At 69.9% G+C, this 57671-nt stretch carries 54 protein-coding genes and 1 tRNA gene; 13 read left to right on the top strand and 42 right to left on the bottom strand.

The genetic code is table 11. The annotated features are described in order from the left end of the window. Positions 1–70: 70 nt before the first annotated feature. The 20 genes from ABH927_RS14705 to ABH927_RS14610 form a co-directional block, all read right to left on the bottom strand. Complete coding sequence (locus tag ABH927_RS14705; protein ID WP_370021774.1) at positions 71–379, bottom strand: hypothetical protein; 309 nt, start codon at positions 377–379, stop codon at positions 71–73. 4 nt (positions 380–383) lie between these two features. Next, entirely contained in the window at positions 384–866 is a 483-nt protein-coding gene (locus ABH927_RS14700) for a hypothetical protein (protein WP_370021773.1), read from the bottom strand. Positions 867–892: 26 nt separating this feature from the next. Further along, a complete protein-coding gene (locus ABH927_RS14695; RefSeq protein WP_370021772.1) occupies positions 893–1363 on the bottom strand; it encodes a hypothetical protein in 471 nt (156 codons plus the stop codon). After that, a complete protein-coding gene (locus tag ABH927_RS14690; protein WP_370021771.1) occupies positions 1360–1992 on the bottom strand; it encodes a hypothetical protein in 633 nt (210 codons plus the stop codon). Before ABH927_RS14690 ends, ABH927_RS14695 begins: the two co-directional genes overlap by 4 nt. After that, positions 1992–2681: a hypothetical protein gene (locus ABH927_RS14685; RefSeq protein WP_370021769.1), complete on the bottom strand. Its 690-nt coding sequence runs from the start codon at positions 2679–2681 to the stop codon at positions 1992–1994. The genes ABH927_RS14690 and ABH927_RS14685 overlap by 1 nt, the downstream gene beginning before the upstream one ends. 12 nt (positions 2682–2693) lie before the next feature. After that, complete coding sequence (locus ABH927_RS14680) at positions 2694–3338, bottom strand: hypothetical protein (protein WP_370021768.1); 645 nt, start codon at positions 3336–3338, stop codon at positions 2694–2696. A gap of 7 nt (positions 3339–3345) precedes the next feature. Further along, complete coding sequence (locus tag ABH927_RS14675) at positions 3346–3564, bottom strand: hypothetical protein (RefSeq protein ID WP_370021766.1); 219 nt, start codon at positions 3562–3564, stop codon at positions 3346–3348. Between the two features lie 9 nt (positions 3565–3573). Further along, complete coding sequence (locus ABH927_RS14670; RefSeq protein WP_370021764.1) at positions 3574–3699, bottom strand: hypothetical protein; 126 nt, start codon at positions 3697–3699, stop codon at positions 3574–3576. Between the two features lie 141 nt (positions 3700–3840). Then, positions 3841–8145: a hypothetical protein gene (locus ABH927_RS14665; RefSeq protein WP_370021763.1), complete on the bottom strand. Its 4305-nt coding sequence runs from the start codon at positions 8143–8145 to the stop codon at positions 3841–3843. Then, positions 8142–11258, bottom strand: a complete 3117-nt coding sequence (locus ABH927_RS14660) for a hypothetical protein (protein ID WP_370021761.1) — start codon at positions 11256–11258, stop codon at positions 8142–8144. Before ABH927_RS14660 ends, ABH927_RS14665 begins: the two co-directional genes overlap by 4 nt. Before the next feature lies 1 nt (position 11259). Then, positions 11260–11664 carry a hypothetical protein gene (locus ABH927_RS14655; RefSeq protein WP_370021759.1) on the bottom strand — a complete coding sequence of 135 codons (405 nt, stop codon included), beginning with the start codon at positions 11662–11664 and terminating at the stop codon, positions 11260–11262. Continuing rightward, on the bottom strand, positions 11661–12467 hold the full coding sequence (locus ABH927_RS14650; protein ID WP_370021757.1) for a hypothetical protein: 807 nt from the start codon (positions 12465–12467) through the stop codon (positions 11661–11663). The genes ABH927_RS14655 and ABH927_RS14650 overlap by 4 nt, the downstream gene beginning before the upstream one ends. 112 nt (positions 12468–12579) lie before the next feature. Then, complete coding sequence (locus ABH927_RS14645) at positions 12580–14211, bottom strand: major capsid protein (RefSeq protein ID WP_370021755.1); 1632 nt, start codon at positions 14209–14211, stop codon at positions 12580–12582. Between the two features lie 130 nt (positions 14212–14341). After that, a complete protein-coding gene (locus ABH927_RS14640; protein WP_370021753.1) occupies positions 14342–14530 on the bottom strand; it encodes a hypothetical protein in 189 nt (62 codons plus the stop codon). Beyond that, entirely contained in the window at positions 14520–18323 is a 3804-nt protein-coding gene (locus ABH927_RS14635; RefSeq protein ID WP_370021752.1) for a phage minor head protein, read from the bottom strand. Before ABH927_RS14635 ends, ABH927_RS14640 begins: the two co-directional genes overlap by 11 nt. Continuing rightward, positions 18320–18685 carry a hypothetical protein gene (locus tag ABH927_RS14630; protein WP_370021750.1) on the bottom strand — a complete coding sequence of 122 codons (366 nt, stop codon included), beginning with the start codon at positions 18683–18685 and terminating at the stop codon, positions 18320–18322. The genes ABH927_RS14635 and ABH927_RS14630 overlap by 4 nt, the downstream gene beginning before the upstream one ends. Continuing rightward, entirely contained in the window at positions 18682–20421 is a 1740-nt protein-coding gene (locus ABH927_RS14625; RefSeq protein ID WP_370021748.1) for a hypothetical protein, read from the bottom strand. The genes ABH927_RS14630 and ABH927_RS14625 overlap by 4 nt, the downstream gene beginning before the upstream one ends. A gap of 8 nt (positions 20422–20429) precedes the next feature. Continuing rightward, entirely contained in the window at positions 20430–20759 is a 330-nt protein-coding gene (locus tag ABH927_RS14620; protein WP_370021747.1) for a DUF1360 domain-containing protein, read from the bottom strand. Between the two features lie 267 nt (positions 20760–21026). Further along, positions 21027–21869 (bottom strand): DUF1932 domain-containing protein, encoded by an 843-nt coding sequence (locus ABH927_RS14615; RefSeq protein ID WP_370021745.1) that lies wholly within the window; start codon positions 21867–21869, stop codon positions 21027–21029. Further along, positions 21866–23104, bottom strand: coding sequence for an XRE family transcriptional regulator (locus ABH927_RS14610; protein ID WP_370021743.1), 1239 nt, complete (start codon positions 23102–23104; stop codon positions 21866–21868). Before ABH927_RS14610 ends, ABH927_RS14615 begins: the two co-directional genes overlap by 4 nt. Positions 23105–23631: 527 nt before the next feature. Here ABH927_RS14610 and ABH927_RS14605 point away from each other — a divergent pair. From ABH927_RS14605 to ABH927_RS14580, 6 genes are all read left to right on the top strand, one after another. Continuing rightward, complete coding sequence (locus tag ABH927_RS14605; RefSeq protein WP_370021741.1) at positions 23632–23859, top strand: DUF397 domain-containing protein; 228 nt, start codon at positions 23632–23634, stop codon at positions 23857–23859. Between the two features lie 55 nt (positions 23860–23914). Next, positions 23915–24421 (top strand): ATP-binding protein, encoded by a 507-nt coding sequence (locus tag ABH927_RS14600; protein WP_370021740.1) that lies wholly within the window; start codon positions 23915–23917, stop codon positions 24419–24421. A gap of 266 nt (positions 24422–24687) precedes the next feature. After that, entirely contained in the window at positions 24688–25065 is a 378-nt protein-coding gene (locus ABH927_RS14595) for a hypothetical protein (protein WP_370021738.1), read from the top strand. Then, complete coding sequence (locus ABH927_RS14590) at positions 25062–26468, top strand: cytochrome P450 (protein ID WP_370021737.1); 1407 nt, start codon at positions 25062–25064, stop codon at positions 26466–26468. Before ABH927_RS14595 ends, ABH927_RS14590 begins: the two co-directional genes overlap by 4 nt. Positions 26469–26521: 53 nt before the next feature. Continuing rightward, on the top strand, positions 26522–27565 hold the full coding sequence (locus ABH927_RS14585; RefSeq protein ID WP_370022116.1) for a cytochrome P450: 1044 nt from the start codon (positions 26522–26524) through the stop codon (positions 27563–27565). A 73-nt stretch (positions 27566–27638) separates the two neighbouring features. Further along, positions 27639–27872 (top strand): helix-turn-helix domain-containing protein, encoded by a 234-nt coding sequence (locus ABH927_RS14580; RefSeq protein WP_370021735.1) that lies wholly within the window; start codon positions 27639–27641, stop codon positions 27870–27872. Between the two features lie 90 nt (positions 27873–27962). On the opposite strand, the gene ABH927_RS14575 is transcribed toward ABH927_RS14580, so the two are convergent. Further along, positions 27963–28997, bottom strand: coding sequence for a hypothetical protein (locus ABH927_RS14575; RefSeq protein WP_370021733.1), 1035 nt, complete (start codon positions 28995–28997; stop codon positions 27963–27965). Between the two features lie 176 nt (positions 28998–29173). Between ABH927_RS14575 and ABH927_RS14570 the strand changes: the two genes are divergently transcribed. Continuing rightward, positions 29174–30202 (top strand): phosphotransferase, encoded by a 1029-nt coding sequence (locus tag ABH927_RS14570; protein ID WP_370021731.1) that lies wholly within the window; start codon positions 29174–29176, stop codon positions 30200–30202. On the opposite strand, the gene ABH927_RS14565 is transcribed toward ABH927_RS14570, so the two are convergent. From ABH927_RS14565 to ABH927_RS14535, 7 genes are read right to left on the bottom strand one after another with little or no spacing between them, the layout of a single operon-like run. After that, positions 30199–31245 (bottom strand): glycosyltransferase, encoded by a 1047-nt coding sequence (locus ABH927_RS14565; RefSeq protein ID WP_370021729.1) that lies wholly within the window; start codon positions 31243–31245, stop codon positions 30199–30201. The two genes, ABH927_RS14570 and ABH927_RS14565, sit on opposite strands and share 4 nt — an antisense overlap. Continuing rightward, a complete protein-coding gene (locus ABH927_RS14560; protein ID WP_370021727.1) occupies positions 31242–32117 on the bottom strand; it encodes a PIG-L deacetylase family protein in 876 nt (291 codons plus the stop codon). The genes ABH927_RS14565 and ABH927_RS14560 overlap by 4 nt, the downstream gene beginning before the upstream one ends. 11 nt (positions 32118–32128) lie before the next feature. Further along, positions 32129–32875, bottom strand: coding sequence for a glycosyltransferase (locus tag ABH927_RS14555; RefSeq protein ID WP_370021725.1), 747 nt, complete (start codon positions 32873–32875; stop codon positions 32129–32131). Positions 32876–32889: 14 nt separating this feature from the next. Next, complete coding sequence (locus ABH927_RS14550; RefSeq protein ID WP_370021723.1) at positions 32890–33756, bottom strand: phosphotransferase family protein; 867 nt, start codon at positions 33754–33756, stop codon at positions 32890–32892. Next, positions 33753–34652 (bottom strand): glycosyltransferase, encoded by a 900-nt coding sequence (locus tag ABH927_RS14545; protein ID WP_370021721.1) that lies wholly within the window; start codon positions 34650–34652, stop codon positions 33753–33755. Before ABH927_RS14545 ends, ABH927_RS14550 begins: the two co-directional genes overlap by 4 nt. Before the next feature lie 3 nt (positions 34653–34655). Continuing rightward, on the bottom strand, positions 34656–35246 hold the full coding sequence (locus tag ABH927_RS14540; RefSeq protein WP_370021719.1) for an AAA family ATPase: 591 nt from the start codon (positions 35244–35246) through the stop codon (positions 34656–34658). Continuing rightward, positions 35243–36508 carry an adenosylhomocysteinase gene (locus ABH927_RS14535; RefSeq protein ID WP_370021718.1) on the bottom strand — a complete coding sequence of 422 codons (1266 nt, stop codon included), beginning with the start codon at positions 36506–36508 and terminating at the stop codon, positions 35243–35245. The genes ABH927_RS14540 and ABH927_RS14535 overlap by 4 nt, the downstream gene beginning before the upstream one ends. A gap of 467 nt (positions 36509–36975) precedes the next feature. Here ABH927_RS14535 and ABH927_RS14530 point away from each other — a divergent pair, with 467 nt between their 5' ends. The 4 genes from ABH927_RS14530 (at position 36976) to ABH927_RS14515 (ending at position 39987) form a co-directional block, all read left to right on the top strand. Further along, entirely contained in the window at positions 36976–37980 is a 1005-nt protein-coding gene (locus ABH927_RS14530) for a hypothetical protein (RefSeq protein ID WP_370021716.1), read from the top strand. 267 nt (positions 37981–38247) lie between these two features. After that, positions 38248–38706: a Panacea domain-containing protein gene (locus ABH927_RS14525; RefSeq protein WP_370021715.1), complete on the top strand. Its 459-nt coding sequence runs from the start codon at positions 38248–38250 to the stop codon at positions 38704–38706. Beyond that, entirely contained in the window at positions 38693–39139 is a 447-nt protein-coding gene (locus tag ABH927_RS14520; RefSeq protein ID WP_370021714.1) for a hypothetical protein, read from the top strand. Before ABH927_RS14525 ends, ABH927_RS14520 begins: the two co-directional genes overlap by 14 nt. A 212-nt stretch (positions 39140–39351) precedes the next feature. Then, on the top strand, positions 39352–39987 hold the full coding sequence (locus ABH927_RS14515; RefSeq protein WP_370021712.1) for a hypothetical protein: 636 nt from the start codon (positions 39352–39354) through the stop codon (positions 39985–39987). Between the two features lie 61 nt (positions 39988–40048). Here the strand turns inward: ABH927_RS14515 and ABH927_RS14510 are convergent, their stop codons facing one another. The 3 genes from ABH927_RS14510 to ABH927_RS14500 form a co-directional block, all read right to left on the bottom strand. Further along, positions 40049–40654 carry a DUF4145 domain-containing protein gene (locus ABH927_RS14510; protein ID WP_370021710.1) on the bottom strand — a complete coding sequence of 202 codons (606 nt, stop codon included), beginning with the start codon at positions 40652–40654 and terminating at the stop codon, positions 40049–40051. Between the two features lie 106 nt (positions 40655–40760). Beyond that, on the bottom strand, positions 40761–41219 hold the full coding sequence (locus ABH927_RS14505; RefSeq protein WP_370021708.1) for a hypothetical protein: 459 nt from the start codon (positions 41217–41219) through the stop codon (positions 40761–40763). 38 nt (positions 41220–41257) lie between these two features. Next, positions 41258–42283 (bottom strand): tyrosine-type recombinase/integrase, encoded by a 1026-nt coding sequence (locus ABH927_RS14500; RefSeq protein ID WP_370021707.1) that lies wholly within the window; start codon positions 42281–42283, stop codon positions 41258–41260. 195 nt (positions 42284–42478) lie between these two features. On the opposite strand from ABH927_RS14500, the gene ABH927_RS14495 reads away from it, so the two are divergent. Next, positions 42479–42655 (top strand): transposase, encoded by a 177-nt coding sequence (locus ABH927_RS14495; protein ID WP_370021705.1) that lies wholly within the window; start codon positions 42479–42481, stop codon positions 42653–42655. Between the two features lie 27 nt (positions 42656–42682). On the opposite strand, the gene ABH927_RS14490 is transcribed toward ABH927_RS14495, so the two are convergent. From ABH927_RS14490 to ABH927_RS14475, 4 genes are all read right to left on the bottom strand, one after another. After that, the gene (locus ABH927_RS14490) at positions 42683–43258 is read right to left on the bottom strand and encodes a hypothetical protein (protein ID WP_370021704.1); all 576 of its coding nucleotides are present in this window, start codon (positions 43256–43258) and stop codon (positions 42683–42685) included. Positions 43259–43552: 294 nt separating this feature from the next. Beyond that, positions 43553–43921 carry a DUF4407 domain-containing protein gene (locus tag ABH927_RS14485; protein ID WP_370021702.1) on the bottom strand — a complete coding sequence of 123 codons (369 nt, stop codon included), beginning with the start codon at positions 43919–43921 and terminating at the stop codon, positions 43553–43555. 100 nt (positions 43922–44021) lie between these two features. Beyond that, positions 44022–44276, bottom strand: coding sequence for a hypothetical protein (locus ABH927_RS14480; protein WP_370021700.1), 255 nt, complete (start codon positions 44274–44276; stop codon positions 44022–44024). Between the two features lie 149 nt (positions 44277–44425). After that, positions 44426–45229, bottom strand: a complete 804-nt coding sequence (locus ABH927_RS14475) for a BTAD domain-containing putative transcriptional regulator (protein WP_370021699.1) — start codon at positions 45227–45229, stop codon at positions 44426–44428. 360 nt (positions 45230–45589) lie between these two features. Between ABH927_RS14475 and ABH927_RS14470 the strand changes: the two genes are divergently transcribed. Beyond that, positions 45590–51583 (top strand): DNRLRE domain-containing protein, encoded by a 5994-nt coding sequence (locus ABH927_RS14470; protein WP_370021698.1) that lies wholly within the window; start codon positions 45590–45592, stop codon positions 51581–51583. Positions 51584–52173: 590 nt separating this feature from the next. Here the strand turns inward: ABH927_RS14470 and ABH927_RS14465 are convergent. From ABH927_RS14465 to ABH927_RS14435, 7 genes are all read right to left on the bottom strand, one after another. Then, on the bottom strand, positions 52174–52401 hold the full coding sequence (locus ABH927_RS14465) for a hypothetical protein (RefSeq protein WP_370021696.1): 228 nt from the start codon (positions 52399–52401) through the stop codon (positions 52174–52176). Positions 52402–52404: 3 nt separating this feature from the next. Then, positions 52405–54006, bottom strand: coding sequence for a hypothetical protein (locus tag ABH927_RS14460; RefSeq protein ID WP_370021695.1), 1602 nt, complete (start codon positions 54004–54006; stop codon positions 52405–52407). 6 nt (positions 54007–54012) lie between these two features. Next, entirely contained in the window at positions 54013–54633 is a 621-nt protein-coding gene (locus tag ABH927_RS14455; RefSeq protein WP_370021694.1) for a hypothetical protein, read from the bottom strand. A 29-nt stretch (positions 54634–54662) separates the two neighbouring features. Beyond that, on the bottom strand, positions 54663–55493 hold the full coding sequence (locus tag ABH927_RS14450) for a ParB N-terminal domain-containing protein (protein WP_370021692.1): 831 nt from the start codon (positions 55491–55493) through the stop codon (positions 54663–54665). Next, positions 55457–56914 carry a hypothetical protein gene (locus ABH927_RS14445; RefSeq protein WP_370021690.1) on the bottom strand — a complete coding sequence of 486 codons (1458 nt, stop codon included), beginning with the start codon at positions 56912–56914 and terminating at the stop codon, positions 55457–55459. Before ABH927_RS14445 ends, ABH927_RS14450 begins: the two co-directional genes overlap by 37 nt. Before the next feature lie 23 nt (positions 56915–56937). Beyond that, positions 56938–57013, bottom strand: a tRNA-OTHER gene (locus tag ABH927_RS14440). A 13-nt stretch (positions 57014–57026) separates the two neighbouring features. Then, on the bottom strand, positions 57027–57452 hold the full coding sequence (locus tag ABH927_RS14435; RefSeq protein WP_370021688.1) for a hypothetical protein: 426 nt from the start codon (positions 57450–57452) through the stop codon (positions 57027–57029). Positions 57453–57671: the final 219 nt, after the last annotated feature.

Here is a 57671-nt window from a genome sequence, read left to right as displayed (position 1 = left end):
GTCGGGGGCGACGGCGGGTTGCAGGCCGGGCACCAGGGCACCGCACGCCAACCGCGGCGCGCACACTGAGTCAGGGGGCGACGGCCACCGCGTGCACGGTGACCCCGGTCGCGGGCACGCCCGGCCCCAGCACGCTGATGCCGAGCACCGTCACCCCCGTAGTGACCAGAACCTGGAACGTCGTGGACGCCGCGGAGTTTGCCGTGATCCGTGCCGTTCGCACGCCGACTGTGCCCGCCTCGATCGCGTGCGTGACGACCGGCGGCGCGGAGAACGCCCCCGCCGGCCAGGTGAACGTCACCAGCCCGTTGTTGTCGGTCACGCCGCGCGCCCGCTCCACACGCGGGGCGGGCGGCGCGTAAGACCCGCGGGTGCTCACCCGCTCAGACCTCGCGGGTCGTCAGGACCACGAAGTCGCTGCCCGCCACGCCGGTGAAGGCGAACGCGTCGGCCAGGCCCTCGCCGGCGTCGCCGCCCCGATCCACCGACCACGTCGCCGTAGACCCGGCCGGGAACGGCACCGCCGCCCCGCCCGCGATCGACACCGTCGGCGCGCCCGTGAACACTATGAACGTCACGCTGCGCGCCCCGGCGGGGATGGTGACCGTCCCGGCGCCAGTCTGCCGCTGCGCCGTGCTGTGAATCTGCGGATTGGGGTTGGTGCCGCACCGTACGACGGTGCCGGTCGGCGCGTACGGCGTGGTGCCGTCCAGCGCGGTGTTCGACACGGACGGGGCGCCGGTGCCGCTGGTGGTGTAGTGCCGCAGGAACGGCGTGCTCGTGCCGTCGGCCTGGACGTCGCACAGGATCTCGTACTCGGCATCGGCTGCCGCTGCCGCCGAAACGCTACCGCTGGTACCGGACATGAGAGACCTCCGAGAGGGGTGTGGGGTTACGCGACGCGCGCGTATCGCAGGGTGGTTTGCTGAATCCCGCCGGAACCGATACCGGCCACTTCCGTGGTGCCGGCGATGTCGACCCGGGAGGCTTGAAGGCGGACCGTCCTCGGTGAAGTGACCGCGTACTCCACGCTGATCGCAGCGGAGTCGTTCCACTGCAACGCCGTCGCGGCACCCCCGGCGAACTCCGCGATCTGTACGACGATGGCCTCGGTGAAGGGCACGACGGCGCCCGCGGTGACGTCCCACAGCCGGGCGGCGACGTACGCGTTCTCCCCCGTGGACATTCGGCCGATGTTGCCCCGGACAACCGCGTCCAGGTGGTAGGTGCCGGCCGTGGGCAGCGCGAGGGAGAGCCCGAGGTCGATCCAGGCCCCGGAGGCGGCCGGCATGAGGTCAACGCCTGCCGGTAGTACGGCGAAGCCGCTGCCACCAATGTGAATGCTGGACGCCGTTCCAGTCATGCCGGGGTGTCTCCTTCCGGGGCGACCCAGTGGGCCGAGATGTACGTACGGCCGTCGCCGTTGCTGACCACCGAGGCGCTGCCGGACGTCCCGAGGCGGAACGCGCCGAGGCCCACCGTGTCCCCGGCGGCGAAGGGGTGCATGAACTGCCGCGAGCCCGTCGCCTGGATCTGCTTGCCCTGGTCGCCCGCGAGTTCGCTGTGGTAGATCACCATGGCTTCCGTACCGGGGACGACAGCCCCGTTCTTGTACATGCCGGCGACGACGCCCGTGTCGGTGTTCGCTGCGCCCGGTGCTGGGAGCAGCGCGACGCCGCGGACCTGGTAGTTGACCTCCCACAGGCCGGCGCGCGGGATGGTCAGCAGCGGCAGCTCGGGCACGGTCTCCCACGCCCGGACTGCCCCGGTGATCGTGTGCAGGAAGTTGAGCGCAGGCGTCTGCACCCATGCCGCGTCCACGCCGATCCGCCACACCTGCGGGCAGTCGCCTGCGGCTGGGGGCGTGACCGTCAGGCCCCGGTCCACCTCGATCAGTACCTCGGGCACAAGGAGGCCGGCTGCCGTCTCGGTCAGCGCGTTGCACGGGGCCGGATCAGGCAGGAGGCCGATACTGGCTGCCGTTCCGGTCATCAGTCGCTCACCTTCTGCCACATGATCCCCTGCTGGGGGATGCCGCCGGTCAGGTAGTGCTGGAGGTTGGCGTTGGCCAGCGCCGACCCGTCGCCAGTGCCCCGCAGTCCCCGGATCTCGAACGTCGTCGGAGCCGTGATCGTGACGAACCCCTCGCACACCGCGTTCCCGCCGATGCTCTTGAGGCCGGTTGCCGGGTTTACCGTGCCGGGCTCGTCGTGGAGGAGCACCCACCGCGGGCTGCCGGGTACGAACGCATTCGTCACCGTGTTGAACCACAGAGCCGAGATGGAGGCGATGTGCCTGCCGTTGAAGTTCCAGGTGGCGAGGCCGAACACGTGGGCGGTGAGCCGATAGACGCCCGGCTCGGGCAGCAGAACCTGACTGAACGGCAACACCACCTGCTGACCCTGAGCTGACGTGCGCAGGTCCGCCTGGCCGGCGTTACGAAACCCGAACACTGGCGTGAGCCGCGCCCCGACCGTCCAGTTCTCCGGGCACGCCCCGGCGGCCGGGGGCGTCACGTCCACGTCGACGGACCGCTCGGTGCCGACCGCCGTTCCAGGGGCAATGCCCGTGACCTCGGTTCGCGGCGCGAGGAGGCCGCTCGCGGTCTGCGACAGGCTGTTGCACGCCGCCGGGTCAATCTTCGGGTCGATGCGGTACGTACGGCCGCAACTGCCTGCCATGGTCTGATCCCCTCAGTCCGAGATCTTTTTGAACCGGAAATTCGTGGCCCAGACGACCTTCTGTGTGGTGGTTCCGGAGTCGGTGCGCCAGGACCCATCAACACGGATCGTGGTCGGGCCGGCTACCTGGTACAGCGCCCCCGCCGAGGCGTTGGCCTGGATGCCGTTCGTGCTCTGGGCGGCCTGATCGGTGAACAGGATGATGCGCCGCGCACTCAGCAGGACCTCGACGCTGGCGGTGACGTCGAAGATTCGGGCGTCGATGATCGCGTTGGTGACGCCGACTCCCCACGCGGTGGACCCCTGCACGTCGGCAATCACCTCATAGACCCCGGCCTCTGGCAGCACCAGCTGCGCCCCGGTGACGGGAACCCATGTGTTGGCGGGAGAGCCGTCAAGGCTCACAGCTCCCGAGGTCTGCCCGGAGACGGGTGTGAGCCTGGCGCCGACCGTCCACGTCTCCGGGCAGGAACCCGCCGCAGGGGCGGTCACGTCGACGTCGACCGACCGCTGAGTGCTGACCGCACCTCCCGGGGCGATGCCCGTGAGTACCGTGCGCGGCACGAGGAGCCCGCTCGCGCCCCTGGTGAGCGCGTTGCACGCGGACGGGTCGGTGCGCAGCGCCGTCCCGGAACCGCACCCGCACTTGCCTGCCATCGCCTCCTCAGTCCGTGCCGGCCGGCGCCTGAAGCGCGGCGACGTGGTCGGTGAGGTCGGACAGGCTCTCCCGGTAGGCGCCCTCGTCCACCTCCGTGTAGCCGAGCTCCAGGTACGGGGTGTCGTCACGCAGGTTGTAGACGACCTGGACGCCCTCGCCGTCCTTGGTGAAGTAGCGCGGGTTCCGGTCAGCGGGCGCCTGGGCCTCGCTGGTGTCCTCGCTCACGGCAGCTCCCTAGTCACTGATCTTGTGCATGGTCACGGTGGTACGGCTGCTGCCGACCACGGTTGCGCTTTGCACCGTGCCTCCGGGCCCGAAGAGGGCAGCCTCCAGCCGCAGCGTGAGGGGAGCCGTAGACACGGTGACGAGGTGGTCGATGGGCGATCCCGGACAGGACCGTACGGGGCACCAGAAGCCCGGCCGCGGTCTGTTCCAGCGCGTTGCAGGCGTCCGGGTCCAGGCGCGGCAGGACCCGGACGCTCCCGCAGCAGGAGCCGGCCATCAGCGGTACGTCCAGTTGAGCAGGTAGCTTGCCGTGGCCGTGGCTCCGGCGAAGGAAGCTGCGGCGAGGGCGGTGTCTGCCTCCTGTGCCACGGACCAGGTGAGCGTGACCCCGGCCGGGACGGGCACGGACGTGCCGTCGCTCATGGTGACGTTGACCGGGCCCGCGAGCACGGTGAGGCTGACGCTCTGGGCGCCGGGGAAGGTGGCGGCGATGTCCTGCACGGCGGTGCCGGTGACGGCCCGTACGCCGGTGCTCAGCGGCCCGGGGAGCAGGTCGGCGGTGGTGCACTCGACCGGGGCGACCGGCGTGTACGGCTTGGTGAGGTCGCCGTCCTCGTAGGAGCCCAGGAGTGCGGGCGCTTCCCCGTTGCAGGGGTCGACGGCCCACAGCTCGGTGTACTGGACGTCACCGATGCCGTCTCCGTCGGTGTCGTCGCACCCGCACCGTTCGACGATCTGCTTCGTGCAAGCGGGTGTGCTGGCGCTTGCTGCGCCGCCGCACGGCGCCAGGTGCCACCCGTCCGGGACGGCGTCCTGGCGCTGCCCGTCCTCGTCGAGGTAGTAGATCGTGTCGCCACAGCAGACCATCCGGGTCCACGAGCGGGTCTCGGGGATGACCTCGTACGTGACCTTGAGGTGCACCATCAGGCCGGAGCCTCCGCCGACGGTTTCCTCAACGTCGAGGTAGAGGAAGTTCCGGCCGGCCTGCGCGCCCGGGATGGTGTCGGGGCCGAAGGTGTACGTTGTCCCGTTGTGCGTGGCCGTCGCCGGCAGGTTCTGCCAGGCGCCGTTGTTGAGCCGGAACGCCCTGCCGATCTGGTCGGCGTTGAACACGGTGGCCTGGATCTTGATGGTTGCCGGGTCGGCGTTGTCCGGCAGGTCGAAGTAGGCGCGCGGATACCAGTGGGTGTTGAGGAGCGACGGGCCTTCGTTCGGCTGTGCCGGGCTCGACTGCGCCGAGGCGCCGTTGGGGTGCGGGCTCACCCACCAGGCCGGGCGTGCGGTGTCGGAGTCGGTGACCGACCAGGCGCCCGAGTACTGGTACTGGTACATGTCGTACCAGGTCGGGTTGGCCGCGGTGAGGTCCGTGGTCCACTTCCACACCGGGTCCACCGTGTTGTTGTTGCGGTGTTCCTCGTTGGAGATGAACTCGACTTCCTGCACCGGGTCCTGCTGGATGCACACCTGGACCGGCTGGCAGCAGGGCTCCGCCTGCGGGTCCGTGCACTGGCGGACCGTCCCGATGGGGGTGTACGGCGTGACGGCGTCGAGGGCGGTGTCCGTGGTGCTGATGACCGCGCCGGTGCAGTCCCGGCACACGGAGCGGAGGAACTGGCCGCTCGCGGTGACCTCGAACGCGCCGATCTTGTAGTTCCCGAACACGCCGCAGTTGGCGATGCGCTGTCCGAGGTAGCGCGCGGTGACTGAGGTGACCGGGTTGGCGGTCCTGAAGCGCGCCGAGGTCGCCGCGTGCGGGTCGGTGAGGTAGGCGCACGGATCGCCGAGGGTGCTGCCGGTGACGGTCAGGATGCCGGTGATCGGGTCGTAGGTGTATCCGTCCGGCAGGCTGACGACCTCCAGCCCTGTCGGGAGCTGCGCGGTGTTGTCGCCTGCCGTGCCGGAAGCGAAGTAGCGGATGTACACCGAGAACTCGACGGTGACCGGCTGGGAGAACGACCAGGTGCTGTTCGGGAACACCGGGTTCGGGAAGGTCGCCTGACCCCACCATGCGCCGTCGGCGTTGTTGTAACTCGACGGGAGCGTTGGCGCGTTGCCGCGCGACGACCAGGTGACTCCGTTCGACAGCGTGCCGGTGGTGACCCCGAGGCCGCGAATCGTGGCCGGGTCATCGGCGCCGTCGTCGCACAGCAGCAGCGTCTCGCAGTGCCTGCACGCTGCCTCGCCCTGTCCGCAGGCCGAGCACTCCCCGACCGCGCCCACGGGCGTGTACGGGGTGATGCCGTCCAGCTCCAGGTCGGTGTGCGAGACGACCTGTCCGGTGCAATCCCGGCAGACCGAGCGCAGGAACCGCTTGCCGCAGCCGGGGCGCGGCGTGGTGTTGGTGATGCACACCGTCAGGCCGGAGGCGGTCCACTGCTTGTAGGCGCTGTTGCTGCGGGTCTCCAGGTCCAGGGTGAGGACGATCCGTCCGGCGAGGACGTCCGACCACGGCACGGTCGCGGTCGCGGTGAACGACCACGTGGAGTTAGCCGGCCGGTTGGAGTCGGTGACGATGGCCAGCTCGGGCACGGCGCCGTTCGCCTCGCCGCTGTCGCGCAGGATGCGGAAGCGGCCGTCCGTGAGGATGCCCGTGCCGGGGCCGTCGTTGTGGGCCTGGCCGGTCACGGTGATGGTCACCTGGTCGGCCGGGGCGAAGCAGTCGGGGCAGACGTTGCCCGCGGTGAGCTTGCCGGCGATGCCGTAGTGCACGCCGTCATTCCCGCCGTCCGGGTCCGTGGACACGTTCGGGAACACCGTGGAGCCGCCGCTCCAGAACCCTGCGCCGCCGCCAGGCACATTCTTCCGGAGCGCGACGACGGCCGGGGTCGCGGAGTCCCCGGCGGTCAGGTAGCGCGGGCTCCACGGTTTGTCGGCAATGCTCGTGCCCGGCGCGCACTCCGCGGTGGAGTCGCACAGTTCGACCGTCTCGCAGTGCAGGCACGGCGGTGCGCAGGTGCCGACGGTGCCGGTGGGCGTGTAGGCGGCGCCGGCCAGGGTGTAGTCACTGTGCCCGGTGATGGCGCCGAGCTCGTCGCGCCTGAAGTCGCGGAGGAACGGGGTGCTCGTGCCGTCCGCGGCGACGTCGCAGAGCTGGACCGCGTCCTGCTCCGGCTGCTCGGTCCCGGTCGGGCACGTCGTGACGGTGCCGGTCGGCGTGTAGGCGGCGCCGTCCAGGGTGTAGTCGCTGTGGCCGGTGATGGCGCCGTTCTCGTCGCGGGCGTAGTCCCGGACGAACTCGGTCACGGTGCCGTCGGTGGCGGTGTCGCAGAGCTGGAGGACGTCGCGCTCCGGCTGCTCGACGCCCGCCGGGCACACGGTGACGGTGCCGGTCGGCGTGTAGGTGCCGCCGGTGACCGCGTCCACCAGGCGCACCGAGGAGATCGCGCCGGCGTCGTCGTAGGTGTACTCGATGAGGACCAGGCCGAGGACGTCGCCGGTGACGGGGTCGATGTCGCAGAACGTGCCGGACACCTGGATGCTGCGGGACTCGCCGCAGGCAACCGTCCCGGCCGGGGGCGCGCCGGCCGAGTAGGCGCCCGTGGTGAGGTTCAGCCAGCCCTCGGACGTGACGGTGCCCGCACAGTCACGGACCACGGTGACCGCGATCGGTGTCCCGTCCGCGAGGCACAGGCCCACGGTGGCGGTCGGCTCGGTCGGAGAGGCGCAGTCCCGCTCTGCCTGCGGGCACGGCACGACCACTGCCTGAGTCAGGTCTACCGGGTCGCTGGTGACCTGGTCGCGCCATGTCGTCTCGCCGGTCGTGCAGTCGCGGAGCCCGTACGCCGTCCGGATCTCACCGGCCCCGGTGACGGTGCCGGTCGCGGTCACGTTGCAGAACCGCTCGAAGTTGCCTGCGGCCGGGTCGGCGAAGCCCTGGGTGCCGAACTTCATCGTCACCGGCGACGAGAACGACAGCTTGAAGTGCTCTGTGCCGCCCATCCGCAGGTACTGGGTACCGGTGGTGATGGCCGACGCGGTGAGGACGTCCAGCGTGACCGTGATGCCGTTGAAAACGGCGGTGCCCGTGTACGGGGCCGGGATGCCCGCGTTGGGAACCGACGGGATCGGCGGGCTGAACTGGCTCCAGTCGATGAAGCCACCAAGCTCAGGAGCGGATACCTCGACGTTCGACGCGGTACCGGTGTTCGACCTGTAGGTGCCCTCCCACGCGGTGATCGGGTCGTTGTACTGGATGAACGGGAAGTCGCCGTCCGTGGCGTCGAGCCCGACCAGGCAGCCGGGGTAGTTCGGGTCGGCCGCGTCGAACTTGTGCAGCGTGAACGACGGGTCCTGGGTGGCCGGCTCCTGATAGCAGAGGGTCCCGACGAACTGTTCGCAGTCACCCGTGGCAGCGCAGTCCATCAGCGTGCCCTGCACCGTGTAGGCGGCACCGGTTACGGGGTCGACGGTTCGTGTGGCCACGCGGTCGCCGCTGGTGGTGTCGTACACCGGCTCTACGAGGACTTGCGCGGCGACGGTGCCGTCCGCGAGGACGTCGCACAGGAGCAGCGTCTCCACGTCGACACGCGGCGTCTGGGGGCCGCTCATGATGACCGGGCCCGGCCCGCAGCATCCACTCACAACAGCACTCCTTGCGTGTACGAAATGGTCACGGTGCCCGTCTGAGCGGCGATCGTCAGCGGGCCGACCAGCATCGAGTCCTCATCGCGGGCCACCGACCAGGTGACCGACTCCCCCTGGAACAAGGTGCTGGTGCCGTTGGCGGTGGTGATGCGGCCGGTCCCCCCGTGGGCGGTCGCGGTGACCGACTGCAGCAGCACCACCCCGGCGGCGGACCACGACTGCCCGGTGGTGAGCTGCACCCGGCGGGCCTGCACGCCGACGGCGGGCGGCGCCCCCTCGGTGACGGCGTCACAGCCGACCGGGGAGACCGGCGTGTACGGGGCGGTCAGGCCAGGCTCGTAGGTGCCGACGCTGACCAGGTCGCCGGTGCAGTCGACGGCCAGCAGCTCCACATAGCCGACGTCCGGCAGGCCGTCCCCGTCGGTGTCGTCACAGCGGCACGCCTCGATGATGTTCTGCGCTTGACACGGCGGGGTCTGCGTTCCGCCGCCAGCCGCAGTGCACTGGCCAACCTCGCCGGTGACCGTGTACGGCTGACCGTCCAGGGTCGTGTCCGCGACGGCGACGACTTCGCCGGTCTGGCAGTCGGTGATGACGTTGCGCAGGAACTGGGTGGCGCAACCAGCCTGGTCGTAGACCACCGACGCGGTGAACGCTGAGACCTGCCAGCCGGTCCGGCGCGGGCTCGGCGCGCACGTGACCGGGTTGTCGTCGTAGGCGTCCAGCGCGAGCGCCACGGCGATGTTGCCCGCGGCGAGGTCGGCGGCCGGGACATCGGCCTCCACGGTAAGAGTGCCGAACCAGCCGACCGGGGTGTTGGCCGGGGTAAGGGTGAGCGCGGCCTGCGTCGTCCCGATGAACAGGCGCAGGTGACCGGTGGCCCCGCACCCGTTGTCCGGGCCGGTCTGCTGCGCGTTGACGGAGACGGTGACGTGCGCGGTGCCGGTGTCGCAGGCCGGGCGCGGCGCGGCGATGGTCGCCGCGAGGCTGTTGACGCTGCCGAGGGTGCCCGGCTGCGGCGCTGTTCCCGGCGGCAGGTTCAGCGTCCCGCCGGCCCACAGCGTCTGGCCACCGGCGACCGCGACCCCGGTGTGGTACGGGTAGTACGGCGTCGGGTCGGTGTCGGTAACCGCGGGGCCGGGCTCACCGCCGGCCGGGAGGTCGCACACCAGCAGCGTGCTCGTGTTGCGGCACGGCTCCGGCTGCGGGCCGCACACGCCGACCGTGCCGGCCGGGGTGTACGGGGTGGCGCCGTCCACGGTGGTGTCGGCGTGGCCGGTGACCGCGCCGTCGCAGTCGTAGATGAAGCGGCGCAGGAACACCGTGGCCGTGCCGTCCGCGGCGGTGTCGCAAAGGATCACCGTCTGGGTGGTCGAGCACGGCTCCGGCGCCGGGCCGGGGCAGATGTCCAGGCGGGCGCCGACTGGCACCGCCACGGGGCCGCCGGTGACCGGGTCGACGAACCGGGTGTCCACGCGGGCCCCGGTCTGGTCGTATACCGCTTCGGCCAGGACGTGCTGCAGCACGTTCCCGGACGCGTTATCCACCACGCACAAACGCACGGTTTCGACGTCGCGGGCCGGGGTGGCCTCCGGCGGGCACACCCGCAGGGCGGTTCCGCCCGGCAGGACCACCGGGTCGCCGGTGACCGCGTCCACGTACCGGGTTTCCACGCGGGCGCCGGCGTCGTCGTACACCGCCTCCGCGCGGATCCGCTGGACGATCGCGCCGGTGGCGTTGTCGACGACGCACAGCGGGTGCGTCTCCACGTCCACCGCTGCGACCTCGGCCGGGCACAGCCCCACCGTCCCGGCCGGGACATAGGGGGCGCCGGCCAGCGTGTAGTCCGTATGGCCGACGATCACACCGTTTTCGTCGCGGCGGAAGTCCCGGACGAACCGGCTGGTGGTGCCGTCGGGCCGGGTGTCGCACAGCACGACCAGGTCGGCGTCCGGCTGGGCGGCCCCGGTCGGGCAGTGCGTGAGTTCGCCCTGCAGCGTGTACGGGCCGCCGGTCGCCGGGTTGATCAGCTCGACGGACGCCAGCGACCCGTCCGGGTTGTAGGCGTACTGGGCCAGCACCAGGCCGAGCACGACCCCCGTGTTCGGGTCGGTGTCGCACAGGACGCCGGTGAGCTCGAACGCGCGGGAGTTGCCGCACGCGGCCGCGCCGACCGGCGGCGCGCCCACCGAGTACAGGCCGGTGGCCAGGTTCAGCCACCCCGTCTGGGTCACCGTTCCGGAGCAGTCCCGCGTCACCACCACGGCGATCGGCGTGCCGTCCGGCAGGCACAGCCCCACTGTCGCCGCCGCGGTGGTGGGGTTGTCGCAGTCCGTCCCGGCTGGGCACGCCCCCACCGCCCCGACGACCAGGTGCGGTGTCTGCCCGTCCAGGGCGACGTCCGTGTACGACGCGCTCCCGTTCAGGAACACGTACCTGCGCAGGAACGGCCCGCTGTCGTCGCACAGCATGACCGTTTCGGACTCCAGGCAGCCGTAGGTGCAGTCGACCGGGCTGACCGGGGTGTAGGGGACGGCCGGCTCGTCGGCGTAGGTCAGGACCAGCTCGGCCGACCCGTCGGCGCGGACGCACCACAGCTCGCTGTAGGTGGCGTCGGCCTGGCCGTCGCCGTCGGTGTCGTCGCACCGCTGCACGCAGATGGTGTCGACGCACCCGCAGGCGGCGCAGTCCCCGGCCGTGCCCGCCACCGCGTACGCGGATACCCCGTCCAGGGTGGTGTCCACCGTCGCGGTGACCGCGCCGTCGCAGTCCCGGACCAGGTGCCGAAGAAACGCCGTGCAGCCGCCGCCGGGCATCAGGTCGCACAGCTGCACGGTGGCGGCGGTGACGCAGCCGCCGTCGCACGGCCCCGCCCCCGCTGGCACCACCCCCGGCGTGAAAACGCCCGTTTGGGGGTTGATCCAGCCGATGGCCTGCGGGTCGGCGGCGGTCGCGCCGCACTCGACGCACCCGGAGCGGACGACCAGCAGGACCGGTGTGCCGTCGGACAGGCACAGCGGCTGCGCCGCGATCGCCGGGGCGCAGCACGCGGGTGTGGGCGGCGGCCCCGACCCGCCGCCGTCGTCGCACGGGAGAGGCTGTACGGGCACGTCAGCTCCCCTGGGTGCGGCGGCTGCGGGACCTGCGCGCGGCCGCCGACGCCCGCGCCGGCTCGGCCGGCTCGGCCGGGTCGGCGGGCTCTGAAGGCTCGCCCGGCTCGGCCGGGTCGGCGGGCTGGGCGGGCTCCTCGAGCTCCGCTCGTCCCTCCTGGCCGGGGGGCGGCACCAGGCCCCGGCTGGCGTCCCCCGACTGCGTGCCGGGGTCTGGTGCCACGTACGGGCGGCCGTCCACGAAGGCACCCACCAGCAGGTGCTCGGGCATGGCCTCGAACAGGTGGGCGGGCACACCGAACTCGACCGGCCCCACCGTGCGGAGCTTCGGAGTCTGCGTGATCGCCCAGGCGGCGAACGCGCGCCGTTGGTCGGCGGCCGGACGGACACGAATGATCATGCTCATGGGCAGACGCTCACTTGGATCATGCACACGGTGCAGGTCGTCGCCGGGACGTAGGTCCGCTCGGCCAGCACGCGGCGGTCGTTGTACCGGTAGTCGACGGACTGGGCGGCGTTCCCGGGGACGATGTCCAGGGGCCCGCGTCGGATCAGCACCGGCCCGCTGATGGCCAGCCACGCGGTGCCCGGCTCGGCCGGCGTGCCGTCGGGGCCGGTGTTGAGGGCCGAGTACCCGGCGCCGATCACCACGCAGTTTCCGGCCAGGGTGCGCAGCCGGTTGCCTTGCAGGACCGCCGCGTTGCAGCAGCCGAGCAGAGCGGCCGCGCCGGCGGGGACGTGCAGGGTGCCGATGCCGCCGTAGTTCTCCGCCAGGCAGCCCTCCAAAGCGGCCACCCCCTGGGCGATGTTGACCGGCCCCGCCGCGGGGGTCAGGTCGATCGCCCTCGGCGCGAGCACGCTGGACCAGAACCACTCCTCCAGGCCCCGCTGCTCACCCAGCAGCAGCGTGGCCCGCACGTGCTCGATCGCCTCCGCATACGACCAGCCGATGGTTGAGCACTCCACCCCCGCGTACAGGGTGACCGGGTCGGCCGACTCCACCTCGGGGCGGGCGAACTCCTTGACCCGCACCTCGCCCGGCGATTCGTCGCCGGGCGGGCACCAGTCGGTGTCCCGCACCGGGTTGCAGCCCAGCCCCAGCCATTCCACGCCGAGCAGCTGGTGGATGTCGTTCTCGGTGACGTCGACCACGGTGGTGCAGCCGCCGAGGATCCCGTTCGGCAGCGGGGTGCCCGGGATGGCGTCCACGCGTCGCCTCATGCCGGCGGGCGGCATCCGCTCACCTCCTCACAAGGTGGTCGGGGGCGCCAGGCACGGGGCGAGAGTTCCGTGCCTGGCGCGTCCGGTGGAGGGGCGGGGGTCAGGCGATCGGGCAGGCGATGCCCAGCTGCTCACCGGTGCGGCCGTCGGGGCAGACCGGCACGGTCACGATCCGCGCCTCCGGCCCGCGGTTGATCAGCGCCACGCACTCCTCGGAGAACGCCGCGGTGTAGTCGTTCGTGCTGAACTTCGTGCTGTCGTGGATCACGCCCAGGCTGATCTCGCCGCCGCGTCCGATCTGGAACGCACCCGACGGGTAGATCAGGAACGGGATCTGGGCCGGCCAGTCCGCGGCGGGGGTGGCTCCGCCGATGTCGGTGGGGACCGCGGGGGACAGGCCGCGCGCCCACTGCACGCGGACGCCGAGGGTGCGGAACGCGTCGATGATGCACTGGTCGCTGATCTCGTCGCAGGACACGCCGTTGCGGCGGGAGATGTCCGCCAGGAACATGTTCCGGCTCCACCACGGGAACACCACCTCGATCGAGATGGAGTCACACAGGCTGTGCCGCTCGATCATGTCGGCGGACTGCAGCGCCACCGCCGCGAAGATCGCGGAGAAGGCGCCGAACGTGGGCGCGATCGTGACGGCGGTGGCGGCGGCGCGGGCCTGGTCGAACAGGACCTGACGGACGCGCAGCTCGTGCGCGACCATCGTGTTGCGCTGATACCACGCGACCAGCTCCGGGAAATGGCGCTGCGTCAGAATGCCCGCCTCCAGGCAGACGCCAACGGCGTCGCAGCGGATCTCGTCCGGCTCCGGGCAGGGAATCTTGAAACAGGGCTTGGTCGCGCCGCTGATGTCGTCGGCTTCGGTGTGGACCCACGTCATCGAGCCCACGTCCAGCGACGGGATCTTGAAGAAGCGCAGGCCGCCGCGGGCGAGCTGGATTTCCGGAGCGTCCCACAGCATCTCCGGGCAGGCGATGTCCGTCAGCTCGTACACGGTTTCGCTGGGCGCACACCACCCGCCGGACGCGACCAGGTCCTTGTTCGGCAGGCGCGACTGGTCGGCGGCGAGGATGACGGCGCGGGTGCCCTCCGTGCCCGACGAGGAGTCGTTGACGATGAGCTCCCGCTGGAACGGCAGCCGGTAGCTGGCGCACAAGCCCACGCCCCCGCCGGCCGTTTTCAACGCGTTGGCGCGGCGGATGATGCCCTCGGTGACGCCGTCCATGTCGAGCGGCTGGCCCGGCTGGTATCCGGGCACGTCCACCGAAGCGGTGATCTCCGGGCGGGGGTTGGTGTCCTGCGGCAGCACACGCGGCTGGCGGCGGCGCACCCCGGACAGGTCGAGCACAGGGCGGCGCACCACCGCACCGGAGGCGGTCGCCTCGCCCTTGGGCTCCGGCACGGGCTCCGGCGCGGGCTCCGGCGGCGGGGCGGGCTCCGGCTCCGGCTCCTCCGGCGGGGCGTCCTGACCGCGCACCTGCGCGGCCAGCGCGTCGATCTCGGCGGCGGCGGCCTCCGCAGCCTCTCGCCGCGTCTGCTGCTCGGAACGCACGTTGTTGACGAACTCGGCGAGCGTGCGCAGCTGCGCCAGGTCGTCCGGGGTGACGGTGGTGCTGGTGGACCTGGCGTCGAAAGCGGCCACCGCACCGTCGAGCAGGTCAACCAGCTCGTCGTCGGTCAGGCGGGTCAGGTCCTCGGGAAGCTCAAACTGCTGGTCCACAGCTGCGGCATCTCTCTCCTACAGGACGAGAGCCCGGCCCACAACCAGCGGCGATGCTCCGAATGCTAGCGCAAGCGACGCGCCGAGCACCCTGGTCAAATGCCCGGGTGCCCAGCGCGTCCCCACCCGGTCAGGCGGTCGCCGTCTCCTGCGCGGCCTGCTGCGCGTCCGCCTGGCCGCCCTTGGGCCGCACCTCCGACCCCGGGTAGCGCTTGGCCACCGCCTTCGCGGTCGGCTCGCTGGTCGAGGTGTAGACGACCTTCTCGTGCTGCACCACCTCGTACTGCGTGCGGTTCCTCTCCTGGCACTTACACGGCATGACCGGTTCCCTCCTTGATTTGGGCGGACATGGACGCGGCGATCTCCGCCCGGGCCGGGGCCACCTGCTGCTGCAGGCGGGCGATCTCCGCGCGGGCGGCGGCCCGCTGCTGTTCGCGCACTTCCATCGCTGTCAGCAGGTCGTCGACCAGGGTGGTGTCCGTCACCAGCGCCGCCGCCAACGCCCGCAGATCACCGCCCGCCACGACCGGAGCCGCCACAGCGGGCGGCTGGGCCGCTGCGGCGGACGCCGCCAGCGCGACGTTCGCTCGGTGCGCCACCGCTGAGGCGGCCAGCGGCGACGAATGCCCCGGCACTGGCACCGACAGCACCGCGCGCAGCTGCCACCGCCCGTCGCGGCCCTGCCGCATGTGGTAGGACGGCTGGCACGCCGTGAACACCCGCCGGTCCCACTCGGCCAGCCATGGCGCGGCAGCCCCGGAGAACCACATGCCCCGGCTGTTCATGCCGACCGTGACGATCCCGGCGACGGTGCGGGTGTCGTCCCACTGGCACGCGGCGTTCTCGCACTCGGCGCCGTCGCGGGTGTGCGGCACATTCATCGTGAACGCCCCCACCCTCGCGAACGTCCCGTCGTTCAGCGGGAACTTCGCCCGCAGGAAGTGCGTCAGGTCGATGTCCCCCAGCGACTCGATCGTCAACTTGCGGTTCGGGTAGCCCGCGTGCGGCTCACCCGCCTGCGCCACCCACCCGAAGATCCGGCCGTTGCGGTAGTGCACCCCGCCCGACCCGGGGGGCAACTCCTCCTCGGTGGGCTCACGAAACCACCCGGCCGGCATCGGCGGCATGTCCTGCATCGCGGTCCACGCCGACGCCTCCAGCTCAGCCATCGCCGCCTCCACCTCCTCCTCGTTGTCGCCGTCCCACGGCGGGCTCATGGGCTCGCCGAATTTCTCACCTATCCGCTCATATAGGCGGGACACCGACCGGCGGACCTGCTCTTGGTCGTCCTCGGGGATGTCCACCCCGCCCCGGGCCCCCTGCAGGGCACCAGCCGCCGCGACCACCCCATTCGGGATGATCTCCAGGCGGTCCTGCCCGCCGCTGCTGACGACGTCGGCCATGCCGAGCTTGTACGCCCCCAGCGTGGCGGGGTCGGCGTCTGGGTCCCGGTAGAGGAACGCCCGCGCGAGCTGTTCGGCGTCCACCGACCCGTCCTCGGCGGTCGCCCAGTCCAGCACCCGCGACCCTGCCTTGTCGCCGTCCCAGCCGGCGTCACGGTCCTCGTGGATCGGCAACTCCAGGTCGCCGCACGCCGCCGCAGACACCTCCCCCTCGGGCAGGGTGGCGGCGCCGACGTACAGGCCGAGCGCGATCCGCACCAGCTTCCCCGCCTTGACGGCCTTGCCGAGGTAGTCGCGGGCGGTCGACACGCTCATGCCGAGATGGTCGGCGACCTGCGCGGCGGTGACGGGGTTCGGGCTGGAGGCGACGAACGCCACGACCTCGCTCATCCGCGGGCCCGCCTTCACCCCCTCCTCGCCGCCGCCGCTGTCGGAGGCGGCGACATCGTCGGCGGGGTCGAGGACGATCCGCGCCCGGTCGAACGCCGGCATCGTGACCAGCGTCGCGCCCCTGACCCGGCCGCGGGTGATCCGCATCAGGAAGTCCCCGGACGACTCGGTGAACAGCACCTGGCCCCGCTCGGGGTCGTCGGCGTCGCCGGCGGCGGCGGTCATCACGCCCGGCCCCTGCGCGAGAGCGCGCAGCGCGGCCACCGGCACAGCACCGTCGGGGAGGGTGGTCCACTGCACCGCCCGCCGCGTGCGCACGGGGCCCCCGGAGGCGGCGATCTCATCGGCGGAGGTGACCGACACCAGCCACGACCCGCCGGGCAGAGGCAGAGCGGACGCGGCGGCGTACGACGCCATCAGCACGACCTCCCCGTCGCCTTCGCCGTGGCTGCGGTCGATGAACTCGATATCGACGTCATCCAGATCGACCGACACGCCTAGGGGCGCGCCCTGCTCAAGCAGGCGGACCGCCTCCTGCCCGGACGGTTGCGACGTGTACAGCACCCCGGCGCCGGGGATGCGGTCCCCGTCCCGGCTGAGCTGGTCGATCGCGCCGGCGAGCTCCGCCCCTTCGTGGCCGCCGAGCATCTCGTCGGCGTACTGCAGCGGCCACGGCCCTGACTCCCAGTACAGGGAGTTCGGTGCGAAGATCCTGCCGTCGCCCGTCTCCTGGTTCTCGAAGGCCAACCCCGTGTCGTCCGGGGTGGACCAGCGGCGCGGCGGCGCGGCCACCGAGGCGTTGTCCGGCATGGCGTTGTCTCCGTCCTGTTCTGGGCCGAGAGGGATGTCGGTCACCTCACCGGCGAACGAGATCCGCAGCCGGTCGAACACGATCGGGCCGGCCCGGTCCGCCAACCGGGCGACTTGGGCCAGGTCGTCGGTGTAGGTGAGCGTTACGTGCGGGATCCACGGCGTGTGCTGGTCCGGCAGGTCGAAAACGTCCGACACGATGTCCGACGCCGATCGGTGCATGTCGGTCAGGCCCAGCCCGCCGACGCCGAGCACGATGCAGGTGTCACGGTCGTCGTGGTGCGGGTTGAACGCGCTGATCGCGAACCCCTCCGCGTCCAGCGGCTGCAGCCCGTCGGGCTGGTCCATGTGGCCGGGCATGCCCGACCGCAACGAGTCGATGATCGCCGCCCGGGTGGGCGCGTCAATGGCGTCGGCTTCGCCGAGGAACAGCAGCGTGCAGTGCAGTTCCTCCGGGGGAAGGCCGCCGTCGACGGCGAGCCGTTCCAGGTCAGCGGCGGACGGCACCAGCGAGACCATGCTGCCGGTGTAGGGGCCGCCCGTGGCGGCGGTCAGATCTGGTCGGGTGTGGGCGTCACGCACGATTCCCTGCTCCTCGAAGTAGTCGACGACGCGCCGGATTTGGGCGTCGTCGAGGTACTGGCGGCCTTCGTCAGGTGGCGGGTCCGGCTCGTACCCGAACGTGACCGTGCAGCGGCAGTTCACGAGGTTGGCGGGGGAGGCGATCGGGTCGCCGGGGTGCATCAGCGGCTCACCGTCGACCAGGAACGGCGCGGCGACCAGGACCGTCTGCCCGTCCGCCGCCCAGTGGTCGGGGCGGGTGCGGGTGTCCATCGTCGCGAGCCACGTCTTGTAGGTGGGCCGCACCTCGGGCGGCATGGCGTTCACGCCGTCCAGGGCCGCCCGGTTCCACGCGGCGGCGGTTTCTGTGCGGGCGATCCGCTCCGCGCGGGTGTCACCCAACTCCACCCCATCCTCCGCAAACGTGCGTTGCAGCCGCTTGCGCAGTTGGTCGGCGCCTTCGCCGGCGGCCATACCGTCGGCCAGTGCACGGCGCGCCGCGTCCCACAGGGCGTCACCCACCCCGGACAGCCGGTTTTCCGCCTCCCGCATGTACTGCTGGGCGGCCTCAGGGACGGAGAACGAGTCGTCCAGCCACCGCGACACCAGGTCGTCACTCCCCGGCGGAGGCGGCACATCGAACCGGCGCAGCACCGCCTTGAACGCCGCTTCCCACACCGCGAGCAGCGCGGCCAGAATCCGCCGAAGCAGGCTCCGCCACAGCTCGGCGGGGCGGCGCAGGTCGGCGTCGTCGATGGGGTCGCCGCCCGCCGCCAGGGCCGCCGCGACCACCGTGAGAGGAAGCCCCGACGCTTCCAACGACCGGGCGAACTCTTCGGCGACCTCGTCCAGCACGCCGGCGACCGCGCGCTGCACCATGCGCTCGAGACCGGTCAGGGTGCGGTCGGCGGTGTCCCGCGCGACCTGACGTGGGTCCTTGCCGCTCATCCCGGCAGGCCCCGGTTTTCGGCGTATGGCGACCAGCCGCAACTCTCACATACCGCGTACCCGCCGATCACCGTCACCCCGGCGTCGGTGACGGCGCTGATCGTCGCCATGGACAGCGTCAGGGCGCGGCAGTGCGGGCACCACCCGTGCCGCAGGTCACCCAGCAGGGGCACCTGCTCGCCAGCGGTGGGCGGCCCGTCCGGGTCGTCGTGATCGCCGTAACCGGTGCGGTTGTTTTCCCGCACCCGCCACGCCACGACCTCATCGGCGGCGGTGCGGCCGTTGCAGTGCGAGCACCACCCGTGGACGGCGTGCGCCGCCCGGGAGTGCCCGATCGGCGCCTCAGCGCTGCCGGTCTTCATGCGGCCACCGCCAGGCAGGGGGCGCGCAGCACACCTGTGGTCTGCTCGTAGGTGTGGTCCACCCCGGCCGCGATCAGCTCACGGCAGTAGGAGTCCAACGCCCGGGTGAGGCATTCGGGGTCGACGCCGTACCGGACGGCGATCTCCGGCACTCTGGCCCACGCCCCGTCCAGCAGCCGCCACTGCTCCACGTGCGCCGAGTCCACGGACAGGAGGGTGTGCAGCGCGGCCGGCTGCATGGCCTTCGCCCGGCCTCGTTCCGATCGGGGACAGGCGGGGGTGCGGATCAGTTTCTCCCCGGCCGCCGACAGGGCCGCCCAAATCAGGCCGTCCACAGCGGCGACCAGCCCATCCCCGAACATGGGCGCTGCGGCGGCGGGCAGCGTGTCCGGCTCCTTCGTGGTTTCGTCCACCGGCAGGTCCGGGTCCCCCGGCGGGGCCGGGGCCGGGCCTGGCTGCTGGTCAGCGCGGTCCCGCTGCGTGTTCGGCGCCTCCGGGGAGGGAGCGTCGTCGTCCTCGAACCCCGTCTCCCGCCTGAGCGCGTCGTCGCTGATGGCGCCCCGGTCGTACACCTCGAGCGCGATCTCCGACCGGTTCTGCCGCACCCGCAGCGGGGAGGAGTCGTACCACACCAGCCACTCGCCGGCGTCGTCGACGCCTTCCTCCTCCAGCAGGGGCCGCAGCCACTGCGTGGTAAGGGCATGCGCCACGGTCGCGAGCTTCGGTTCGATGCCGAGGCGGATTGCCTCCTGCGACAGCTGCCACACGCCCCAGTGGTTGACGTCGCCCATCCCCAGCAGGATCTCCGCAGGGATTTCCAACCCCGTGGCGAAACGCCTGATCGCCTCTTCGCGAAGCTTGATCGCCAGCTCGTCGAACGGCGATTCGAACGTCAGCAGTTTCATGTCGCTGATCGTGTCGGCCGGGACCTCAAGGATGATCGGGACCGTCGCAGCGGCGCTCTCGGGGTCCTTGTACGCGGTCTCGGCGACGGTCATCAGCACTTCAAGCAGGTCGTCTTCCGCGTCGCCATCGGTTCGGGTCGTGGGGAACCGGGTGCCCTTCGGCACCAGCAGGATGCCCCGCCCCGTCAACCGGCTGCGTGCGATGGCGGCGACGGCTGCGTTCAGCAGCCGCAGCTCCTCCAGCAGCCCAAGGCTGGAACGCACCGGCGAGTCGGCCTCCATCTGCCGGCGGGGGTGCGGCTCCCACACGCGGATCGCGACCGGGGCGTCCGGATCGGGCTGCTCGGGGTCATAGCCGGGGATCGTCACCGGCTCACCGTCGATCTCCGCAATCAGCGCGCCGCCCTGCTGGGTGACCTCCGCCACCGACAGCACCCGCCAGTCAGCGCCGGCCCCAGCGTCTTCGGCGTCGGCCTCGTGTTCGGGGCGGATGACGATCCACCCTTCCCCGGCGACCACAAGGTGCGGCCCGAAGTCGCCGAGCAACTGCGACTGCCCGTCCGGGCCTCCGGCGATGGACGCGACGAGATGCGCGGCGCGGTGGTCCTCGGGGGCGCGGTCAATCATGCCTTCGCTGTTGCGGCGGCCCGCGAACAGCTTCGCCCCCGACATGGCGTTGCCGACCCACGTGGCGGCGAACCGCACCTCGGGCGTGGTGTCGAAGAACGCCCACGCCTGCTCCTGCCAGGACTGGTCGACCTGACGGACCCGCAGGCGGCGGGCGACGAACCGGGAGGCGGCGGCGGTGAGCTCCGGGGCGCGGGCCGTCACGGTCACCCCTAACCCATGGCGGAGTCGGCGCGGTTCAGCAGCACGGCCGCCCCGGCGGCCGCCAGCCACTCGATGCCGTGGAGCAGCAGCGGGGCGTCGCCCCAGCGCCCCGTGACCAGCAGGTACACGGCGAGGATTGCCCCGGAGATCCACCAGCCGGCGCAGTACGGGCATGAGATCAAAGTGACGGCGTTGTCGCGGAGCTTGGAGGTGGGACGGCGGTCGCGCCACCGCTGAACGGCGTCGCGGGCCGGGTCGAGGATCGTGTCATAAACGGCCAATTGCGTGGCCCGGTACCCGGCGAAGGCCAGCACGGCAAGCTCTACGAGCGTGATCAACAGGCTGCCCCCTCACCACACAATCTCCGCCTACGGCGCCGATCATAGGCCCGCAGGTGAAAATTCTTCGGCTAGAGGCGTCTTACACAGGAAGATTTACGGATGCCGGGGGATTGGTGGGTCACGACGACCTGGTGGAGGGCGCCCACGGGGCGCGGCCCGGGGCCACCGGCTGGCCCGGGGTCGGGGGGGCGATCAAGGCCCTGCTTAGCGGGCCTCCAGGTTGGACCTTTCCTGGAGGCCCCTCCGGTGCGGTGGGAAGGATGTTCAGCCGCGAGGTTGCTGATCATCGCGTAGATGATCCAGCACGGTGGTGTAGTCGAGGTCGAAGTTATCTTTGTCGGCGGCCCACCGGTTCAGCACGGCTTCCGCCGCCATGACCATGTCGTCGGGAAGTCGCGCGCCCCGCAGCGCTTCTGCCGCTTCGCGCATCTCTGGCGCCCACCGCCATGCGCGTGCGGCCACGCTGGGCAGGTAGTCCGGATCCGCCAGAGGTGAGCCGCCCATCCTGGTGGCCTCGGCCCGCAGCTCCCCTGCCAGGCCGTACTGCTCGGCCAGGGCGTAGGAAATCCCGGTGAGCGTCCTGGTGACCTTTTGGAAGGACGCGAAGGCCATCTTCAAGGCGGAGGCGCGGCCGGTTTGTTCGCCGAGGTCGACGACCTGTACCGCTGTCCCGGTGAAGAGGTGGGACACCGTTTTCACGTCCTCAGTGGGCCCGGCTAGATACAGCCGGGCTCCGGCGGCAGGGCCGGGCGGCGGGCCGATGATGCTGCCGTCGATGACGACGGCGGCGGTGAGCAGCGCGGCGATGCGTTGGAACCGTTGGGGGCTGATCGCGTTGGCCTCCACGTACACCCCGTCGAACCCCGTGCCGGCCACCTGCACAGCCAGGTCTTCGGCGGCGGCGGGAGGGCACACCGCGATGGCCACCTCAGCGACGGCGAGCGCCTCACCGAGGTCGTCCACCGGTTCGAGACCGGCCGCTTCGGCGCGGTGGGCGCTGGCGGCGCTTCGCCCTTCGGGGCACCACAGCAGCCGCGCCCCTGATCGGCGGGCTTGGGCGGCGATTGCGGCGCCCATCTGACCTGGGTGCAGGATGGCTACGTTCATTGCTGTCGCGCCTCCAACGCGGGTGCGACCCGGGTGGCGGTGAACACCTGGATCTCCTCGCGGAGACTGAGCGCCACCGGCGCGTCCCGGTATGCCGCGCGTTCTAATTGGCCGCTGAGCTGGCGCAGGCGGCGGGTGACACTGTCGGTTCGCCGTCGGCTTCCGGTACTCAGCACGGATTGCACGGCCTCCGCGGCCCCTTCGATTTCGCCGAGGGCGAGCCGCGCCGCTGCGAGGTCGAGCATCGCCAGGCACTGTTCGCCGGTGCGTCGCCGGTCGGGCGGAGTCGCCTCGTACCAGCCCACAGCGGCGGCAGCTAGGCGCTCTGCTTGCCGGAAGCGTTGGTCGCCGCCGAGCCAGAGGTGGCAGGTGGCTGCGTAGAACGACTGTTTTGCGTGGGGGAAGACCAGCATGCCGCCGATTTCGTCGTCTCCGGTGACGGCTTCGCGGGCGTGATCGGCGCGTCGAAGCGCGTCTTCCGCAGCAGAAGCATCTCTGAGGCGGGCGTGGGCGCGGGCCTCAAGTGCCGCGAGCCGAACTTGCGGGGTGCCGGACTCTGGCGTGTAGTCCCAGGCTGAGCGGGCCAGAGCCACGGCGTCGGAGGGCCGGTCGTCCCAGTAGGCGATCAGGCTTTGTGTGCCTCTGGTCCAGCTCCGTAGCCAGTTGTTGTCAGCCAGGTCTGCGCACAGCCACGCGGTGCGGGCTTGGGTTTCCGCTTCGGCGAGGTAGCCGAGGTCGAAGCTGGCGTTGGCCAGGATGCCGCACAAGACGCCCGTGATGAGATACAGGTCGCGTGTCTGGTCGGGGTGCTGGCGGCCTTCGATGAGCTCGAAAGCGCGGTTACGCAGGTGCAGGACTTCCGCGAAGGTCGGGCCCACGGGCCGGTTGGGGTAGAGGGTGACGATGCGCTGGATATCGGAGCGGAACTGGTCCAGCGTGTGCGGGCCGACGTTGGTCTGTTCAGCTCGCTGAATCCAGTCCGCGGAGTCACGTGCGGCTGCCATCACGAGATCCCGGCCGATGAGCTGCTGGTTGCCGTCTGCGGTGTCATTTGATCTTTCATCCCCGATTGGTGCCAGTGTCCGTGCTTCGGGCAGCACGGCGAGCTGCGGTGAGTAGTCATTCCCGAACCCGAGCTGTACCGGGCCGGTGGAAAACAGACGGCAGAGCAGGTCTTGGTAGTCGCGATCAGGGATCGCGGTCGCTTCCCATTCGCGCCATGAGCGGGCGACCAAGCCGCGAGGCCCTAACCCGAGGTCCTGGCATAGGTCGTGCACTCGGCGGACGGCCTCATCGACCGTCCACCCAGCGGCGAGTCGGAAGGCTTTAATCGGCCGATGGCCACAGCAGTCCTGGATTTCCGTGGCGACCTGGTGGATCGTGACGGGGTTGAGCGGGCCCGGCTGTGTGCCTACGTGTTTGAGGCGGATGCGCTGGGCGCAACGCGGATCGTGCCCCCCTGCCTTTGGTCGTCCTCCCACTGCCGTCCTCCTGGTCACAGCAGCCATGGTGGTACCGCCACCGTACGCCGTCCTTCAGGCAGTGTCCCGCCTACATCGGCCGACCCGGCAGTGCGGATGTTCCTCCAGCTTTGCGCCGTTCCCGTGCGGTCCAGCGGAGGACGATCTTCCTCTTGCGGTGTTACGGCCTCCGCTACTGGGTGGGGGTTCCTCACTACCTCACAAGCGTCACGGAAGTCATCTTTGACTCTCACACATCGCAGGGAGCGGCAGCGTCCCGCGCCGCCAAGGAAGGACCCGATATGACCACCCTCTGGAGCAAGCCGGTTTCCGGTGATCTCACCGGCGTCACATGGCGGAAAAGCACCCGAAGCGCCAACAACTGCGCCTGCGTCGAGGTCGCCGTCCTGCCCGACGGCCGGGTGGGTGTGCGGGACAGCACGAACCCTGACGGCCCGGCGCTCGTGTTCGACTCCCCCGAGTGGGCCGCCTTCCTCGCCGGCGCAAAGGGTGGCGAGTTCGACCTCTGAGCGCGAACTCCGACCAGCCAATCCAGACCTTCACCTGCCGATAGGGGAACCAGCGATGAGTGGCAGGCACGCTGCGACCACCGCCCCGCGCAACCTCGTCACGCGCCGGACACGACACCTGCAAGGCACTTCCAGGCTGGTGGCGTGGTGCCTGCCCCGCGACAGCGCCGTCCACCGCGCCCGCACGCTGCTCCGCAACGAGCTGGCGCTGGCCCCCCTGCGAATCTCGGGTGACCTGGTCGCCGAGGCGGAGCTGGTCGTCGATGAGCTGGCATCCAACGCGGTACGACACGCACAAGGCCCCTACGAGCTGAGGATCCTCTACGAGCACGGCGTGCCCGTGCAGGCCGAAGTCGCCGACGCGGGCACCGGCGCCGCCCTGGTCGACCAGTTGTTGGACCGCCCGCTCATCATCCCCGACAACATCGAGGACCTGGAGCTGGGCGGGCGCGGCCTCCCTATGGTGGCAGCCCTGACAGGCGGCATATGCGGCGCGCGTAACGTCCTGCTGTGCGGCACCGGACGCGCCGGCACTGGTGTGTGGTTCCGCCTGCCCACCTGAGCCCGTCCCCGCGCCCGCGGCGTTGCCGCCCGGCGCCCCGACCACCCCCCAGCATGGGCGCGTGGCCGGGCCGCTGCCCCCTTGACCACCCCCGGCTGGCAGAAACACCCCTCCCGCTACCGCGCCAACCCGGTCGGCGGGTCTGCCAGCACCCCACCCCCCGGGGCCTCGGGCGGACGCGCCGCCACAGCACCATTCGTCGATCACGCTGTGGCGGGAACCCGCTCGTGGCCCCGGGGTCCTCGCCTCCACACGGAGACCAGCCCATGCCGACCGAGACCGAAGCGGAACAGTCCATCAAGCACCTGGACAACCTCGCCGCGGAGCTGGGGCGCCGCCACTTTTCCGCACGGGTGGTCGCGCTTCACGGCCGCGCGCCACAGCTCAGGGTCATCAACTTGGCGGCTCCTGTCCTCGCGGAGAACATCCTCGCCGTCCCAGCCAGCGACGGCACTTGGGCCTTCTCTTTCCCCTGGCCACACCGCATCGCCGCCGCCGCCGACGTCTTCACCGCCGCGGACCGGATCGAACGCGTCCTCGCCGAGGTCGGCCGGCCGTCGCCGAAGGTGCCGTATGCCCACGCCGGCCCCGCACCTGCCCTTGCTGAGCCCCCCATGACATCTGCTGGGAGCTACCTTCCATGACCAGCCCCTCCGACAAGCCGCCCACGCGCTGCCCGATGGGCGGCGAACCGCTGTTCAGCGAGTCCTACCACGCTGATCCCGCCTCGGTCTTCCGCCGGCTACGTGACACCTACGGGTCGGTCGCGCCCGTGCAGCTCGCGCCGGGGGTGCCCGCCTTCCTCATCCTGGACTACGAGACGATGTTGGCAATCTCCCGCGACCCGGCCACGTGGTCCCACGATTCCCGGCTGTGGGCGGAATGGAACCAGGGCCGCATCCCGGATGACTCCGAGCTGCTGCCGATGATGATGTACCGCCCCAACTTGCTGTTCGCCGACGGAGCCGAGCACGCCCGTCTCCGCCGGGCGGTCGACGACAGCCTGCGCCTCATCGACCCGCGGGCCCTGGACGTTCAAATCCGCGCCGTCGCCCACAACGTCATCGACAGCTTCGTCTCCCGCGGCGCGGCTGATCTCGTGGCCGAGTACGCCACACAGGTCCCGCTGCGCGTCTTCAACCATCTCCTCGGTCTCGACGAGCGCGGCGGGCAACGGCTCGTGGACGTGCTACGCCGCATCTGGGACGGCAGCGACGCCGCCCGCGCAGGAGCCGACCTCGAAAGCTTCATGGGCAACCTCGTGGCCGCCAGGCGCCGCCACCCCAGCCCAGACATCACCAGCGCGCTGATCGCGCACCACGCCAGCATGAACGACGAGGAACTCATCCACCACCTCGTCATCCTCATCGGCGCGGGCAACGCCCCAACAGCGGACCTCATCGGCAACGCCCTGCGGGTGCTGCTCACCGACCGTGAAACCGGCAGCGCCGTGGCCGGGGCCCGCATCAGCATCCACGACGCCATTCACCAAGTGCTGTGGTTCGACACCCCGATGCAGACCTACCCCTTCGTCTACCCCCGGCGTGACGTGCGGGTCGGCGCCGTGACCATCCCCCGCGGGTCCGCCGTCGGAATGGGCCTGGCCGCGGCCAACCTTTCCGTGGTCGAACGGCAGGACCTGCTTCCGTCCAACCGCGCCCACGTGTCGTTCGGCGTCGGCCCGCACCGCTGCCCCGCCAGCGACCTCGCGGTGCAGATCGCCTCGACTGCCATCGCGGCCGCGCTGCACAGGCTGCCCCAGCTTCACCTGGACGTCCCGCCCGCTGACCTCGCGTGGCGGCCATCGCTGTTCGCCCGCGCCCTCACCGCGCTCCCCGTCCGATTCACCCCCACCGACGCCGACCTTTGGTACGAACACGAGCGTCGACGTCAGCCCTCACCGCAGGAAGGCCCCCCATGGCACAACGGCCCCGCTTCGTCCTCGACGCCCGCAGCGGCGACCTCCACGAACAGGCGGCGCAGCTCCGCGCGCAAGGCCCGGTCGCCCTGGTGGAGCTTCCTGGACAGGTCGAGGCGTACGCCATAACCCAGCACCGCACTCTGGAGCAGGTGCTGGGCGACCCGCGCTTCGCCAAGAGCATGCGCCACTGGCGCGCGTGGGCCGAGGGCCGCATCCCCGGCAACTGGGAGCTGATCTCCTGGGTCGCCGTGGACAACATGCTGACCGCAGACGGCTCCGACCACACCCGGCTACGCACCCTGCTGTCCCAGGCGTTCACCGCCCGCCGCGTCCAGGAACTGGCCGGGCGGATCACTGACATCACCAACGGCCTGCTCGATCGCATGCAGGACCTCGACGGTCGCGACGTCGACCTGAAGCGCCACCTGGCGCTGCCGTTGCCGCTGACCGTGATCAGCGACCTGTTCGGCATGCCCGAGCCCGGAAGGGACCGGCTGGAACGGCTGTGCGCGGCGGTGTTCGACCAGACCATCACCCCAGAGGAGGCGGAAGACAATCACCAGGCGCTGTACGAGGCGCTTAAATCGCTGGTCGAGGACAAGCGCGCCCGTCCCGGCGACGACATGACCACCGCGTTGATCGACGCCCGCGACGGAGACGATCAGCTGACCGAAACGGAGCTGATCTGGACGCTGGTCCTGATGATCGGAGCCGGATACGAAACCACGATGAACCTCATCGTGAACGCGGCACGAGCCCTGCTGACCCACCCCGAGCAGCTCGCCCTCGTCACCAGCGGCCCGGCCACCTGGGACGCGGCAGTGGAGGAGACGCTCCGCTGGGACCCGAGCATCGCCAACCTGCCCTTCCGCTACACCCTCGAAGACGTCGTGATGGAGGGCGTGGTCATCCCCGCCGGGTCGGCGGTGCTGATGTGCTACGCGGCCGCCGGCCGCGACCCCGACCAGCACGGCCCCGACGCCGCACACTTCAACGTCACCCGGGAGCGCAAGCGGCACCTGGCGTTCAGCCACGGCCCGCACTTCTGCCTCGGCGCGCCGCTGGCCCGGCTGGAAGCCCGGATCGCGCTGAGCATGCTCTTCGAGCGGTTCCCCGACCTCACCCTCGCGGTGGGTGTCCAGCAGCTAACGCCGCTGACCTCCATCGTCGGCAACGGCCTGACGTCCCTGCCCGTCAACTACACCGCCCACCACGATGCCTGACGCGCACGCCTGGCCGGCCGGCCAGGCGGAGGGCGGCGGTGCCCCGGATCGGCTGGGTGAACAGGACGCTCCCATGAATACGCTCGACGTCAAGTTCCTCACCGTGGCGGAGGTCGCCACCGTGATGCGGGTCTCCAAGATGACCGTGTACCGGCTCGTCCGCTCCGGCGAGCTTCCCCATCTCCGCGTGGGGCGTGTGTATCGCGTGCCCGAGCAGGAGGTCATCGACTACCTCTCAAGGCGAACCAGGGGTGCGCGGGATCGGCCCGCGCCCGGTGGAGGCGAGAATCACGCTCCGCCGTCGTGACACCCGAACTCGCAGCGGCGACAGGAATGGGCGTACGACAGCCCCCGCCCCGCCGCAGGGCGGGGGGCAGGCGGGGCCCGCCCAGGGCGGCTAGGCCAGCGGTTCGCCGAGCGCGGTCAGCAGCGGTGCGACCCGGCCGGTGTGCGCCCACCGCACCATGCGCGCCCGCGCGCACAGGCTGCCCAGCACGTCCTGCGCGTCCGCCCGGACCTGGGCGGGGTTGCGCCGCACGTAGGGCAGCCGCAGCGGGGGGACCATCGGGGAAACCTCCCAGTCGGTGGTCAGCAGCCGCTGCAGATCAGCGGCGGTGCAGCCCTCGTCGACCGGGCCGGCCTCCACCCCGAGGTCGGGTTGCGCCACCACCACCCGCACGCGGCCCAGCCCGAACCGCACCATCAGCGGGTGCGGCTGCCCGAATGAGGTGAACGTGTAGTGGACGCGGGCGCGCAGCAACCTGCGCACCTCCGCCGGCCACCCCCGGTACGGTTCGACGTCGACGCCGCGCCCGTCCCACGGCGGCGGCAGCACGTCCTCCATGCCCAGGTAGGTGCCGATGCCCACGGGGATCGTCGTCGGCAGGCCCGTCGCCACCAGCCCGCCGCCCTCATCCTCATGGCGGTACAGGATGAGGTGGTCGTCGGCGATGTAGTCGAACCCGTGCCGCACCACCGCGTCCAGGGCGAGCGTCGTCTTGCCCGTGCCCGCCGGCCCGGCGAATACCAGCAGCAGATCGCGGCGCCGCACGGCGGCCGCGCGCACCACGACGTGGCGGCGGGTTTCGCAGTGTGCCAGCATCACCTCCCGCACCGCCTGCCGCAAGGCCCGCTGCAGCGTGGCGGGGCGGCGGGCGGCGATGTCCAGCACCCGCTCCCGGACGTCGGCCCGGTACCCGGCGCCGCCCGGGTCGCGGCGCATCCCCGGGGAGGGCTCGGCCAAGCGGCCGCGCACCAGCCACCACGGCAGCCCGGTGTCGGCGTGCGAGTAGAAGTCGCCCAGGTGCGCGAGCACGGGCGGGTAGTCGGTCTGCACGGCGACCCGCACCGGCCCCACCCCGTACAGGGCGTCACGGGTCGGGGCGCGGTGCAGAGGCGCGGGGGTGGTGCAGGCGGTCCGGGGGATCACCATGTCCTCCAGCTATAAGGCGGGTTGCTTCGGGCCGGTTCCTTGCCGCCGATCAGTCAATGCCCGCGGCCCGCCAGGTGCGGCGGGGTTGCGTGTTGGACGGTGTTGTACGCGGGTCAAATCCCCGGCTCCTGCAATGACGGGGACAGCACCGGGCGGGGTGGCCTACCCTCCATCGGGTGACCGAGCTGACCACGCACCCACACGACACAGGGTTCGACCTGACGCGCGTCCTGGTGGAGTTCCGGACCGGGCCCGCCCACCGGGTGGAGTTCCTGCCGGACGGCATGATGAACCGCAACTGGCGGATCGACACCCCCGACGGAGTGTTCGCCCTCAAACAAATTATCGACGTCACGCCCGCCAAGGCGCGGCGCAGCCTGCACGTCCTGGGCGCCCTGGCCGCGGCGCAGGCGCCGGTGTGCCCGCCCCGCCAAACCCGGGACGGGGATGTGGTGGCGGAGGTCGACGGCCGCGCCTTCTGCCTGCTGCCGTGGGCGCACGGCGAGCACCGGGAGGGCACCGACCTCACCCCCGGCCAGGCCGCCCACCTCGGCGCGGTGCTGGCGCACCTGCACATCCACCTTGCCGGCGCGGGCCTGCCCGAGCCGGAACGCCCCGCGGCGCAGGTCACCGACCCGCAGGCGGCGACCGGGGAGGCTGACCGGTTCCTGCAGGTGATCGACGCCCTGCCCGAGCCGGCCACCTTCGACGTGGACACCCGGCAGCTGCTGCTGCAGCGCAAGCACCTCATCGCCGAGCACGCCCACCACCGCCCCACCACAACAGAACCGGCCGGGCCGGTCGGGTGGACGCACGGCGACGTCCAACCCCTCAACCTCCTGTGGCGAGACGGCACAGTGACGGCGATCTTGGATTGGGACCGGCTCGCCCCCCGCCCGCTGGCCGAAGAGGTCACCCGCACCGGGCAGGTGCAGTTCACCACTTCGGACGGGCGGATGGACCTGCGCCTCGTCGCGGCGTTCACCACCGGGTACCGGCACGTGATGCCGCTCGCCGATGAGGACCTGGCCGACGCGGTGACCCGCCTGTGGTGGAAGCGGGCCACCGACCTGTGGCAGCTGCAGTGGCACTACGACAAGAACGACACCGGCCCCGACCGGCTGTGGCAGGTCGGGGAGCGGCTGCTGCACTGGTGGACCGGTCACCGCAACCAGGTGACCGCCGCCTTCACCGGGCAGGTCTAGGGCAGGACCCCGGCGGCGGCCAGCTCCGGCAGGCACAGCCGGGTCATCGGCACGGCCCGCCGCCACGCCCCCTCACCGGCCACCGCCAGCGCCTGCCGGTCCAGCCCCTCGATCAGGGCGGCCCACGCGTCCAGGTCGTCAGGCGGGGCGAGCATGCCCGGGTCGGCGACCGCCTCCGGGATGCCGCCCCGCGTCGACCCGATCGTGGGGCGCCCCGCCAAAGCGGCCTCCACGATCACCCTCGGGTAGGCGTCCTCGCACGTGGACGGCACCAGCAGCAGCCGGTGCATGCGATACAGGGGGGCCATGTCGTAGGTGCGGGGCACCCACACCACGTTCGGGTGCCGGGCGAAGTCCGCCGAGGTGTCCCACCAGCCTTCCACCAGCGTGAAACGGCGGTGCGGCAGCGCCTCGGCCAGCCTGTGCACCAGCCCGGAGCCCTTGGCGGGGACCGGATTGACCATCAGCAGATCCCCACCGGCATGGGGTTCGTGGTGGCAGCTGCCGGGGCCGCGGAACGGCGGGTAGAACACCACGGCCGCCTGCTCGGGCGGGGTGCGGGACAGCACGAACCTGCTGGTGGCCAGCGCCACATGGGGGCGCCCCCCAAGGACGTGCATGCCCGTCTTGGACACCGAGTGCAGCCACCCGGCGACCTTCACCCCCCGCCCCCGGGCGGCGGCGGCCAGCTCGGCCGACCCCTCCTGGGAGGTGACCACCAGGTCCGGCCGGTCCACGGTGAGGACGGTCTCGAGCTCCGCCTCCACCCGGTCACGCGGCACGGCCCGCACCTGCACCCCCCGCGAGGTGTAGGCCAGCGACCCGCCGTGCTGGCTGTGGGGCACCCCAGCCTTCGCGAGGTGGTCGAGCATGCTCGGCAGCTCGCTCACCTGCGCCCACGGGGGTTCGTGCGACGCCACGTAGATGACCCGCCACCCGGCGGCGGCGAACTCCTCCGCGAGCAGCTGCTGCGACACCTCCGCCCCGCCGATCAGGAACGGCGGGGGGATGCGCCGCCACACGAACACCACCGTCCCGCTCATGCGGTCACCTGCCGGTAGAACCGTTCCCCGTAGAGGGCGGGGCGGGCGCCGGCCGCCACCGTGTAGGCGTACCGGATCGGCCGGTACATGGCGTGCAGCGGCTGCAGCTGGGAGGCGTGCACGTACAGCAGGGTCAGCTTGTCCAACACGCTGGCCGTGATGTCGGCCACCTGCCCGGCCAGGGCGCCGCCGACGCGTTGGGTGAACAGGTGCCGGTCGTCGGCCGACAGCGCGTAAGTGGCCCAGAACGCGACGTCTTCCCAGAACCAGGTGCAGCCCAGCCGGCGGGCCGCCTCGTGCACCAGCAGGTGGTCGGGGTGGCGGGTGACCCCCGCGGGGGCCAGCAGTTCCGCCCCGGCCCCGATCTCGTCCAGCACCCGCGCCAGGTTGGTCGTGACCTGGTCCAGCACGTGCCGGTCGTACGGCCCGTACGGGGGGCGGGCGTCCCGGTACCCCAGCAGCAGGCGGCCCGCCTGGAGGGGGCGCAACGCCTGACGGCCTTCCTCCGCGCGCAGCGCAGACACCCCTGCCTCCCCCGGGTGGGCGGCCGCCGCGGTGGGGTGCGCGGTGGTGGAGCGGGTGAACACGGTGACGACCGTCAGCGGGCGCGGGCTGGTGAGCAGCGTTCCGCTTGCGGACAGGGCAAGGTCGTCGTGGTGGGGCTCGATCGCCACGACGGGCCGCCCTGCGGGGCGGCGGCGTTCGATGAGGTAGGGGCGGGACTCGTGCGGCGCCAGCAGCTGGATCACGTCGGGGTCGCCGGCGGCGCGGCGGGCGGCCAGCTGCTGCTGGTGCGCGCGGTGGGCGGCCACCAGGTCGTTGGGGAAGGTGTAGACACCGGCCGTGTCCGGCACCGGAAGCGTCACAGGCATGGGGGCTCCCGTCACCGGATGGTCGAGTCGTACCAGTGCCGCCAGAAGCGGGGGCTGGTGCGGGCCAGGTTCGCGGTGATCGGGTTGCACCACCACCAGATGCGCCACGACGGCCACCGCTCGAACCGGCGGTTGGACGGCCGCACCCGCAGGTGGGTGAGGTGCACCACCGGGTGCTGGCGGGCCGCGCCCAGGCGGGTGAGGCGGGCGAAGAACTCCACGTCCTCGCTCATGAACATGTCCTCGCGGTAGCCGCGCACCGTGTCGAACGCTTCCCGGGTGGCGAACTGGCACACCCCCTGCGCGCCGCCGAAGTGCCGCCGGTACAGGGCCCAGGCGGCTACCAGCAGCCGGGTGCCCGCCCGGCTGGGCTCGTACTCGGGGGGGATGGCCCCGCCGACGCACGGGCCGGCGCACCGGCCGGGGCGGAGGGTGTCGGCGATGTCCCGCACTCCGCTCAGCGGGAACTCGACGTCCGCGTCGACGAACACCAGGTACTCGCCGTGGGCGGCGCGGGCGCCGGTGTTGCGGGCGCGGCCGATCCCGCGCTGCGGTTCGTGCACCACCCTTGCGCCCAGCTGTTCAGCCACCTGCGGGGTGGTGTCGGTGCTGGCGTTGTCCACCACGATCACCTCCCCCACCTGTCCGGTGGCTTCCTCCCACAGCCGCAGGGACGCCAGCACAGTGGGCAGGTAGCGGGGCAGGTAGTCGGCCTCGTTGAACGCCGGGACGATCACGGAGATGGTCGGGTCGATCACCGGGTGCTCCCTTCTCATGTCAGGTAGTCGGACAGGGCGGCGCGCAGCCGTGCCTCCCACAGGGCGGTGTCGACGCCCTCGGCGAAGGCCGCCCACCGCCAGCCGCGCAGCGCGTGAACCACCACAAGGTGGCCCAGCAGCTCCATGTCCAGCGGCAGGCCGTAGGCGTCCAGCACCAGCTCCTGCTGGTCGGGGCTGAGCGCGTCGGCGGTGACGAGCGTCTGGGCGGCGTCCCACTCCGGTGGGGCCAGCGCGGACAACTCGAAGTCGATCAGCTGCGGCCGCCCGCCGGGCGGCTGCAGCACGTTGTGCGGGTGCAGGTCGCCGTGGCACCACACCACCGGCGCGTGCCGGGTGAGGGCGACCGCCCCCTCCAGCGCCCGCCGCAGCTGTGCGGGGGCGCCGGCGGGGAGGTGGGCGCGCAGGTCCTCGGCCATGGCCTCGACCCCGGCGGGGCCGAGCATCGGCCCCGGGGGTGGCGGCTGGTGGGCGTGGAACGCCGCGAGCAGCCTGCCCAGGCGGGCCAGCACCTGCGGCCGGGTGCAATGCCCGGCCGCCTCCAGGCCGGCCAGGGTGTCCGGGCCGGCGTCGGTGACGGCCACCGCAGCGGCGTCCCACCCGGGTACCGGCCCGGCGGCCACCACCCACGGCACGCCGAACCCCGTGGCGCCGGCCAGGGCGGTCAGCGCCAGGCGCTCCTTGTGGGCTTTCCACGCGGCCCGCCCGACCCACGCCTTCACGACCAGGGGGGCGGCCCGGCCGGGGATGGTGACGCGGCACACGGTGGCGGTGGGGGAGTCCCGAAGCAGGTGCACGGCGGTGGGGGCGGCGCCGAGCAGGCCCCGGCAGGCGGCCTCCACCGCCCGGGCGGGGCCGCTCACCGCCGCCCCCGCGCCGACCAGCGCGGCACCGGGATGCTGTGGTCGCCCAGCCGCAGCAGGGTCCGCGCGGTTGCCTTGGCGTGGGCGCGCCACAACCGCACCCCCTCCGTGCCGGGGCAGGTGGGGTGCCAGGGTTTGCGGCTGCCGACGTAGTGCAGCAGCCCGGCCCGCGTGTCGAGCGGTGCCCTGGTGGTGTAGCGGCGCACCCAGTTGCTGCGCTCAAGGAACCGGCCCAGCTCGTAGGAGTTGAACCGGGGCTCGACCGTGGCGATCGGGGTTCCGGTCTGCAACGCCCACAGGTTCAGCGCGTCCTGGTCGTTGTGGTAGATGTACCGGCCGCCGTCGGCGAGCGCGGTGACGACGCCGTCGCGGACCGCGTGGAGCAGGCGGGTGGGGGCCCACCACATGCCGCCGTTGAAGTACGGCCGCCCCGCCAGGTCTGGGCGGTCCTCCGCCAGGCCGGGCAGTGCGTGGCCGCGCCCCACGGCGGGGTTGAACTCGTCGACGACCAGGCCAAGCCTGCCGCTCAGGGTGTGCAGGGGCGGGGTGATGTCGTCCACGGGCAGGGTGTCGGCGTCCACGTAGATCAAATACGGGCGGCCGACGAACTGTTCGGTGAAGGCGAACCGCAGGTAGGCGGTGACGCTGATGTAGTCGTCGTCGGGCATCAGCGCCCCCGCCATTGGGGAAGCCCAGGCCAGGTCGAACGACCCGAACCCCGCCCGCGCGCACACCTGCGCCAGCAGGTGGCCGTGCTGCCGGGACAGGTCCAGCGTGAGCACGCGGATAGCCGCCCGGCGGCGCTGGCCGGGGGAGAGGGTCCCAGCCAGCGACTCGACCGCCACCAGTCCCGGCAGCAGGTACGCCTCGTCCAGGCACAGCCCGAACGCCAGCATCGCTCACCGCCCCCTGATGTAGGCCAAGGCCGCGTCGGCGACCTCGGCCGGGGACTGGGTGGCGTCCAGCACCACCACGTGCGGCGACACCGCCCGGCTGAAATGCGCGTTGAAGTGCCGCGCGTATACCGGGTCGTAGTACACGGCGGGCATTTTGGGCCGGGTCCGGGCGCGGGCGGCGAGCACGTCCGGCGGGGCGATCAGCAGCAGCGTTAAATCGGGCAGCATGGCCGCCCCGGCCGTGACTTGCCGGTCCACGGCGACGCGGGCGTGCTTGTCGCAGTTGAGCCCTTGGATACGGCCGGCCGCGCCCAGGTGCGCCAGCAGGGTGTCCACCGACCGGTCCACGATGACCCCGCCGTCCCGCCCGCGCAGGGCCGCAGCGTGCCGGGCGCGATGCTGCTCCACCACGAAATGCGCGGCCAGCGCCTCCAACTGGTCGGTCTCAGAGGTGGGCAACGGCTCGCCGAGCACGGCGGGGTCGTCGGCCACGTGGTAGTAGCAGCCGACCGACCCCCACCCCAGCGCCCGGCAGAGTTCGGCGGCCAGGGTCGTCTTGCCGGTGCAGGACACCCCCTCAACGGCGACAATCACCGCGCGCCCTCCCGGCTTGCGCGGGGCGCGCCAGGCAGGAACGCGTCCACCCACGCCCCCGCGATCCGCGCCCGCATACCCGAGTCCACCTCGTGCAGGCCCGGCTCGTGCGGACGGCCCAGCAACGCCCCCACCGCGGCGATGATCTCCCCTTTGATCAGGTGAATCGCCGGGCCCAACGCGGAGGTGTGCAGGAAGTTCACCCCGTTGCCGTTGCCGAGCAGCAGGAACCCCCGCCCCCCGCGCGTGTAGCGGGCAACGCCAGACATGACGTCTTCCCGCGCGAACCCGCTGCCCGGGTCGTTCAATCGGGCCAGGTCGAACTCGTCGTCCGCGGACGTCGCCCCGGCCAGGACCGCGCCGTTCCGCATCAGCTCCAGGTGGGCCAACCCGATCGCCCGCGCACCCGTCGCACTGACCACCAGGTCCGAGCGCAGCATCGCCTCCGGCAAGGTGGCAGACCCGTACCCAATCGACAGCGCCTGCGCCTGCCGCACCGGGTCGGTGTCCAGCACCAGCACCCGCACGTGACGGGCGTGCAGCGCGGCCGCCACCCCGGCGCCGATCTTCCCGAAGCCCAGCACGGTCGCCTGCCGGCCGGGCAGCACCTCGCCGAGGTTCCGCAGCAGCGACTCGACCGAAAACACGATCGCCTCACCCACGAGCCGGTCTTCCGGCTCCTTCAGCGGGGAACGGGCCACGCTGTAGACGGCGCACGGCAGCCGGTCCAGCGCCTCGTAGCGGCGCAGCCCGTTCTCGGTGTCCTCCACCACCCCCGCCACCACGCCGGGCAGCCGCTCGCACACGACCTCCAGGGCGGGCGCGAAGTACCCGCCGATGTCGGTCAGCACCACCCGCCGGCCGTCGGCGCGGTCTGCCAGGTAGGTGGTCAGCCAGTCGGGGTCGGCGAACCGGTCCCGGTCCAGCGGGTCGCACCGGTAGGCCGCTGAGACCAGCTGCCGGGTGCGGGCGTCAGCCGACTTGGGCTTGGGCAGCACCGCGGCGACCTCCGCCACCCGGTCCAGAGCGGGCAGGAAATCCATTTGCCCGGGCAGCAGGTGGGTGACCACAACGGCCGCGTCGTCGGTGGACGGCAGCTCGCTGGTCAGGTCTGTGAAGAACTCGGCCGCCGCGGCGGCCGCCGTGAGAGCGGGCCGGCGTGCGGCCCGAGCCCCGGCCACCGCCTCGGCGGCTTTGACGCCCGCCATCGGGGACGGCTCCTTGGGGACGGCCGGTCCTGCCGCCCCGTCAACGCTGTGCACCCTGGCACCTCCAGTCACACACCGGGCTTTACCGATTACGGTCCGGTCTCAGTGAAGGCCCACAGGCTCGGGCTTGGGAGAGTCTTGGGTGTTGGATGGTGTTGGATGTCGACCCCCCGGAGGGTGTGAGCATGCCGATGCAGCGGCGCCGCCCAGTGACCAACGTCGCCCTTCAACTGGCAATCCAAGACGCCCACCTGTCGTACCGGGCGCTGGCCCGGGCGATTAACGGAGTGTGGGTGGAAAACGGGCGGGCTATGTACTATGACGCGGCTGCCATCGCACACTGGCTAACGGGGACCGTCCCGCACGCCGCAGCGATCCCCGGCATTTGTGAAGCGTTCACCCGGCTACTCGGCCGGGACGTCACCGCAGCCGACCTTGGATGGCCCGACCCCGGCCCCGTCGCCGACAACCCCTGGTCCGGCGACCCGGTTGCCCAGCTGACCAGTCTCGGGAGGGACGACATGCTTAACCGGCGCACCGTGCTGACCGCCGGCCTGTACTCGCTGGCGGCGCTCCACCTGCCCGCCCCCGCCGCGGCGGCGACGACCAGGCCGGGACAGGCCCGCCGCGCAGGCGCCGCTGACGTGGAACGCATCCGCGCCATGACGGCCCAGTTCGCTCGGGCGGACGACATGTTCGGTGGGGGCCACGCCCGCACCGCCGTCGCCTCCTACCTGGTGACGGAGGTGACGCCGCTGCTGCACGGCACGACCGGCCGGGCGAGGCCCGCCCTGTTCACCGCTGCCTCGCAGCTGGCGTACCTGGCCGCGTTCATGGCCAACGACGACTGCCGGGCCGGTTTGGCGCAGCGGTACTACATCCAGGCCGTCCGCCTGGCCGACGAAGCGGGGGACCCGGTGGCCCGGGCGACCGTGTTGCGCGGCCTGGCGGTGCAGGCGGTCGAGCTCGGCCACCCCGACCGGGCGGTGGACCTGGCCGACGCCGCCGCCGCGGCGCTCGGCGACAGGTGCCCTTTGCGGGTGCGGGCGTGGATTTCCGGCATGCGGGCCAAGGCGTACGCCGCCACGGGGGACAACCGGGCCGCCCTGGATGCGTTGCGGCGCGCGGAGGCCGATGTGGAGCGGGCCGAGTCCCCGCCGGAGTCGCAGTGGACCGGCGCGTACCGCCGCGCCTCGCTGGAGCACGACACGGGCGGCACCCTGGCCGCCCTGGATGACCTGGCGGAGGCGGAGCGCCACCTGGCCGGGTCGATCGCCGCAAGGGTGGGCGGGGAGCGCCGCTCCAAGGTGCTGGTCGGCTCCCGCCTGGCGAGGGTGCAACTGAGTCGCCGCCACCCCGAGGAGGCCGCGGCGACGGTGCTGGGCATGCGTGCCGATCTGGCGCTGGTGTCGTCCGCGAGGGTGGCTGGGGAGCTGGCCGCGCTGCGCGCCGACTGGGCCGGTGCCCGGTCGGCCAGCCCGCAGGTGGAGGAGGCGGACCGGCTGATCGCCGCCGTCACCCGGTGACGACCTCCTGCAGGCACAGCGGCAGGCACGGCAGGCCGGAGGTCACCGGCAGGTTACGGCCGGCGACACGACACCCGTACGGCTGCGAACCCCTGCCCGGCGGTGACAGAGTGACCACGGAGCAACCAGGACATTACCTCGAAAACATGTTCGACCGTGTCCTGGCTGTGACATAAAAAGGGCACAATGACATAAGGACCGCCGATGACCCCCAAGGCGTCTAAACGGGTAGAGAGAACTGTGAGAGCAGCGGGAGGAGGCAGCGGCATGGCACACGTCAACGACGTCGCCGCCTACATCCTCGCCAAGCTCGGCGACATGACCGCCATGAAGCTGCAGAAGCTCTGCTACTACGCCTACGGCTACCACCTCGCCTGGGAAGGCCGCCACCTGTTCCCCGAGCACTTCGAGGCGTGGGCCAACGGCCCCGTCGCCCCCGCGCTCTACAACCGCCACCGCGGCCGGTTCCAGCTGTCCGCCGGCGACATCACCGGCGACCCCACCGTCCTGGACGACGGCGAGCGGGAGTCGATCGACATCGTGCTCGACAACCTCGGCAAGCTGTCCGCCCACGACCTGTCGGACATGACGCACCGCGAACCGCCGTGGGTGCAGGCCCGCAAGCGTGCGAACGTCGGCGCGCTGGAGCGCAGCAGCATGCCGCTCGACGACGACGAGATCTACGAGTTCTTTGACGCGCTCGTGTCCGCGGATGGGCAGCAATAAGAAGAAGGTTTCCGCACCCAAGGCCGCGAAGGGCGCCAAGCCCTTCGTCGCGTCGCGGTCGCTGCTGCCGCGTGCGGAGACCTCCGACAGCCGCATCGCGTGGCGTTTCTGCCACGTCGACCACGCCGGCCCCTGGGGCTTCGGCGACCTCACCTTCGCCCAGATCATGGACAAGCTGCAGGCGTTCGAGTCCATGACCTGCCGCGAAATCTTCGACAACGGCGAGGAACCCGGCAAACACTACGACGTCGCCAACCTGCCGAACAGGGTGGCGATCGACCGGCTGGAAGAGCTCACCCTCGGCGACATGACGAAAATCTCCCGGCTGCGGCTCGGCGGGAAGATCCGCCTGTACGGCTTCCTGGAGGGCAACGTGTTCCACCTCGTGTGGTGGGACCCCGAACACCAGGTGTGGCCCTCCACCCGCCGCTGACCCGTTATTCGGTGGCAGAGTGTAACGTTCCGCCCTAATCTGTGGCGTCAATCACTCGTGCGGCACCCGACCGTTTTGGGTGACGTAGAAGCAGGGAGGCCGTCATCGACCAGGAAAAACGGACACTCGACTACGCCCGCACGCTCGCAAAAGATCTTGAAAAGGATATGGTGTGGGAATCAGCGGACAGCTCCAGGTCGCGGGGATACTGGGTGGCCACCGACGGTCAGCTCAAGTCGGCGATTGCCGCCCGGGCGGCTTCAGCTTTGGAATTCTTCCGTCAGTACGCAGGCGCGGATAGCTTCTGGACCATCCGAGCCAACGAGGTGTACCTCAACAGAGGTGACAACCAGTCCCAGGAGTCGGGAGCTCGGGCAATCGCCGACCTGTTGCTCGCCTGGTGCGACCAAGTCGAGGCAGGGGTAACCGAGATAGTCGGCGCGCGCACCTGGCACGAGGCGGGCCTAGCGAGCACTGACGTCATGGAGCAGGTGCGGCGGCTTCTGGATGACCGCGAAGGCAGCCCCGTCGCGGCTATCGTGCTCTGCGGCGCAGCACTGGAGATCGCTCTACGGGCGGCCGTCGATGCTCGGGGAATCGACCTCGGCAAGGAAAGACCATCCCTGATGACGTATGCCCGAGCCCTACGCCGTGAGGGATTCCTGACGGCGCAAGACCTTAAGGATTTCGACCAGTGTTCAGGCCTGCGAAACCTTGCGGCGCACGGCCATTTCGAAGCTTTGAGCGCTGAGCGTGCCGGGCTGATGGAGCAGCAAACGAATCTGCTGCTGCGCAGGATCGCGGAGCTGCAACTGGCTCCGGAGCTTGAAGCCCCATCATCCGAGTGAACCCCGGCGTCGGCCACCCGCTCACGCAGGGATGGGACAGGGCGTAGACCCTGTCCCGCTCTCAAAGGGTCGCAGTCTTCGCCGCATCACGACGCTGCTGCCGACTCTGTCGCATAGCAGCACGCCGAGCAGGCTGCACGTACAACACGTCGGTCAACTCGATGATCAACTCTGCCACGTCGGCCACTTCTTCGGCCGAGAACACCAGGCCGTCGTGCACACTGTCGTTGCCGAGCATCCGCGCCTCGTGCAGGAAGGCGACGAGTTCGTCGCCGATGCTGGTGCGCAGCTCCTCGATCTTCTCGTACAACTTGTATTTGGTGGCGCCGCGGTCCTTACACAACTCTTCGACGGCGGCGCGATACATCGCGGCGGCCCCGCGGTACGCCCGGACGCTCTCACAACGAGCACCCTCAGCGAACCTGTCTCGAATGGGCTCGGGCACGACCAGGTCGAGTTCACGGGCCTCGGGTGTAGGCCACAAGAGCAGGACCTCGAGCGGGGCACGGTCTATTTCGCCTTCGCCGAACACGAGTACCTCGACGGTGCCCTGCCCGCAGTGAGAGCACACCCAGATGCGCTCGAAGGTGGCGGCCTGGCCGTCCATGGAGATGTTCGTCTGGCACTGCGGTGTAAGGCGCTGCGCCCGGGCGCGGGTGAAGGACACAGCGAGCTTGCAGTGACCGCATACACCGGTACGTCTGTCAGCGAAAAGATCGTGAGCGAACATCCCACTCCTACGCGTATGAATCGGATCAAGGCTACCCTTTGCCCTAAGTCCCCTGCCTCCCATTACTGTGGGGCAGCAGCGATGGCGTAGCCGGAGGGCCGCCGATCACGCGCGGGTGTGCAGGCGGTCTTGCGCAGCGTGAGCCTGCCGCCACCTCCCGCTGGGGTGGCGGGTGTAGCGGCCGGGCTCGAAGCTGCCCCGCCTGCAGCACGATCTCCAGGACCAGGGCCAGCTCGCCCATGAGCAGGTCGTAGCGGTCCACGTCGTCGTCGCCGTACGACCTGTCGGCGCGGCCGTCGACGATCTCCGCCATGTCGCCGTACACATGGCTGCCCCCAAACGGGCGTTTGTGGTCCAGGCCGGGGGCGCCGCTGGAGCGGTGACCCTCCCATGCGGTGTAGGCGTGTCGCAGCAGCTTGACGTGCTCGGGCCGCACCTCGAACTCGCTGGCGTCCCGCACGCCCCGCCACACGTCGTACGGGCTCCACTCGTCGTCGGTCACGGTCGTTGATCCTCTCGGTTGTTGGGCGGGGCGGCCGGTCACAGCCCGGCGCCGCGCATCGGATTGTTGCGCCGCTTGTCGACGGCGCGGATGTACCGCAGCACCACCGAGGACTCCGGGTCCCACCGGCCGTGCTCCGTGATCGACGACACAGGGGCGCGGTTGATGTACGCCCAGCTGGCACCGGTCGCGCGCAGCGAGTGCGCGGTCACGTCCTCCGCGCTGGGGATGCCCGCCCGGATGGCCAGGCTCCGGATGATCTCGTTGACGGCGTCGCCGCCGAGCGACGCGCCGACCCGGTAGTTGCGGTAGAAGCGGCGCAGCAGCCGGCCGCCGGTGTGGCCGTGTTCGGCGAGGAACGCGGTCCACCGCCGCCACGCCCCGACCGGGTCGGTCAGCGGGTGCTCGCCGGGCGGGATGTAGACGGTCTCGCCGTGGGCGTCCTGGTCGGTCTTGCTCTGTCGGATCAGCACCTCCAGTTCGTCGCCGACGGGGCGCACGTCGGCCTGGTGCAGCGCGACGAGCTCCGAGCGGCGGCCCATCAACGCGATGCCCAGGTCCAGGGCCAGCCTGTCACGCCACCCGACCGGGTCGTCGGGGCACACCCCGGCCATCGCCTGGACGTGTTCGACGCTGAGCACGGGCGACTGCCGCTGGTTGCGGCGGCCGTTCTTGGCGCGGTCCTTGCGGTAGCCGCGCAGCGCGAGCACCGCCATGTCGCGGTCCGGCTGTTCCTTGTACCCGGCGGTGCGGTGGTAGGTGCGGATCGCCGACATGGCCTGCTCGATGGAGGCGGGGGCCAGCGCGGCGCGGATCATCTCCCTGACGTACTCGGTGAAGGTGTGCGGGGTGGCGGGCAGCGGCACGCGGCCCTGCCGGGCGCACCACGTCCGGAAGTCGCGCCAGTGGCGGTCGTACGCGCGGCGCGTCTCGTCGGCGACACCCGCCAAGACCAGTTCGCGTGTCTCGTCGCTGAGCGCGAAGTCCGTGGCTGTGTAGGCAGGTTCGGGGCGTGCGTACGCGGCGTCACCGCTGGGTCGTATGACCAGCTGTGCGTCACTCATCCGATCCCCTCGCTTACCCGTGGTAATTCAGATTATCGCGTGCATAAAGGCCGGGTAACGAAATCAAGCGCCTTTCTATTGGCAGATCAACGGCGCGTCATGCACACCTATATATAGGTGCGCGCCGACACCAGCCCCCGCCCGGAACATGCCCCCGCATGCCCGCTCGTGCCCGTGTGCGCCTAACATGCCCGCATGTCCAGGTGGGTGGGTGTCGGCGGCTGGGAGGTGGCCGTGGTCGAGCTGGACGGCCGCGCCATGTTCCGGATGCGGCACCTCGGCTACCACATCTGCTACGCCGGGTCGGTCGCCGATGTGGCGCGGCACCTGGACCTGGCGGACCTGGTCGAGGTGGTGGAGTTGCGCCGGTAGCGGTGCGGGCTACCAGCGGCGCAGGCCTTACCCGAACAGATGGTCAGCGTCGTTGATTCGCTCGTCCACGTAGGCCGCCGCTTGGTCCCACCAACTGCGGTAGGAGTGAGTGCTGCCGAGCGCGAAACGCAGCACACCCTCGCGCGGGTCGTGCGGTGCCCGCGGCAACTCGATCACTTGGTAGGCGGCGACGCTGTTGGCGTTGAGGGACCTCAGGCGGCGTAGCGCCTCTTCCCGCCACGGTTTGGGCTCCTCGTCGGGAGGCTGGGGCGCCAGCAGGTACGGCTCGATGTGTGGCCGCAGGACGTCATGCACGACGGGCAGCGCCACCCGCGCGATGTTGTCGAGATCCTTGCCTTGCTCGGGGGGCACGACGAGGAAGGTCACCTTCACCGGGACCACGAGGGACGTGAACAGCGGGTGCTGGGCCCGGAACTCTTCCAGTTGTTCGCGAAGTGCACGGGTGAACGCGGTGGCGGCCTGGCGGGCGGCGGCCCGGGTGCGGGTGCGGCGGGGGCGGGGGTCGTGGCGGCCGGCCGCGCTGGAGCGGCGCAGTTCGGTCAGGCGGGTTCCGGCCGTGCGGGCGCGGGTCTTGCTGGCCATGGCTACTCCCTGCGGTGGTTGTGGGCGGTGCTGCTCAAGGGGCGGCGGCCCGGGCGGAGCCGCCGCCGGTCGACGGGGGCGGTCGACGGGGGCGGTCAGACGCCGGCGCGCGAGCGGGCTTCGGCGATTTCGCCGGCCTGGCGCGGCCAGGGCGGCGAACGCCGGGACGTGGCCGGGAATCAGTCGTTCCAGCTGGAACGTGCTCTGGTCCGCGCCGGGGCGAAGTTCCGCAAGAGCAAGCTCATCGAGTGGCTGGAGGCATCGCCGGCCCGTCGAGGAGTAACCAGCAGTCGCCTAAAAGATCTTGATTCCCGGGTATTGACGATTGCTCCGCTGCACCCGCAGATCCTCCTGGTGGATCCGCATGTCCGCCTCTCCCTTCTTCAGCCGCTCAGTGAGCCGCAGATCGTGCTCATGTAACTGCTTCTTGCTCCTAACCTGGGCCGCATGGCGCCGGTCGTACACGCTTGGACCGCTGATCAACTTGGTCAGCACCGGGAAGCAGTCGATGACGATGAGTAGCCCTGCGAGCATGAAGTGCGCGAAGAAGACGGTCAAGTTCGAGAAGGTCAGGTCCCCCGTGCTTCTAGCCGTTCTAACAGTCCGGGGATGGATTTCCTGGCCGCAGACGCTAGCAGCCGGGCTGGAGTAGGCGGCGATCACTTTCGTTTTGGCAGAAGTTTGGTGCGGTAGGTGCCGAACCGGTCGAGGTGCTGGGTGAGGTTGTGCGGGGCGATGGCGCCGTGCGGGTTCTTGGCCTCGATCACCCACAGCCGCTGATGTTGCTCGTCGGCGACCAGGAGGTCGATCTCGCCGGGCAGGCCGGGATGCCGAGCCGGGCGGCGGGCTCGACGTCCAGGTGGGCGCGGTGTGGCAGTCCAACTCGCTCGGCGATGGTCTTGAGGTCGAGTTCGAGTTGGTCGTTGTGCCGCTGGCGGTGCCGGTCGAGATGTTGGGTGGCCTTGGCTGGTACGTCCGGGCGGGGTAGGCGCGCGTCGAGAGGTAGGCGGCGTACCACTGAGCCGCTGTCGGTAACCGCTGGTCGCTGTGTGCGATCGCGCCGGGATGTCGCGGGGTACGGCTACCTGATGATTGGAAAAGCGTAAAGCCCCTGGTAGATGTGGTCTTGACTAGAGATCGGGCATTCCTCGACCTCAGGGGAGCGCGTCATGTCAACCGCAGCATCGTTTCCCGCACACGGAGCACGATCTGCTCCGTCGTCGGAGCAAATCCGAGCGAGGCGTCCGGGTTCAAAATCTTCCTTTGGAGATCTTGAATCGCAGGCGCGGGTTCGGCACCGAACTCCTCTATCAGACGGCGGCGCAGATCACTGTAGACCTCAAGCGCTTCAGGCGTCCGACCGCTACGGTGTAACGCGAGCATGAGTTGCGCGTGTGACCGCTCTCGCAGCGGGTGAAGTCGCGTCCAGGAACGTAGTCTTCCGACAAGCTGGGCGTGTCGTCCCACGGTCAGGTGGATCTCAAAGAGCTCCTCGCTTACCGAGTTAAAGTCCTCGATCAACTGGTCGCGCCAAGCGGCCAACTCCCCTTCGCAGGCGAGTTGCTGGAGTGGGTCACCTTGCCATAACTCTAGCGCGCGCTCGAAAGCTTGCAAGGCGGCCGAGTGCCACCCGTGGGCAAGTGCAAGCCGTCCCCGCGACGCTAGGTCATCGAAGATCGCGGCGTCCAACTCACTGTCCTTCACCTGGAAGACGTACGCACCCGGTTCGGTGCCAAGTCGTCCCGTTGGGAGGATGCGCCGCAACTGCGTGATGTAGGTCTTGAGATTGCTCGCCGCTGAGCGCGGCGGCTCCCCGTTCCATAACCGGTCGATCAACCAATCAGGCCGCACTGGATCGTTCCGGCGCATGAGCAGCAGTGCGAGCAGGTGAAGGTGCTTGCCTCGGGTCACGGTGATCGGATGATTGGCATCGTTGGCGACTTGTAAGCGTCCCAAGACGTTGATCTGCAAATATCCCCCAGAAGCGCCAATGGATACCGAATGTCCCTTATAAGCCCCTCGTAAAGATAGATCACCACTCTGAGTCAGGCAAGATCCTTTCGGGAAATTCTGAGCCATTTCATCCTGATCGTGCTGGTCAGGACGCGCGAGGAGGGCGCGCCACCCCGATCGTGCAGGCCATCCTCGTCCTGCAAGCCATCGAAGATGACCGCTACTCAGGATGAAAAGGGCTCTCTGTGTGCTGGAAATGTGCCGATAATGTGCCCTTGATCCATACCGTCACAAGAACGATCCACAACTCTGGCTATAGGAGTGACGGTGATCTACTTACCTGCACGCAGGCGCTTGGCTCTCACCACAGTGATGGCCATGGCGCTGACATCGGCGTACGTCCCCTCGTCGTGGGCTTCGGCCACCCCCGCCAACGGCCCGGTTAAGCAGGCGATCGTGTCTGAGCGACCTGACCGCGTGTCGGCGGCTCTGACCGCGCGTCTTCAGGGCAGCCGGGTGCTAGTAACGGGCGAGACAACAGAGACGAGCCTCACCTACGCCAACGCGAACGGCACTTTCACTACAGAGACCGCCAGTGGTCCGGAGCGTATCCAGCAGGACGGTGCCTGGACCCCGGTCGACACCCGCCTGACGGAGGCCGACGGCGTCCTCAAGCCCAAAGCCGTCAAGGCATTCCAGGAGTTCTCGGCGGGAGGGGCTGGACCGTTCGCCAAGCTTGTTCAGGGCGATGGGAAGGCGGTCGAGCTGTCATGGCCCACCGCGCTCCCCAAGCCTGTGATCAAAGACAACACGGCCACGTATGTCAACGCCGCAGGTCCTGGGGCCGACCTGGTCGCGACTTCGTTGGTCACAGGTCTGCGGTTCGACGTCGTCCTTCGGCAGCGCCCTTCGGGGGCTGTATCGTACGAGATCCCGCTCACTGTTAAGGGCCTGACCTTAAAGGACAGTGGTGGACGTCTGGAGGCGACGGGCAGTAAGGACAAGCTGGTCGCCGTCGCGAGCGAGCCAGCGATGTGGGAGGCCGGCCCATCTAAACAGGCCGGAGCCGGGCACTACAAGCCAGCGGATCGTGGCCGTCCTGGAAAAATCAGCGGCAGGCTCGAGACCAGGGGCGGCAGGCAGGTGCTGGTGGTGACACCGGACGCGGGGTTTCTCTCCGATCCCGCCACCCGCTTTCCCGTAACCGTGGATCCATCCGTCGTGCTGCCGATCAGCGGCGACACCGACGTAGACAGTATCTACACGGGCAATAACGCGACCAGCCCATACATGAAGGTCGGGCCGGACATCGGGGGAGAGATCTCCCGGGGCTACCTGAAGTTCGATACATCGGGCCTGCCGTCCAGCGTCACGTCCGCAACGCTGAAGCTGCGTAACGTCGACGCCCCATCCTGCGGGACCACGGTGGGTAACGGCATCCAGGTACGCCGGGTGACCAGCACGTGGAACGTCAACACCATCGCCTGGTCGCCGCAGCCCACAAATACCACCACCGGCGCGGTCACCTCCCTGGAGGGCTCCCAGGGATACGTCGCCGGGGCGTGCGGCTCCGGCTTCATGTCCTGGAACGTAACCAGCATCGTCAATACCTGGACCTCCGGGACCGCCACCAACTACGGGTTCGTGCTGCGCGCTCCGTCGGAGACCACGACCGGCTACTGGGTCTACCCGACCTCCGAGGAGACGGTCGAGTTCAACTACCCGCCCAAGCTGATCGTGACCTACACCGTCGCGCCCACGACCGGGACGCTGTCGGTGAGCCCATCGTCCGGCACGCGGACCAACTCTCTGACCCCCACCCTGCGCGCCCAGCTCAATGACGCCGACGGCGGGCTGCTCACCGGGTACTTCGAGGTCCAGCGCGGCGGGACGACCATCTGGTCCGGCAGTGCGAGCGGGGTCGCGGCGGGTAGCGACGCCGCGGTCCAAGTCCCCTCTGGGACGCTGGCGAATGGGGACGCCATCCAGTGGCGTGTCCGCGCCTACGACGGCGCGTCGTATTCGGCCTACTCTGCCTGGCAGTCGGTGACGATCGACACCAGCGTCCCTCAGCCCGCCGTAATCGCCTGCGCGAGCTACCCGTCCGGGACGTGGACGGCCCGGCAATCCGGTCCAGTCTCCTGCACGCTGGATTCCCCGTCGACCAACGTCGCCAGCTACTCATGGCGACTGGATGACGATCTGACTACATCCTCGGTCACGGGTGATCCCGCCACAGTGACCATCGACCCATCCGACGGTTGGCACACGCTGACCGCGACCGCGCTCAATTCCGCAGGCACGGCATCCTCGGCGGCGACGTACTCATTCGGGGTTGGGGTCGGCGAGGTCACCAAGCCCGCCGCTGAGGATCGTACCCAGGCGGCGGTGACCCTTGCGTCGCGTGCACAGCCCAGCTACACCCAAGTCCGGTACGAGTACCGGGGGGACGTGGCCGATGACAACGCGTGGGCGGCGATCCCCGTTGCGGATGTGACCCAGCCAGGGTCCTCGACCCCACTCTCAGCCTGGCCGTGGGCCCGCACAGATGTGAACGCGGACTTCCCCGATCTCACCTGGAACGCGGCGACCACTCTGGCCGGCCGCGGCGACGGCCCTGTGGAGGTCCGCTCCTGCTTCATCGCCGGCACCGAGCAATGCTCAGCGCCGGTCCGGTTCATCCTGGAGCGGACCGCGTTCGGCGCTTCTTACGCCACCAGCGAGATCGGCCCTGGCGCGGTGGCGCTGTTGACGGGGGACTACTCACTGACGGCTGAGGATGCGTCTGCGTTTGGGCTGAGGATCTCCCGCGGCCACACCACCCTGGCTCCCGCCGCGAGCGGCGTATTCGGCCCAGGTTGGACAGCCTCTTTCCCCACTGAGTCATCTGATGTGTCCGGGATGACCTTCACCGACCATACCGCCGACGGGTACGTCCTATTCACCGACCCAGACGGCGGCGAACTGACCTACGTGGCGCAAAGCGACGGCACATACGCAGGAGTCGGCGACGCGAGCGAGGGTTCGAAGGTCGTCAAAAACTCGGCGACCCAGTTCACCCACACCGATGCCGACGGTGTGGAAACCGTCTTCACGCTCACCGGCGGTGTGTGGGGAGTCACGTCGACGGACGAGCCCGGAAACGAAAATACCATCGGCTATTCCCATGACGGGCAGGGCCGACTGACCCGCATACTCGCCCCCGTGCCTGCTGGAGTCAACTGTTCGGCAGGGCTGGTTGCCGGGTGCAGGGCGCTCGATGTCACGTACGCGACCACGACCACCGCGACCGGGATTGGCTCCGGCTGGGGTGACTACGTCGGCCAAGTCAAGTCGGTCTCCTACACCGCCTACGATCCGGCCACATCCGCCATGAAGACCACCGTCATGGCGACCTACGCCTACGATTCATCCGGCCACCTGCGTACCATCACCGACCCCCGAAGCAACTTGACGACGACCTATTTCTACACCGGCGAAGGGCGAATCTCCCAGCTCACCCCGCCAGGCCTGGTCCCGTGGACGTTCTCCTACGACACTGGCGGCAAACTCGCACACGTGTCGCGGACCAGCCCGCAGGGCGAGCTAACCAGGGCCATCGCCTACAACGTCCCTATCGGCGGCTCGAGTGGTCCGATCGATCTGACCGGTACGGCCACGGCAACCTGGGGCCAGTCGACCGATCTGCCCCGGATCGGTACTGCTATCTTCCCCGCCTCGCACGTCCCCACCAGGGCCGGCTCGGGCGTATACACGCCAAGCAGCAGCGATTTTCCTTACGCGTCGCTAACCTACTTGGATGTCAACGGACGCCCCGTCAACTCTGCTGCGTTCGGAGCAGGAGCATGGCAAATCTCCGCCACCCGCTACGACAACAGCGGAAACCCTGTCTGGCAGCTGACGGCGGGAAACAGAGCCCAGGCGCTGGCCCCGACCATCGACACCGACGCCTACGTCTCCGGCCTTACCAGTTCCATCGAACGCGCCAACTTGATGGCGAGCGTTGCGACATATGACCACAATGGCAACGTGCTGACCCAAACCGGCCCGGCCCACCAGGTCACCCTGGCCTCCGGCGCGGTCGCCCTCTCGGCTCGCCAGCTGATTACGTACACCTACGATGAAGGCGCGCCCACCAACCGGGCAGGTGCTGGCCTGGTCACCACCCAGGTGACCAAACCGGTCATTGTCGCGGGCACCGCCACCGTCGGCACCGCCGATATTCAGACGGTCAAGACCGGCTACGGAGCTATTGTGTCCGGCGATGTTACGGGCTGGGAGCTCTACCTGCCTACCAGCTCCACTACAGTCGTCCCCGGCGGCACCGACATCGTCCGTAAGACCCGCTATGACGCCGCCGCACGGCTGATCGAACGACGCATGCCCGCTTCTTCCGGCTCCGATGCGGGGACCAGCGTCACTACGTACTACACAGCCGGGAGCAACACGATCTCCGCATGCGGTAACAAGCCGCAATGGGCCGGACTGACCTGCCGAACGGCCCCGGCCGCGCAGCCTAGCGGCACCAGTCTGCCCGTCAAAACGACCGCCTACGGCTACTACGGGGAGACCACCCAGATTAGCGAGGACAACGGCACCGCTGTACGCACCACCACCCTTACTTACGATACGGCGGGACGGGTGACCACCAAGGCGCTGGCCGTCTCACCCACGGCGGCGGGTGGTACTGCGGTTCCGAACGTCACCTACGGGTATGACAGCACAAAGGGTCTGCCGCTCACGGCGAGCTCCGGCGGTGCGACCATCACCACCGCCTACGACACCCTCGGTCGGGTCGTATCCCAGACCGACGCCACCGGCAACGCCGCCACCACCACCTACGACGCCGCAGGCCGCGTAGCGACCACCGGTGATGGTAAAGGCACCACCACCTACGGCTACGACGGCAGCGACGCGGCAGGCCTAGCCGAACGCCGGGGCGTCGTCACCAGCATCACGAACGGCGCTGGTGTCTTCTACGGCGCTTACAACTCCAACCAGCAGTTGATCACCCAGGTCTATCCGGGAGGTCTGACCGCGAGCAGTCGCTACGACAGCGCGGGCGAACGGACCAAGCTCACCTACGTCCGCAACACGGCGACATGGCTGGACTACACCGTCCGCTACGACGCGGCCGGGCGGGTAGCCACCCAGACCGGTACCGCCAGCAGCCAAATCTATGGGTACGACGGCGCAGGCAGGTTGACCAAGGTCGCCGACGCCTACGCCGGCTCCTGTGTCACGCGTGTGTACGGATTCGACGTCAATACCAATCGAACCAGCCTCGCAACTTATCCGGCGGCTTCCGGTGGGGCGTGCTCCACCTCCACCACGGCAACGACGACTACCCGGACTTATGACATAGGTGACCGGGTCACGACTTCCGGTTACAGCTATGACAATTTTGGCCGGACTACGGCGGTACCGGCCGGTGACGCGGGCGGCGTCAGTTCGCTGACCGTTGGCTACTATGCAAATGACATGGTAGCCAGCCTGAGCCAGGACTACACCACTAAAACCTTCACCCTCGACCCGCTGGGCCGCCTGAACTCTGCCACTATAAGCGGCCAGTTCGCCTCGGGCACTACCATCAACCACTACGCCGACAGTGGTGATTCACCTGCCTGGGTCGATGAAGTCGATGGAGGCTGGACCCGTAATATCGTCGGGTTTGATGGTCTGGCCGCAACGCTGACGAGTAGCGGCACCATCACCCTGCAACTCACCAACCCGCACGGCGACATAGTCGCCACAGCTGACCGGCTCGGATCCGATGTCAGCGCTTACTTTGAGCAGACCGAGTACGGAACGCCTCGAAGTGGCAATGTCACCAATCCTGCGCGCTACGGTTGGCTTGGCAGCGCCCAGCGTTCCGGCGACGCCCTCGGCGGCCTCATCACCATGGGCGTACGCCTGTATAATCCCGCCACCGGTCGATTCCTGCAGGTAGACCCCATCCTCGGGGGTGGCGCGAACAATTACGATTACGGATTCGGTGACCCGCTCAATAACTTCGATATTACGGGGGAATTTACGAGCAACCGATATCATCACATCGAAGGTCTCGGTATAATCCGGCTTCACGTCACCTGGGTAAATACTTACAACAAAAAGAAGAAGCGGTGGGAGGTGGCCGGGCTCCAGTGGTTCCCCACTCACGAGCAGGAAGACAGCAACATAACTTGGGTTGAATGGCAGGTGAAAAAGCAGTACTACAATACGACGAAGTACTACGCATACATCGATCTCGTCGGCGAAATGTCCAAAAAAAGCTGGACTGGCAGTGCTAGAAACTATCTCATCCAGTTATTCTGGTGGGGAAATGCTAAGGGGGATCGAGCCGCATCGGATACCCCCTTCTCACTCAATTAGCTCACCGTAGCTAAAATCGGTTGGACGTATGCGGGGGCGGCCCAACTGCCGCCCCCGCATGTGGTATCATCGGGCCTTCGACGATACCGCGACGGAAGTGGAGCAATAAGTGCTATTATATTCCCCCGCACCCATCCCTGGGCCTGCAGAATATCCGACCCCCAACGCGGTCGCGAACCTACTATCGTCAGACCTTGTCCAGGCTCTTCTCTTTGGGCTTGCACTGTTTTCGATCGTTTTCCTCGCACTCATTGCCGCCCTCAAAGTGGCTCGTGTCGGAAAATACAAGGAGATTAATAGAAATCCGAGCGATCCTGGCACTGATGTAAGGTAAGCATTCATCCTGTGCGCGATGAGTGACAGACGGGCCGCTCTCGTTACATCACGTGACTTTGATCAACTCGGCGAGCCGTGGTGAGATCACCAGGTGTCCGCCCTGGAGGAGATGTCACGCGGGGAGCTCATCGCTTTAACGCGTGCCCTGGCCGGGCGGGTCACCGAGTTGGAGAAAACGAGGACATCCCCGAGTCAAGGGCGGTGCCACGCGCCAGCCGGGCAAGCAGCCCGGGGCGCCGGGAGCGATCGTGACCTCATCCGCTACCTCGCCCGCCTGCTGCGTCAGGAGCGCAAGGCGCGCGCTCGAACCGGCCGGACGGCACCGCCTCCAACTCCTGCGCCCCCGGGATCGGCAACCGCAGCGTCCCGCCCCGGCCGCGCGGCAGCGCCCCCCGGTCCACCCACGCCCCATCCACCGGCGGCACCAGCCCCTCCGGCAGATCCCCGGCCAGCCGCAGCACCACGAAATCCGGCTCCCTCACCGGCTATCCCTTCCTCCACTGCTCGTCGCCCAGGCGCCGCCCGTACGCGGCCGCCGCACCCGACTGCGGCACACCCGGCCCCGGCGTCGGACGCTGCGGCAGCGGCGCATGCATCACCGCCCGCCCGCCGATGTCCGGCAGCAGTCCGTACACCAGGTACACCGACGCGTCGATCCGGCCCGGGCTGGCCGGGTCGGTCGGCTGCCACGTCGACCACTCCCGCTCCAGGTCGGTGAATACCCCCCGCAACCGCACCCGGTCCTGGATCATCTGCTGGGCGATCGGCTCGGCGCGCAGCAGCTTGCCCTGCCGGGCGTGGACGGCCTTCACCAGCGGCGGCAACTGCCGTGGCGGGATCTCACCATCGCGCTGCAGCGTCTCCCACGACGTCTCGATAGCCAGCTTGCACATGTCGCCGCCGTAGTTCGTCTCGACGAACACCACCGCGGCGTTCGTCCCGTACGCCAGGCGGCACGCCGCCATCGACCACTCCGCCGACGACATCACCCCCGACATGTCGTGGGTGATCCAGACCCGGCCGTCGTCGCCGAGGAACCCGCCGATCACGCCGGCGGTGTCGCGGCCACCACCGGACGGGTCCACCGCGACGGCCACCTTCTGCGGCTCGACGCCCTGCCCACGGTCGCGTAGGTGCCGCAGCAGCTCCTCCGACACCAGCGCGCCCTCCGCCGGCTGCGGGTCGCCCTGCCCCAGGGCGTGCCAGTCCCGCACGATGGACGTGCGTTTCATGTCCTCCCACCAGGCCAGCAGAGCGGCCCGGTCCCGGGTGCGGATCTTCGGGTGCGGCAGCGGATCCCCATCGGCACGGCCGAGCGGGTCCGGGCCGAACTTCGACGGGTTGGCGATCGCCGGCAGGTGCACGACCTTCCACCGCCCGCCCTCCTCCAGGCGGCCCTCCTCCTCCAACCGGCGCCCCGCCCAGTCGTCGGGGTGCCACCGGGTAAGGATCCCCACCACGGCGTTGCGGTCCGGCTGCAACCGCTTCAACGCCGTCGAGGAGTACCAGTCGTGGACCGCCTTCCGCAGGCGAAGACTTTCCGCGTCCGCGCGGTCCTTGTGCGGGTCATCAACCACCAGCAGGTTCACCGGGAAACCGGTCAGGCCCGACCCCACCGACACCGCCCGCACACCGCCGCCGGTCGTGACCTCGTAGTCCTGCGCGGCGCCCGAGCCCGGCCGCAGGTGCAGGTCGTACTCCGGCCCGTACTCCTCGATGTACCCACGCACCGCCTTGCCCCGGCGCAGCGCCAGGTCATCGCTGTAGGAGGTGATGGCGATGCGGTCGGAGGTGAACAGGCACATCCACCAGAACGGCCCCCACTCCGCCACCGACGTCGACTTCCCCACCTGCGGCGGCGTCACGATCAACAGCCGGTCGTACTCGCGGCGGGCGAGACCGGCCATCGCCTGCCCGATGACCCGCAGGTGCGGCCGTATCCGGAACGTGCGGTCCAGCGCCCGTGCCAACGTCACCGGGTCCCGCAGCAGATCCCGCGACAGGGACCGCTGCGCCACCGACAACTGCTCGAACACCTGCGCGTCGCCCAGGTGCGCCAGCTGGGCCGCGATGTCGGGCCGGTGCAAGACGCGTCAGCCGGGCAGACCGGCGGAGCCCTCCGGGCCCTCGTCGTCGTCGTCGGAGTCGTCCAAGGCAGCGACTCGGCGAGTCACGGCGGCGGCGAGCTCGGCCAGGCGGGTGCGGCGCTGAGCGGGCGGCAGCTCGGCGAACTCGGCGACCTGCACCGTCAGCGGGTCCCCGGCCGGGCCGGTGATCGCGACGGTCGACGTCGGGTCGCCGTACAGCTGGCGGCGCAGCCGCATCGTCGTCTCTGCCAGGCGCGTGAACTCGCCCCACGTCAGCGTCTCCGGCCGCAGGTGCGGCAGCGCCTTGCCGACCATGCCGGTCATGGCGCGCAGGATCGCGGCGTCGGCTTCGGCGGCGCGGCGGCGCTCCTCTTCGAGCTTGGCAAGGTACTGCTCGGTGAGGTGGGCGTCCCACGCGGCGGCCCGTTCGACCCAGCGGTTCCAGGACGCGACGTTCTTGACGTGGCCGTAGGACAGGGTCAGCGTTTCGGCGGCCTTGGTCAGCGTGCGGGTGAGACCGAGGTCGCGGTACGCGACGAACTGTTGGTACTTTTTGGGGCTTTCGCCTGGCTGTTTGTCCCACGGGTCGAGCGTGGGGTCGAGGGTGAGGGTCTGCGGCTCGGTCATGACGGGTTCCTCCCGGGTGGGGCCCGGGGTCAGGTCGTCGCGGCCAGCTGCGCGCCCGCCTCCGCGTCGGGGCTGGCGCCGCCCCCACCCTGCCCCTGCCTCTGGTCTTGGTCCTGGGTGTCGGTGCCGGCTTCGGCCTGGGCGGCCTTGATCTCGCGGAGGGCGATGTCGGTCAGCAGGGCGACCATCGTGGTGAAGTTCCGCACGTCGCGGCAGCGGCCGAACTCGTACACCGCGGCGGCGAACGGCTCGAACTGTTCAAGTTCGGCGACGCCGATCAGGTCGGTCGCGGAGTCGATGACGGCGATGGCGTCTTTGAACTCCTCCATCTGGTGCGGCAGGAACATCAGGGTGGCCATGCGCCAGTCGAACTCGCCGTGCGGGATGGCGAGCTTGGTGTCGTCGGGCGCGACGGTCGGCAGGTCCTCCTCCGGCAGGCCGGTTGCGAGGAGGTCGTCGACGTTGTCGATCTGCGACACCAGGTAGGCCAGGATGTCCCGGTCGGGGTCGCCGTGGAGTTCGTTGTGCGCGATCTGCTTGGCGATGATCTCCGAGCGGCGCATCTGGCGGGTGTCGACCAGGACCCAGATGTGGGTCTTGCCGGCGGCGCGGGCGGCGCGGGCCCGGTGGTGGCCGGACACGACCTCGATCGGGCCTTCCCCGCCGGGCTGGTGGCAGTAGGGCAGGCTTTCGAGTTCGCCGCGGTTGCGGATGTTCTCCGTCAGCCGTTCGAAGTGGCGGGGCTGCATGACCTGGGCGTTGACGTCTTGCTCCCGCAGGCCGGCGATTTCGACGTACTTGATCCACAGGTCGTCGCCGAGCTTCATGCTGTCTTGCTGCGGCGGCTTGCTCTGCGCCATGCGGCCTCCTTGGTGAGCCAGCGGTTCAACACCTCGTCCACCGTGTCGGCGGCCCAGTCGGCGCGGTAGGACAGCTTGTACCCGTCGGGGTGCTTGTCGCGTTTCTCCAGCGTCATCAGGCCGCGCAGGCCCTTCACCTCGGGGTGGCGGGTCATCTCGACGGTGACCAGCCCGGCGGAGGCGGCCAGCAGGATGCTGGACTGCCCGGTGAACAGGATCTTCGCGGTGTCGCGGCGGAGCGCGAGCATCGTGACCAGGCGGGTGAGGCGGGCGTGGTCGTTGGGCGCGCCGAACGCGAACCGCAGCAGCAGGTGCGATTGCCAGCGGGACTTGCCGTGGGGGTAGGGGCGGGTCATCGTTTCGGCGCCGTAGCCGATGACGCCGGCGGCGAACCCGTCGATGGCGACGAGCATGTTGTACGAGCCGGGTGCGGCGGCGAGGCGGTGCATCCAGAGGTTGCGGTAGTAGTCGCACTCGTAGCCCTTCACCGGGATCAGCTCGATGCGGGACTGTGCAGTGACCTCGTGCGACGGCGGGATGATTGGGAGGGGTGTGGGGGCGTACGCGCGGGACGCGCCGAGGGCGACTTTGGGCCCGCCGGTGTAGGAGAAGATCTCCTCGGGGCGGTTGGAGATGACGTACGCGCAGGCGCCGGGGCCGAGCGGGTGGGCGAACACCGGCCGTTCGTGGGCGGCTTTCCCGACGCGGTCTTCCTGCAGGAACATCAGCAGCGCGGCCCGGCCTTCCATGTGGCGGGCCAGGCGCAGCATGTCGGTTTCGGGGTCGAACACGCTGTAGGGGGGTTCGGCCCAGTCGAGCCGGCCGCCGGTGTCGAAGAACCGCTCGAACCCCGCCTTGTACGTCGGCGGGGCCGCGATGATGATCGTGTGAGGGTCGTGGGCGACCTGGTCGATGTGGTCCCACATGCACTGGGGGCGGAACTGGATGCCGGGCAGGCGTGCGGTCAGGCCGGCAAGGCTGTCGCGGAGCCTGGCGCGGTGGTCGGCCTCGCGTTCGATCAGGTCGGTGACGAGGGACTGCCAGTAGTCGACCTCGGGTTTGGCCTGCAGCCGGGCGAGCCACTGCACGTATAGCAGGTAGGCGGCTTGGTCGATGGGGTCGGCGTCGGGCAGGGGGACGGGTTCGCCGTCGAGGGCCACCTGGAGGGAGGCCAGGTCGCCACCGGACAGGAGGGTGCCGACGATGCCGGTGTAGAGGGTGACGTCGCTGGTTTCCATGCTGGTCGGCGGGATGCCGGCGGCGGCGGCGACCAGTGTGGCGGCGAACGATCCGACGCCGACTTCGACGTACCGGGTGTAGATGTCTTTCGGCAGCTTGTTGAACACTGTCCGATAAAACGCCCGGTCGGGAGCGGCGGAATTTCCCGCGAACAACACTCCGGGGGCGGCGAATCCGGGCATGTTTTCCCTCCCCGATTTTTGCGTGGACCGCAGGGGAGGACTCGAACCTCCGACCGTCCGCCTACGAGGGCGGCGCTCTATCCACTGAGCTACCTGCGGTGCAGTTCCAGCGTCAGAACACTAGCAGTTGACCCGAGCCGGTGAGGATCTCTGGGACCTGCCACCCGTATTTCTGCTCGAACCATTCGGCGGCCCACCGCCTATGGCACGCTTCGCCCTTATTGACGTTTTCGTAGCAGAGCAGGACACCGGTGGTGCCGGGGTACTTGGCGGCGATCGCTTCGAGCTCCCGCAGGATGGCGGCCTGGTGCTCGTTCAGGCGCTTGTTGTAGACCCACTTCTCGGTGGGGATGTCGTCGATGTTCTTGTACGGTGGCTGGAACAGTTCGACCGGCGCCAGGGACATTGCCCTTTCGTAGGGGATGGTGAAGAACTTCGGGTGGCCGACGGTGATGCGGATCGGCACACCGAATTCGGGCCGGAAATCTTGATACCGGCTCGTCGCCAATGGCATCGGCTGCAGTATTCGTACGCTCATATTTCTCATTCTATTTAGCCGGGGGTGTTTCTTTTCGTGTCTGGTTCTTTCCTGGCTTGTGTTTGCGGTTTGTCTTAGGTGTGGGTGGGGGGGGGGGGGGGGGGGGGGGGGGGGCCCCCCCCCCCCGGCCGGGGGAGGGAGACGTGGAGACCAGGGGGCGTCCCAGCGCCGAAGACGTGCAGCGGCTGTTCATCGGGCCGCCGCCGAGCTACACCCGAC

The organism is Planotetraspora sp. GP83, from assembly GCF_041262585.1.
Classification (GTDB): Bacteria; Actinomycetota; Actinomycetes; order Streptosporangiales; family Streptosporangiaceae; genus JAOEGB01.
Note: the sequence above shows the minus strand (reverse complement) of the source record. Positions and strands in the feature narration are given on the sequence as shown.

Bases quoted from the DNA above. Each gene is read 5' to 3' on its own strand.
- ABH927_RS14700 (WP_370021773.1), bottom strand. From the start codon at position 866: ATGTCCGGTACCAGCGGTAGCGTTTCGGCGGCAGCGGCAGCCGATGCC.
- ABH927_RS14695 (WP_370021772.1), bottom strand. From the start codon at position 1,363: ATGACTGGAACGGCGTCCAGCATTCACATTGGTGGCAGCGGCTTCGCC.
- ABH927_RS14690 (WP_370021771.1), bottom strand. From the start codon at position 1,992: ATGACCGGAACGGCAGCCAGTATCGGCCTCCTGCCTGATCCGGCCCCG.
- ABH927_RS14685 (WP_370021769.1), bottom strand. From the start codon at position 2,681: ATGGCAGGCAGTTGCGGCCGTACGTACCGCATCGACCCGAAGATTGAC.
- ABH927_RS14680 (WP_370021768.1), bottom strand. From the start codon at position 3,338: ATGGCAGGCAAGTGCGGGTGCGGTTCCGGGACGGCGCTGCGCACCGAC.
- ABH927_RS14655 (WP_370021759.1), bottom strand. From the start codon at position 11,664: ATGAGCATGATCATTCGTGTCCGTCCGGCCGCCGACCAACGGCGCGCG.
- ABH927_RS14640 (WP_370021753.1), bottom strand. From the start codon at position 14,530: ATGCCGTGTAAGTGCCAGGAGAGGAACCGCACGCAGTACGAGGTGGTG.
- ABH927_RS14635 (WP_370021752.1), bottom strand. From the start codon at position 18,323: ATGAGCGGCAAGGACCCACGTCAGGTCGCGCGGGACACCGCCGACCGC.
- ABH927_RS14630 (WP_370021750.1), bottom strand. From the start codon at position 18,685: ATGAAGACCGGCAGCGCTGAGGCGCCGATCGGGCACTCCCGGGCGGCG.
- ABH927_RS14615 (WP_370021745.1), bottom strand. From the start codon at position 21,869: ATGAACGTAGCCATCCTGCACCCAGGTCAGATGGGCGCCGCAATCGCC.
- ABH927_RS14605 (WP_370021741.1), top strand. From the start codon at position 23,632: ATGACCACCCTCTGGAGCAAGCCGGTTTCCGGTGATCTCACCGGCGTC.
- ABH927_RS14600 (WP_370021740.1), top strand. From the start codon at position 23,915: ATGAGTGGCAGGCACGCTGCGACCACCGCCCCGCGCAACCTCGTCACG.
- ABH927_RS14595 (WP_370021738.1), top strand. From the start codon at position 24,688: ATGCCGACCGAGACCGAAGCGGAACAGTCCATCAAGCACCTGGACAAC.
- ABH927_RS14590 (WP_370021737.1), top strand. From the start codon at position 25,062: ATGACCAGCCCCTCCGACAAGCCGCCCACGCGCTGCCCGATGGGCGGC.
- ABH927_RS14585 (WP_370022116.1), top strand. From the start codon at position 26,522: ATGCGCCACTGGCGCGCGTGGGCCGAGGGCCGCATCCCCGGCAACTGG.
- ABH927_RS14580 (WP_370021735.1), top strand. From the start codon at position 27,639: ATGAATACGCTCGACGTCAAGTTCCTCACCGTGGCGGAGGTCGCCACC.
- ABH927_RS14575 (WP_370021733.1), bottom strand. From the start codon at position 28,997: ATGGTGATCCCCCGGACCGCCTGCACCACCCCCGCGCCTCTGCACCGC.
- ABH927_RS14565 (WP_370021729.1), bottom strand. From the start codon at position 31,245: ATGAGCGGGACGGTGGTGTTCGTGTGGCGGCGCATCCCCCCGCCGTTC.
- ABH927_RS14560 (WP_370021727.1), bottom strand. From the start codon at position 32,117: ATGCCTGTGACGCTTCCGGTGCCGGACACGGCCGGTGTCTACACCTTC.
- ABH927_RS14545 (WP_370021721.1), bottom strand. From the start codon at position 34,652: ATGCTGGCGTTCGGGCTGTGCCTGGACGAGGCGTACCTGCTGCCGGGA.
- ABH927_RS14530 (WP_370021716.1), top strand. From the start codon at position 36,976: ATGCTTAACCGGCGCACCGTGCTGACCGCCGGCCTGTACTCGCTGGCG.
- ABH927_RS14525 (WP_370021715.1), top strand. From the start codon at position 38,248: ATGGCACACGTCAACGACGTCGCCGCCTACATCCTCGCCAAGCTCGGC.
- ABH927_RS14520 (WP_370021714.1), top strand. From the start codon at position 38,693: ATGGGCAGCAATAAGAAGAAGGTTTCCGCACCCAAGGCCGCGAAGGGC.
- ABH927_RS14500 (WP_370021707.1), bottom strand. From the start codon at position 42,283: ATGAGTGACGCACAGCTGGTCATACGACCCAGCGGTGACGCCGCGTAC.
- ABH927_RS14495 (WP_370021705.1), top strand. From the start codon at position 42,479: ATGTCCAGGTGGGTGGGTGTCGGCGGCTGGGAGGTGGCCGTGGTCGAG.
- ABH927_RS14490 (WP_370021704.1), bottom strand. From the start codon at position 43,258: ATGGCCAGCAAGACCCGCGCCCGCACGGCCGGAACCCGCCTGACCGAA.
- ABH927_RS14470 (WP_370021698.1), top strand. From the start codon at position 45,590: ATGGCGCTGACATCGGCGTACGTCCCCTCGTCGTGGGCTTCGGCCACC.
- ABH927_RS14455 (WP_370021694.1), bottom strand. From the start codon at position 54,633: ATGACCGAGCCGCAGACCCTCACCCTCGACCCCACGCTCGACCCGTGG.
- ABH927_RS14450 (WP_370021692.1), bottom strand. From the start codon at position 55,493: ATGGCGCAGAGCAAGCCGCCGCAGCAAGACAGCATGAAGCTCGGCGAC.
- ABH927_RS14445 (WP_370021690.1), bottom strand. From the start codon at position 56,914: ATGCCCGGATTCGCCGCCCCCGGAGTGTTGTTCGCGGGAAATTCCGCC.
- ABH927_RS14435 (WP_370021688.1), bottom strand. From the start codon at position 57,452: ATGAGCGTACGAATACTGCAGCCGATGCCATTGGCGACGAGCCGGTAT.